Below are 55,529 nucleotides of genomic sequence, written 5' to 3'. Positions count from 1 at the left end.
GGGCGGCCACCTGGGGCAGCGAGTTGGCGATGTTGATGAGGCCGAGGTCCTTGCCGCGGTGGGCGGCGGCCGGCAGGACATCCGTCATCAGGGCGAAGTCGACGGAGGTGAAGACCCCGAAGCCGACGCCGAGCAGCGCCGCGGCGCACAGCGAGCCGGTCCAGGTCTGCCACGTGCCGAGGAGCAAGGTGGCCGCCGCCATGATCACCCCCGCCCACAGGACGAACGGCTTCCGACGGCCCACCCGGTCCGACCAGATGCCGCCGACGACTACGGTGGCCAGCAGGGTCACGCCGTTGACCGCGGTCAGGATCAGCACCCCGCCGTCCGGATCCGGATGGTGCAGCGCGTCCCGCAGGTAGTACAGGAGGTACAGCAGCGCCAGCGCGTTGCCGAGGTTGATCAGGAAGCGGGTCAGCCAGGCCCAGCCGAGGTCGGGGTGGCGGCGCGGCCCGAGCCAGAAACCGGCGAGGAAACCGCGCCAGGTCAGCGGCGGGCGGGCGGCGGCCGGCAGTACCGGGTCCCGGTGGAGGAGCGGGTAGGGGAGCGTGGCCAGGAGGGTGAAGGCGGCGCAGGCCAGGTAGCCGGCGGTGATTCCGCCGGCCACGGTGGCCAGGCCCGTGCCGACGACGACGCCGAGGATCTGGGCCGCGCCCAGCCAGCCGCCCACCGCGCCGCGCTGGAGGTGGGGGACGCGGTCCGGGACGGCCGCCGTGAGGGCCGCGAACGCCGCGTTGAGGGTCAGCTGGACCAGACACCAGCCGACCGCCATCCCCAGGACCGTACGCGCCCCGGCGAGCAGCGCCAGCGCCGCCGCCCCGCCCAGCGCGCCGGCCAGGATCCAGGGCGTACGGCGCCCGTACCGCGAGGCCGTACGGTCCGAGAGCGCCCCGAACAGCGGGTTGGAGAGCAGCGAGACCGCGGCGCCGAGGCCGGTCACCCATGCCAGCACCGTTTCCTTGGAGGTCCCGGGCGGCGCGAGTTCGGCGGCCTGCAGGGCGAGCAGGATCTGGATCGGCCCGTACCAGCCGACCCAGATCGCGCCGTTGGCCAGGGAGAGGGAGGCGGTCCAGCCGCGGCCGACCCGCTCGGTCGGCGCCGACAGGGGCGCGGGAGCGCTCACCCCTGGGCCTGGGCCCGCAGCGCGTCCCGCAGCCAGCGGTAGGACGCCTTGGGGGTGCGGGCCAGCGTCGCGTAGTCGATGTGCACGAGGCCGAAGCGCCGGGCGTAGCCCTCGGCCCATTCGAAGTTGTCCATCAGCGACCAGACGAAGTAGCCGCGGACGTCGACCCCGGCGGCCATCGCGTCGTGCAGCGCCCGCAGATGCCCGTCCAGGAAGGCGATCCGGTCGGTGTCCTCGGTGCCCTCGTAGGAGCAGCCGTTCTCGGTGATCATGATCGGCGGCAGGTTCGCGCCGTAGCGCTCCCGGAAGGAGAGGAGCAGTTCGGTGAGCGCCTCGGGGACCACGGGCCAGCCGAAGTCCGTACGGGGGTAGCCCTCGATCTCCCGGGGCGCGAAGGGGAGTTCGGGGGGCAGCGCGATCCCGGCGAAGTCGGCGGGGCCGGCCGCGTCCGGCTGCGGGGCGCCGACCAGGGTGGGCTGGTAGTAGTTGATCCCGTACCAGTCCAGCGGCTGGGAGATGATCTTCAGGTCGTCGGCGACGGGTCCCGGGAGCATCGCCGCGATGCCCTCGTCCGGGTAGCGGCCGAGCAGGACGGGGTCGGCGAACAGCCGGTTGAGGAGGAGGTCGTAGAAGTCGGCGGCCTCGGTGTCGGCCTCGGATTCCGAGGCCTTCCAGGTGGGGCCGTGGGAGTTGGCGATGCCGATGCCGGTGGCGCCGCGGGCGCGCAGCGCCTGGACGGCGAGGCCGTGTCCGAGCAGCTGGTGGTGGGCGGCCGGCAGCGCGTCGAAGAGCAGCGTGCGGCCGGGTGCGTGCTGTCCCAGTCCGTAGCCCAGCAAGGTGAGTTCGGCGGGCTCATTGAGAGTGATCCAGCGCTTCACCCGGTCCCCGAGCCGCGCCGCCACTGCGTCCGCGTACGCCGCGAAGTGCTCCGCGGTCTCCCGTAGCAGCCAGCCGCCGCCCTCCTCCAGGGCCTGCGGGGTGTCCCAGTGGAACAGCGTCGGTACGGGTGCGACCCCGGCCGCCAGCAGCGCGTCCACCAGCCGGTCGTAGAAGTCCAGCCCGGCCGCGTTGACCGCCCCGCTGCCGTCCGGCACCACCCGCGGCCAGGCCACCGAGAAGCGGTACGCGCCGACGCCGAGCCCCTTCAGGAGCGCGACGTCCTCGCGGTAGCGGTGGTAGTGGTCGGTGGTGACCCGGGCGTCGGACCCGTCCTTGATCCGCCCGGCCTCCGCCGTGAAGGAGTCCCAGGAGGAGCGCCCCCGCCCGTCCTCGTCCACCGCGCCCTCGATCTGCGCGGCGGAGGTCGACACGCCCCACAGGAAGTCGCGGGGGAAGCGGGGGAGGGGCGAGTTCACCGGCTCGGTTGTCATGCGCGGGATCTTCGTTTACCGCCGGTAACACCGTCAAGAGGTCACACGAACCGGGGAGTTGGGGTGGTCTCGCTGGACAGCGGCTGGCCGTGTGGCCCATAATTTGGCCATGCGGTCAAAAAATGATCCGGGTGGCCAGGAGGGTGCCCGGGACGGTGCGGGGAAGGGTGAGCGGGAGTCCGCGGAGCCGGAGCGCTCGTTCATCGAGAAGGCGCGCCGCGCCCAGATCATCGACGCCGCCGTCGAGACCATCGCGGTACGGGGGTTCGCGAAGGCCTCGCTGGCGCAGATCGCGGAGCGGGCGGGGATCAGCAAGGGCGTGATCTCCTACCACTTCGCGGGCAAGGAGGAGTTGATAGAGCGGCTCGTCGACCAGGTCTACAGCGACATCGGCGCCTTTGTCGGCGCCCGGCTGGAGGAGCGCGCCGAGGCAACCGGATGGCTGCGCGTCTACATCGAGTCGGTGGCCGTGTACATGTCCAACCATCGGAGCCAGCTCGCCGCGCTCGGCGAGATCTTCAGCAGCTTCCGCACCTCCGACGGTGCCCCCCACTACGGCATCGCCTCGAGCGAACCGATCTACACGGGGCTGGAGAACGCCTTCCTGGAGGGACAGCGCAGCGGCGAGTTCCGCGCGTTCGACGCCCGCGTCATGGCCGTCAGCCTCCAGGCCGGGATCGACAACATGTTCGCGTACTGGAGCGCCCACCCCGAGCACGACCTGGCGGCCCACGCCCGCGAGCTGGCCACCCTCTTCGAGCACGCCACGCACGCGCCGGCCGCGCAGCCCGGCACCGCGCCGGAACCCACGGCACCGGACCCCACGGCACCGGACCCCACCGCGCCGCGGCGCACCGAACGGCACTGAACCGCATTCCACTGAACTGCACTCAACGGGGGATCACTTGATGACGGACGTACCGGAACGCACGATCGTGCCGGCCGGACCCGAGCCCGCCGTGGCGCGCCCGCCGCGCGCCCGGCTGCACTACGTCGACAACCTGCGTATCGCGCTGACGGCGCTCGTGGTGCTGCACCACACCGCCGTCACCTACGGCAACATCCCCGCCTGGTACTACACCGAGCCCGCACGGGACGGCTCCGGGCTGGTCCTGGACCTCTTCGTCATGCTCAACCAGGCGTTCTTCATGGGCTTCTTCTTCATGATCGCCGGGTACTTCACGCCGGCGTCCTACGACCGCAAGGGCACGCGGCCGTTCATCCGGGACCGCCTCAAGCGGCTCGGCATTCCGCTGCTCGTCTTCCTGCTGCTGATACGCCCGCTGACGGGCATCGGCGGCTACTTCGACCTGCGGGCCGAGTTCGCCGCCCGCGGCGAATCGCTGCCGTACTGGCTCTACTACCTGCTGAGCTGGGACGCGGGCCCGCTGTGGTTCGTCGAGGTGCTCCTGGTGTTCGCCGCGCTCTACGCCCTCGTCCGCCGCCGCCGGGCGCAGCGCCTCCCGGCCGACGGCGGTGCCGCCGGCCGAGAGCCGATACGGACCCCACGGCCCCTGCGGCCGCGCGCCATCGTGCTCTTCACCGTCGCCCTGGCCCTCGCCACCTACCTGTGGCGCTTCCCCGTCCCGGACGGCAGCTATCTCCCGTTCCTCGGCCTGCCCTCGCCCAGCTACTTCCCGCAGTACGCGAGCTTCTTCGTCCTCGGGGTGCTCGCCCACCGCCGTGGCTGGCCGGCCACGCTCTCCCGCACCGCGGGCCGGGTGGGCTTCGCCGTCGCCACCGTCGCGACGCTGGCCTTTCTGCCGGTCGCCGCGGCCGCGAAGCCGGGAGTGATGGACGGGCACGGCACCTGGCAGTCGCTGGCGATGGCCGTATGGCAGGCGGCGTTCGCCATCGGCATCGTGCTCGGCCTGACCGTCCTCTTCCGCGAGCGTCTCAACCGGCAGGGGCGCACCGCGGCGTTCCTTTCCCGCCATGCCTTCGCGGTGTACGTGATCCACGCACCGGTGCTCGTCGGCCTCGGTTACGCGTTCCGCTGGCTGCACGCCCCGGCGGCGGCCAAGTTCGCGCTGGTCGCCGTCGTGGCCCTGCCGCTGTGCTGGGCCGTCGCCTACGCCGTCCGCTCCCTGCCGCGCGCCGACCGCGTGCTGTGAGCCCCGCCCGGCGGACCCGGCCCGGCGGGCGGGGCGGTCCCGCCGGGCCGGGCGGACGGCCCGCCTACCCGCCCTCTTTGAGCACCCGCGTGATCAGCTCCCGCTGCTCGTCCGTCAGCCGGGGATCGGCGCAGTACACCGACCGCCCGTCGACGGTGAGCTGATAGCGGAAGCCGTCCGGCACCCCGACGGGCGGTGTGTCACGGGCGTCGGCGAGGGCCTGCTCGGCCATGGCGTGCCATTCGTCGGCATCGGACCGCGCCGAGGTGTCGACCTCGGCGCGGCGCTCGATGCCCGCGAAGCCACCGGTGCGCCGGATCTCAATACGCATGAGGGGCTCCTACCCCATAAGGCGCGGGCCACCGCCCCCACGGGCCCCGATCGGCCTCACGGGCGCCTGCGGAGGCGTGCGCTACTCGGCGCTCACCCCGACCTGGGTCCAGGCCTTGACCAAGGCCTCGTGCTCGTCCCCGGCGCCGAAGCGGGCGCGGGCGGCGCCCACGGTGAGGGCCGCGAAATCGGCGAACTGGGCGTCCTTGGCGAGGTCCCCGCCGGTCAGCACGTCGTACCAGATCTGTCCCGCCTTCTCCCAGGCGTTGCCGCCGAGCGCCGTGGCGGCCAGATAGAAGGCGTGGTTGGGGATACCGGAGTTGATGTGCACACCGCCGTTGTCGTCGGTGGTCTGCACATACCCCTTCATCGTCGCGGGCTGCGGGTCCTTGCCCAGCACATCGTCGTCGTACGCGGTCCCCGGCGCCTTCATGGAGCGCAGCGCCTTGCCGGTGACGTTCGGGCCCAGGAGCCCGGCCCCGATCAGCCAGTCGGCCTGGTCGGTGCTCTGGCCCAGTGCGTACTGCTTGATCAGGGAGCCGAAGACGTCCGAGATGGATTCGTTGAGCGCCCCGGACTGGCCCTGGTAGTCGAGGTTGGCGGTGTACTGGGTGACGCCGTGGGTGAGCTCATGGCCGATCACGTCGACCGGGATGGTGAAGTCCAGGAACAGGTCGTTGTCGCCGTCGCCGAAGACCATCCGCTCGCCGTCCCAGAAGGCGTTGTCGTACTTCTGGCCGTAGTGGACGGTGGCGTTCAGCGGCAGTCCGGCGCCGTCGATGGACTTGCGGCCGTAGACCTTCAGATAGAGCTCGAAGGTCGCGCCCAGGGCCGCATGGGCGCGGTTGACGGAGACGTCCTTGGACGGACGGTCGGACTCCGCGTGCACCTTGGTGCCGGGCACGGTCTCCTGATGGCCGGCGTCGTAGATGGTGCGGTTCGGCTTGTCGGCGGCGGCGCCGGGCTCGCCGGGGGTCACTCCGCGGGCGATGACGTCCAGGCGCCGGCTGCGCTGGGTGTCGTCGTGGTCCAGGGTGCGGCGGACGTGCTCGTGCGCATCGGCCAGGTTGCTGAGGATGTGCGGCGGAACGATGGTGCAGAAGACCGGGGTGGCGGGCATTTGGCTGCGGTCCATGTGAGTGAGGTCCATGGACAAACGGTGGCACCCTGTAACCTTCGTGTCACTGCCAGCCGCGAAGATTCCCAAAAAAGTGTGGTTCGTCGCACTTAGGGCACTATGTCCGTCCGGTCCCGCATACTGATACGCGACGACCGGTCACCGCGATCCTCGGATACGCTGCTGAGCATCATGCGTTTCGGGCTGCTTCTCCTTAGCTGCCGCGGCGAGGGCCTGTAGTCGTAGGCCGACCCCCTCCCCGCGGAGTTCGGTGTTGCGGAAATCCGCCCCGTCGGCCTCCCCCGAGCTCTTCAGGAGCAGGGGGAACCCATCCTCCAGTAGCCGTACGAGGAGCCCAACGCATCATGTCGAACCCGTCGAGCCCCGCCGAGAACGCCGTCGGTCGCCGCACCCCCATCACCGCCGCCACCCAGCGGCAGCGCCCCTCCGGGATGCCGATCCACAAGTACGGCCGTTACGAGGCCGTCGAGATCCCCGACCGCACGTGGCCGGACAACCGGATCACGGTCGCGCCCCGCTGGCTGTCCACCGACCTGCGCGACGGCAACCAGGCGCTGATCGACCCGATGTCGCCGGCGCGTAAGCGGGAGATGTTCGACCTCCTGGTGCGCATGGGCTACAAGGAGATCGAGGTCGGCTTCCCCTCGTCGGGCCAGACGGACTTCGACTTCGTCCGCTCCATCATCGAAGAGGGCGCGATCCCCGAGGACGTGACCATCTCCGTCCTGACCCAGGCGCGCGAAGAGCTGATCGAGCGCACCGTCGAGTCGCTGCGCGGCGCCCACAGCGCCACCGTGCACCTGTACAACGCCACCGCGCCGGTCTTCCGCCGGGTCGTCTTCCGCGGCTCGAAGGACCAGGTCAAGCAGATCGCCGTGGACGGCACGCGGCTGGTGATGGAGTACGCCGACAAGCTGCTGGGCGACGAGACCGCCTTCGGCTACCAGTACAGCCCGGAGATCTTCACCGACACCGAGCTGGACTTCGCGCTGGAGGTCTGCGAGGCCGTGATGGACGTCTGGCAGCCCGAGGAGGGCCGCGAGATCATCCTGAACCTGCCCGCCACCGTCGAGCGCTCCACGCCCTCCACGCACGCCGACCGCTTCGAGTGGATGTCGCGCAACCTGTCGCGCCGCGAGCACGTCTGCCTGTCCGTACACCCGCACAACGACCGCGGTACGGCCGTGGCCGCAGCCGAGCTGGCGATCATGGCCGGCGCGGACCGGATCGAGGGCTGCCTGTTCGGCCAGGGTGAGCGCACCGGCAACGTCGACCTGGTGACGCTGGGCATGAACCTGTTCTCACAGGGCGTCGACCCGCAGATCGACTTCTCGCAGATCGACGAGATCCGCCGGACGTCCGAGTACTGCAACCAGATGGAGGTCCACCCTCGCCACCCCTACGCGGGCGATCTGGTCTACACCGCCTTCTCCGGCTCCCACCAGGACGCCATCAAGAAGGGCTTCGACGCGATGGAGGCCCAGGCGGCGTCCGTCGGCAAGACCGTCGACGAGATCGAGTGGGCGGTCCCGTACCTGCCCATCGACCCCAAGGACGTCGGCCGCTCCTACGAGGCCGTCATCCGCGTCAACTCCCAGTCCGGCAAGGGCGGTATCGCCTACGTCCTCAAGAACGACCACAAGCTGGACCTGCCGCGCCGGATGCAGATCGAGTTCTCCCGGATCATCCAGGAGAAGACCGACTCCGAGGGCGGCGAGGTCACCCCGGCCGCCATCTGGTCCGTCTTCCAGGACGAGTACCTGCCCACCCCGGAGAACCCCTGGGGCCGGATCGCGCTGCGCACCGCCCAGACCTCGTCGACCAGCGACGGCACGGACGCGCTGACCGTCGAGGCCGTGGTCGACGGCGACGACACGGTACTGACCGGCACCGGCAACGGCCCGCTGGCCGCGTTCTTCGACGCGCTGCACGCCATCGACGTCGACGTCCGCCTGCTGGACTACGTCGAGCACACCATGAGCGAGGGCGCCGGCGCCCAGGCCGCCGCGTACATCGAGTGCGCGATCGGCGACAAGGTGCTGTGGGGCGTCGGCATCGACGCCAACATCGTCCGCGCCTCGATCAAGGCCGTTGTCTCGGCGGTCAACCGCGCGGCGCGCTGACCCGCACCGGCTCCCCACGGCGCCCCGCCGCTCGCGCAGAGCGGCGGGGCGCCGTGCGCTGTCCGCCGTCCGCCTGAGGGGCCGCGAACCCCTGCGTTCCGGCCAAGACCGCGGTCCGCCTCGGAAGGCGTTGCCGCCGGTGACCGGGTGCGCCACCGGGTGGCGGCCCCCTGCCATCCGGCCAGTTGCCCGGTACAAGGTACTGACGGCGCATCAACGATGTGGCTAACATCACGTCCCATGACGGCAACGGGGCCGCGGGGTGACGGAGGGCTGACGTGATGCACAAGATGTGTGTGATGGGCGTGCGCACGTCCTGGCGTACCGTCGCCGACGGGGAGTTCTTCTGCCCGGACTGCGGCGGGGACCGCAACTACCTCCGCCGGGCCGGCCGCCGTCGGCTCACCGTGCTCGGCATCCCCCTCCTCTCGCGCGGCGCCGCGGGACCGGTCCTCGAATGTTCCGCCTGCCATGGGCACTTCGGCCTGGACGCGCTGGACCACCCCACCACCGTCCGCCTCTCCGCGATGCTCCGGGACGCCGTCCACACCATGACGCTCGCCCTTCTTGCCGCCGGCGGCACCTCCTCCCGCGCGGTCCGCAAGAGCGCCGTCGCCGCGGTCCGGGCATCCGGGTTCGCCGACTGCTCCGAGGACCAGCTGCTCACCCTCCTCGCCGCGCTGGCTGCCGACACCGGCCGACTGACCGGCACCTACGACGCGGTGACCGGCGGCGAGTGCGGGCACCACGGCCTCGACCCGTGCGGCACCGCGCTGGCCATAGAGCTCCATGAGTCCCTGGAGCCGCTGGCCCCCCATCTCGCCCCGGCCGGCCGCGAATCCCTTCTCCTCCAGGGCGCCCGGATCGCCCTCGCCGACGGGTCCTACACGCCCGCCGAACGCGAGGTGCTGGCGACCGTCGGCGCCGCGCTGACGCTCTGCCCGGCCGATGTCAACCGACTGCTGGCGGCGGCGCGGACGCCGTCCTGAGGCGGGGCTGAGGCGGGTCTGAGGCCGTTCCGAGGCGGGGCCGAGGCGGGCCGGTGGCCTTCCTGAGGCCTCGGGCCGCTCGGCGGGGTGGCCGCGGGTGGCCCGCGGGTGGCGAGGGCGCCCCGGGCGCCGGCCGGCTTTCCGGGCCGCGGCCCAGCAGCGGCGCCCCTCCTGGTCCGTGCGCGGACACGGCGGTTCGCGGTGCGGGCGGGCAGATGCGGATGCAGACGCAGACGCAGACGCAGACGAAGGCGACGACGAAGGCGCGGGCGAGGACGAAGGCGCACGGCGTCTGTGCGCGGGAGGGCGCGGCGTGGCCGCGCGAAGCGGCCGGCCGCTCGATGCAACCGAGCGGCCGGCCGTGGTGTTTCACGTACGAGAAACGAAACGCGGGGGTCCCGGGGGTGCCGGGAGGACGGGGGTGGCGACGATGAGGGACGAGATAGGCATCAGGCCGATGCCGACAGCGGCACCGCCGCATCGGACTCGGCCACGGCCTCGGACGCGGACGCGAGCCTGACGGGCAGGGTCCGGTAGCCGCCGGAGATGAACCCCTCGATCGGCACCAGCTGCTCGGTCGGGACGGCCAGTTCCAGGTCGGGGAAGCGGTCGAAGATGGCGGGCAGGGCGATGCGGGCTTCCATGCGGGCGAGCGGGGCGCCCAGGCAGTGGTGGACGCCGTGGCCGAAGGCAAGGTGTTCCTGGCCGGGGCGCTGGATGTCGAAGTCGTCGGCGGTGGAGCCGTGCTGCTGGGGGTCGCGGCCGGCCGACACGTACGACGGCATGATCGCCTCGCCCTTGCGGATGGTGGGGCCGCCCGGGATCTCGATGTCCTCGACCGCGAAGCGCAGCGGGAGATTGGCGATGCTGGGGTCCCAGCGGAGGGTCTCCTCGATGACGTCGTTCCAGGAGGCCTTGCCGCTGCGGACCAGTGCGAGCTGCTCGGGGTGCGTGAGGAGGGCGTGCACCGCGTTGCCGATCAGGTCGACGGTGGTCTCGTGACCGGCGACGATGACGAGGAGGAGGGTGTCGACCAGCTCCGCCTCCGTCATCCGCTCGCCCTCGTCGTCCCGGGCGCTGACCAGCAGGCTGGTCAGGTCGTCGTCCGGGGTCTCCCGCTTGAGGGTGACCAGATCGGTGAGCAGCGTATGGATGGCGACGGCCGTCCGGCCGGCCTCTTCGGGGGTGAGGGTGGGGTCCATGATCGCGTTGGAGAGCTGGGACAGCTCGGTGCGCATGTCACCGTCCGGCACGCCGAACAACTCGCAGATGACCTGCATGGGGAGGGGGTGAGCGAAGGCTCCGCGGAGGTCGACGACCTCGCCCGCCGGGCTCGCGGCGAGCTGGTCCAGCAGTGCGTGGGTGATGCGCTCGACGCGGGGGAGCATCGCGTCGGTCCGGCGCGCGGTGAACGCCGGGGCGATCAGCTTGCGGAGGCGGCGGTGGTCCGCGCCGTACGCGGTGAACATATTGGTGACGCCGACCCAGGTCTGCAGCCAGCTGTCGTGGTATTCGCCGCGCTGCCAGGCGGGCCAGTGCTGGCGCGGGTCCTTGGAGACCCGGGGGTCGGTCAGCAGATCCTTGAGGAGGGAGTGACTGGTGATGGCCCAGGCCTGGGCGCCGGCGGGTATCTCTATCAGGACCGCGGGGCCTAGCTCGCGGAGGCGGGCTGCCTCTCCGTGGATATCGGCTCCGGTCGGGTCGATGACGACGGGCTGCTGTCCCATGGGGTAGCTCCTGCCTGCTCGGGGGTGATGGGGGTGAAACGGGCCGGAAGAGCGGTGAGCGCACGCTGGAAGGCGCCGGGACGCCACTCCAACTGCTCGGGTGACACGGCGAGTTCGATGTCCGAGAGCCACGCGGTGAGCCGCTCGATCGCGGTGGTCACGATCACCAGGGCGTGCCGCTGGACGGGGCAGGCGTGGGGGCCCGAGGCCCATGCCAGATGCGAGCCGCCGCCCGTACGGTTCTGATCGAGGGTGGTGGAACCGAACTGTCCGTTGGCGGCCGCATAGGAGACCAGTACCAACTGCCCCTGGCGTACCCAGGTGCCGTGGAAGAAGACATCACGGCGGGGGTAGTGCGCGGAGTAGTTGGCCATCGGCGGGTCGTTCCACAGCACCTCGTTGATGGCGTCCCGCGCGGTGAGGGCGCCGCCGGAGAGGGTGTTGTAGTAACGGTCGTCGGACAGCATCCGGGAGAGCGCGTTGCCGATGAGGTTGGTCAGCGGTTCATTGCCCGCCGCCATCGTCAGCACGATCTGCGGGATCACTTCCTCGTCGGACAGCCCGTTGGGGTGGTCCATGAACCAGGAGGTGAGGTCGGGGCCGCGCTGGGCCTTCTTCGCCGCGATCAGTTCCATGATGTAGGACGTGAACGCGGCGTCCGCGGTGACGGCCGCCTCGGGGTCGGCGGCCTCCATCAGCCCGGCGATCGCCGAGATCAGCCGCTCGTTGTAGGAGTCCGGCATACCGAAGAGGTCGTTGAACATCATCAGCGGCAGCAGCCGGGCGTACTCGCCGATGAGATCGACCTCACCGCTGGCGCCGAACGCCTGGATGAGGGTGTCCGCCGCGTGCTGGACCTTGGCGCGCAGGATGTGCGGTTCGACCAGCTCGAAGCTGTCGGAGATGACCTGCCGGTAGCGCCGGTGCGTCTCGCCGTCGTTGAAGAGGGCGTTGGGCCGGTAGCCCAGCATCGGCATGACCTGGGAGTCGGCCGGAATGGTCTTCTGCCATTCCCGGGAGTCCTTGGACCAGGTGGCGGTGTCGTTCAGCAGGTCCAGCGCCGCCCGGTAGTCGATGACCAGCATGGCCGTCACATCGGGGGCGATCTCGACGGGCGCCAGCGCGCCGTACTGCCGCAGATGGTTGTAGAAGCGGTTCGGGTCGGCGGCGAACTCCGGCCCGTGCAGCTTGAGGGGGGCGTAGGCGTCGGACCGGCCGAGCGGCTGATGGGCGGGCTGCTGCCAGCCGCCGGCGTCAATACCGCTGCCAATACCGCTGCCGGTGTCGACGCCGTGGCCGGTGTCGAAGCCGCTGTCGAAACCGGTGCCGGTGCCGATGCCGGTGCCGCCGTGGGCGTGCGCCGGGCAGCCGGGCGGGGGAGTGGCACCTGGGGGGTGCGGGGATGTCACGAGTTCTCCTGGACGACGGGGGTGTCAGGGGCATGCCAGGGTCGCCATCAGGGCTGTCACGCGGGACGTGTGCGCCCTGGCCGGTTCTCCTGGGCCCCTACTGGCTTTGCTGGGGCGTATGCGACAGCACGTGCGTGACGAGGGCGATCAGCGCGTCGACGGACTGGTCCCGGTCCCGGGCGTCGCACATCACCAGCGGCGTGTCCGGGTGCAGATCGAGTGCCTCGCGGAGCTTGGCGACGTCGTAATGCGGCGCATCGGGGAAGGTGTTGACCGCGACCGCATAGCGCAGCCCGGCCTCCTCGATGATGTCCATCACCTCGAAGGAGTCCGCCAGCCGGCGGGTGTCCGCGAGGACGAGGGCGCCGAGCGCGCCGCGCGCGATATCCGCCCACAGCGGCCGGAAGCGCTTCTGCCCAGGGGTGCCGAAGAGATACAGCACCAGGTCTCCGGGCAGCGTCAGCCGCCCGAAGTCGATCGCGACGGTGGTGGTGGTCTTTTCCCGGACGCCGTCGAGATCGTCGACGACCGCGCCGGTCTGCGTCATGACCTCTTCGGTGTGCAGCGGCGGGGTTTCGGACAGCGTACGGATGAGCGTGGTCTTGCCGACTCCGAAAGGCCCCGCGACCAGGAGCTTGACGAGTGTCTGGTCGGCGCCGGAAAGATACATGCCGCCGGTGCTAGGACTTGAGAGAGCGGAGTCCATCGAGAACCCTCTCCAGGATCTGCCGGTCGAATTGCTCGGCTTCGGGTATGGGGACACGGGCGAACAGCCGCCCGGCATCGACGAGATCGGCCACCAGCACCTTCACCACACTGACGGGCAGTCGAAGGTGGGCGGCGACCTCCGCCAGAGACAAGGCCCCGGGCTGCAACAACTCCAGGATCCGCCGCTCTTCGGGGCGGACCTCACTGGTGATCGGCATCCCCGCGGTGTGCAGCAGGGAGAGCCGGTCCAGGGTGTTGCGGCTGGGGCGGGCGCGGCCGCCGGTGGCCAGATAGGCCGGTACGAGGCGCCTGTTGCTCTGGCGGGGGGTCATGCGGAGTTGCCCAGATCTCGCGCCGGACTGTTCATGACCTTGTTGCCCAGGGTCGACACCTGGATCTGCATATGGTGCGCGACGACACCCATATTCACCTCGGGCGCCGCGAAGACGGCCAGACAGGTGTTCTCACCTGCGGGGATCGCGAAGACCCAGCCCTCCTCGGACTCGATCACGGTCTGCCGCAGCTTGGCGTCGTGCTGCTCGGCGAACGCCGCGGTCACCGCCCGTCCGGCGCCCTGGAGCGCGGACATCATGGCCGCCACACCCTCAGCGGCGTCCCGCTGGAGACCGGGCGAGGAGCCCTCGATGAAACCGTCACCGGAGATAACGGCGGCGTGGATAACATGCGGCAGCTCCAGGAGCGGCGCCAGCACCCAGGACTTGTCCTCGATGTTGCGGCGGCGAGCGGGGGCGGGGGTGTTCATTACTGGGGGTTCCCTTCAATACTGCGAGGGGGCTGTGGCTGTTGTGCTGCGGCCCGCCCGGATTCGGTGCCCTGCTGGAGTGCGGCCCAGCGGGAGGCGGTCTCTTCCGGGGTGCGCAGGGACTGCGGTTGGCTGCGCGGGGCGTCCTGATCGAGGTCGGAGACCGGGGTGCGGCGGCGCCGGCGCGGGAGTTCGGGCTCGTCCCCCCTGGCAGGCCCGGAACCGAGCCCGGAACCGAGCCCGGAATCGAACCCGGAAGCGGGTCCGGCGGCGGGCGCGGCAGCGCCGAGGGAGCCGGTGTCGTACAGATCCGCCGGGTTGGGCGCCGGAGGCGCTGCGGGGGATACGTGCGAGGCGGGCGAGGCGGGCGAGGGAACGGGAGCCGGGGACTGGTGCGCGGCGCGGCCCGGGTTGCGGGTCGGCAGCGTGCCCCGGTCCTGCGCGCCGGAGCGGTGGGGAACAGGAGCCATCACGGACATGGGCTGCCGGCTCTCGTCGAGGATGGTGAGCAGAGGGTCGCCCGGGATGTACACGATCGCGCGCACCCCGCCGTACGGGGAGGCCTCGATGTGCACCCGGTAGCCGTACTGCCGGACCAGCTGGCCGGCCGCCGCGAACCCGGTGCGCGGCGGGTCGCCGAGCTGGGTGAGCAGCAGATCCCCGTCACCGGACAGCAGCTTCGCGGCGTGCTTGAGCTCCTCCTCGTGCATCCCGACGCCGTAGTCGTCGATGATGACCGAGGCACCGCGGTTGCCCTGCTGGAGGATGACGTTGACCGGCAGTTCCTGGTGCGAGTGGTGCAGCGCGTTGGCCAGCAGCTCGGTGACGGTGATCGCGATCGGCTCGACCGCGCGGGCCACGACGGCGATCGGGTCGCGCAGCTGGTTGGTGATCTGCACGCGCTCATAGCCGCGCAGCCGGGAGGTGGCGCCGACGACCAGCTCGGCGAGGTAGGAGTCCTCACGGGTCAGCCCCGGCCAGGCGGCACAGACCACACCCGTCGCCTGAATACGCCGCAGCGCCTGCTCGTTGAGGAAGTCCGCCGCCAGCAGGTCCTGCGCGATGTTCGGGTCGTCGTAACGGTGCTGCATCCCCTGCAGCTGCGTCTGGAGCTGGTAGAGCAGCGCCTGGATGGTGGTGGTCGCGCCCCGCAGCGTGGACTGGGCCGCGGCGTCGACCCGCTCCCGCTCCTTCGTCACCGCCTCCGCGATCTGCTCCAGCACGGTGTTCAGTGCCTGATCGGTCTCCGACCCGGCGAAACGGGAGTCCAGCAGGCCCCGTACGGGCACATGCGGATGCGCCAGCGCCAGGGTCAGATCGGGGAGGCGGGCCCCCGCCAGATGCCGGATCTCGGCCTCGGTCGCCCGCAGCCGGGCGGTCAGCTCCGTATTGGCGTGCAGTGAGGTGGAGTTCTGCTCCTCAGCCGAGCTGAGGCGTTGTCTCAAGGCGGCGCTTTGCATCCTCGCGCGGATCACAAACGCCGCCAGCACCAGGGCGGCGGCCGTTCCGGCGCTGAGGCACCACAACAGCGCCTCGGGTATGGATGTCATCGGGATCCTCGGGTGGGGGAATGTGGTGAGCGGCGGTCACAGCGTTGTGTTTGCCGATCATCACGCGATGCTACCGGGGACATGACGTCCTGTGAGGCCCTCGGTAAGGCCTGCGTGAGAAATGCAGAAGGTCGCATTCCGCCCTTTGTGAGGCAGAGGGTTACGTGTTGCGGCCCCGCGGTCGTGGGGACGACGGCGGGGCCGAGACGTTTATTGATGCGGTATTAACTTGCCGGTGATGGAGCGGTCTTGATGCTGTCCACGAACGCGGACCAGCTTGCGGCCGATATGACCAGGGCCGGGCCGTCGGGGACCTTGCTGTCACGGACGGGGACGACGCCGGGGAGGCCGTCGCGGACCTCGATGCAGTCGCCGCCGTTGTGGTCGCTGTAGCTGCTTTTGCGCCAGCGGGCGGCGCCGGGGAAGTCGTGGGCGACCTCGATGCAGTCGCCGCCGTGCCCGTCGCTGTAGCTGCTCTTGCGCCACTGAGCGGCACTCAAGTCGTACTCGCGCATCGTCTGTAGTCCTCAGCCGCCGATTCGATCAGGGAGAGGGACGCCTCCGGGGAGAGGGCGGCGGCCCTCACCAGATCGTAATCCTCTTGTACTCGCTTCACGATGGCCAATTCGTCCAGCAGATTCGCCGAAAACACGGCTTCCGTATAGACCGTTGGTGGCGCATCTCCGAACTCCATGAGCTTCGCCATCCGGCCCATGATGGGAGTGGGGCCCGCTGCGAAGGGGAGGATTTGCACCAGTGTCCTGCGGTCGCGCACCAGCCGTGCGATGTGGTCCAACTGCTCGGCCATGATGGCGGGATCGCCCACCACCACACGCAGCACGGCTTCGTGCATGATTGACCTGTAGTCGAGCCGCGTGGCGCCGTTGAGGATGCAAGCCCGCTCTATCCGGGCTGAAACCTTCTCCTCGATGAAATCGTCCTCCGCGAACGGATTGCTCGCGATCGTGACGGCCCGCGCATACGGTGCCGTCTGCAACAACCCAGGCACCGTCATCGACTCGAAGTCGCAGATCTTCGTAGCGATCTTCTCCAGCTCCGCGGCCTTCGCGAAATACGCCGCGAACGGTGACTTCTCCAGCAGTTTCCGGCAGAGCCGCTCAAAGAATCCGTCGGTCTCCAGTGTGACGTCGAGCTGGGCCGCCAATTCCGGCGACGGCTTGCGCCACCCCACCTCGAATGCGCCGATGTAGGCGGCGGAGACGAACACCCGCCTCCCGAGCTCCTCCTGGGTTAAGTCGGCCGCCAGTCGGCGATCTCTGAGTTCCGACGCCAGAAACTCCCACCCGCCCTCCTGCAACTCGCGAGGTCGGCGTTTTGGGGCCATGAGCACCACCTTCCTTTCCCGAAGAAGGCTAGTGCCGCTGCGTCACCGCGAGGATACGAACAGTGAAATCCCGCCGATGCCCACGCCCGCGCGCCCATGCGCGAGAATGACCCCCATGAGTCTGTTCCGCGACGACGGCATCGTGCTGCGCACCCAGAAGCTGGGTGAGGCGGACCGGATCATCACGCTGCTGACCCGGGGCAACGGTCGCGTGCGGGCCGTGGCACGCGGTGTGCGGCGGACGAAGTCGAAGTTCGGGGCGCGGCTGGAGCCGTTCTCGCACGTCGATGTGCAGTTCTTCGCCCGCGGCGGCGAGCTGATCGGCCGCGGGCTGCCGCTGTGTACGCAGAGCGAGACGATCGCGGCGTACGGCGGCGGGATCGTGACGGACTACGCCCGCTACACGGCCGGAACGGCCATGCTGGAGACGGCCGAGCGGTTCACCGATCACGAGGGCGAGCCGGCCGTACAGCAGTACCTGCTGCTGGTCGGCGCGCTGCGGACGCTCTCCCGCGGCGAGCACGCGCCGCATCTCGTGCTGGACGCCTTCCTGCTGCGCTCCCTCGCCGTGAATGGTTATGCGCCAAGTTTCGACAGCTGCGCGCGGTGCGGAATGCCCGGTCCCAACCGGTTCTTCTCGGTCGCGTCCGGCGGTGTGATCTGCGGCGACTGCCGGGTGCCGGGGAGCGTCGTACCCTCCTCGGAGGCCATCGTCCTCCTCGGCGCGCTGCTGACCGGTGACTGGGAGACGGCTGATGCGTGCGAGGCGCGGCATGTCCGGGAGGGCAGCGGGCTGGTCGCGGCGTATTTGCAGTGGCACCTGGAGCGGGGCCTGCGCTCCCTCCGGTACGTAGAGAAGTAGCGAACGACCTCAAACAGATACACGTACGTCAAGGCACATAGGAGTTGTGGGGCGCATGGCACGACGCGGGATTCTGGGGCGTAACCGGCGCGAGTACGAGACGCCCGAACCGCACCCGTCCGGTGCGCGTCCGCCGAAGATTCCCGGCGAACTCGTCCCGAATCACGTGGCGGTCGTGATGGACGGCAACGGCCGCTGGGCCAAGGAGCGCGGGCTGCCGCGTACCGAGGGGCACAAGGTCGGCGAGGGCGTCGTCCTGGACGTCCTCAAGGGCTGCATCGAAATGGGCGTGAAGAACCTTTCGCTCTACGCCTTCTCCACGGAGAACTGGAAGCGGTCGCCCGACGAGGTCAAGTTCCTGATGAACTTCAACCGGGACGTCATCCGCCGGCGCCGTGACGAAATGGATGCGCTCGGTATTCGTATCCGCTGGGTCGGGCGGATGCCGAAGCTGTGGAAGTCCGTGGTCCAGGAGCTCCAGATCGCCCAGGAGCAGACCAAGAACAATGACGCGATGACGCTGTATTTCTGCGTGAATTACGGCGGGCGCGCGGAGATCGCGGACGCGGCGGCGGCAATCGCCGCGGACGTACGGGCCGGAAAGCTGGACCCGTCGAAGGTGAACGAGAAGACCGTCGCGAAGTACATGTACTACCCGGACATGCCGGATGTGGATCTCTTTGTGCGGCCGTCCGGTGAGCAGCGGACGTCGAATTACCTGATCTGGCAGAGCGCCTACGCCGAGATGGTCTTCCAGGACATCCTGTGGCCGGACTTCGACCGCCGGAACCTGTGGGACGCGTGCCTGGAGTACGCGAAGCGGGACCGCCGGTTCGGGGGCGCGCAGCTTGCGGCGGGCGAGTCCGCCACCTGAGACCGGGACGCACACGAGCGGGCCGCCTCCCGTGGGGGAGGCGGCCCGCTCGTGTGTGTACGGCTACTTCTTCCGCTCCGCGGACTGCTGCGTCGCCTGCGCCGCCCGCTCCGCGCAGTCCCCGCACGTCCCGAAGATCTCGATGGTGTGCGCGACATCGCGGAAGCCGTGCTCGGCGGCGATCTGGTCGGCCCACTTCTCGACCGCCGGGCCCTCGACCTCGACGGCCTTCCCGCAGGCGCGGCACACCAGGTGGTGATGGTGATCGTCGGTGCTGCACCGGCGGTAGACGGCCTCGCCCTCGCTGGTGCGCAGTACGTCGACCTCGCCGGCGTCGGCGAGCGACTGGAGCGTTCGGTAGACGGTGGTCAACCCGACCGAATCGCCCCGGTGCTTGAGCATGTCGTGGAGTTCCTGCGCGCTGCGGAACTCGTCGACCTCGTCGAGTGCGGCCGACACCGCGGTTCGCTGCCGCGTCGACCGGCCGCGTACCGGAGATCCCGCGCTCGTCGCCACCGTTGCCTCCCTAGGACGTCAGGACTGTCAGGAATTCCCCCTGCACGTGCGTCGGCCATTGTGCCAGGTGATGCCTGGAACCTTGGGTGGACGCTTACACCTAAAGCTACGGATCTCGTACAGCTGGGGACCTCGGTGTCCCGTGGATCGCTCCGTCACACGCTGACGTCGTCTGTGGCAGAGGTGCGGCTGCCGGGTACCTCCAGGGTGCACCCCTTGCCCGTACTCGTGGCAGTCCTGGCGCGCTTTTTTGCCAGCGGCGCGGCGAGGGCCGTGAAGATCACGAAGAGGCCGATCGCGAAGAGGACGATGGTCGCGCCGGACGGGACGTCCACGTAGTACGAGGTGGCGGTGCCGGTGAGGGTGACCGTGACGCCGATCCCGAGGGCGGCCGCGAAGGTCACCGCGAAGCTGCGGCTGATCTGCTGGGCGGCCGCGACCGGGATGACCATCAGGGCGCTGACCAGCAGCAGGCCGACGACGCGCATGGCGACGGTGACGGTGACCGCGGCGGTGACGGCGACCAGGAGGTTCAGCAGCCGCACCGGCAGGCCTGTCACACGGGCGAACTCCTCGTCCTGGCAGACCGCGAACAGCTGGCGGCGCAGCCCGATGGTGATCGCCAGGACCAGGGCGGCGAGCACACAGATCGTGGTCATGTCCTGCGGCGAGACCGTGGTGATCGAACCGAAGAGGTAGGTGCTGAGGTTGGCGTTGGAGCCCGCGTCGGAGAGGTTCATCAGCATCACGCCGCCCGCCATACCGCCGTAGAACAGCATGGCCAGCGCGAGGTCGCCGCGGGTCTTGCCGTACCAGCGGATCAGCTCCATGACGACCGAGCCGGCGACGGCGACCAGCGTGGCGACCCAGACCGGGCTGGTGTTGAGCAGGAAGCCGAGGCCGACGCCGGTGAGGGCGACATGGCCGATGCCGTCGCCCATCAGGGCCTGGCGGCGCTGGACGAGGTAGATGCCGATGGCGGGTGCCGTGACGCCGACGATCAGGGCGGCCAGCAGGGCCCGCTGCATGAAGGCGTAGTCGAGGATTTCCATCAGGTCAGCAGCCCCGTCCGGATCGGTTCCGCGGCCGGGTCGGCGTGCGGGTGGACATGGTCATGGCCGGGCAGCGCGTGCTGGCCCACGGCCTCCGGCGGCGGGCCGTCGTGGACGACGCAGCCGTCGCGCAGCACCACCGCGCGGTCGATCAGCGGCTCCAGCGGGCCCAGCTCGTGCAGGACGAGAAGGACGGTGGTGCCGCGGGCGACCTGTTCGCGCAGTGCGCTCGCCAGTACCTCCTGGCTGGCGAGGTCCACGCCGGCCATCGGCTCGTCCATGATCAGCAGTTCCGGTTCGCCCGCCAGGGCGCGGGCTATCAGCACCCGCTGGTGCTGCCCGCCGGAGAGCGCGTTGACGGAGTCCTTGGCACGGTCCGCCATGCCCACCAGCTCCAGGGCGTGGTGGACGGCGGCCCGGTCGGCCCTGCGCAGGATGCCCAGCTTCGTACGGGCCAGCCGGCCGGCCGTGACGACCTCGCGGACGGTGGCGGGGACGCCGCTGGAGGCGGTGGTGCGCTGGGGGACGTAGCCGATGCGGGCCCAGTCCTTGAAGCGGCGGAATTCCGTACCGAAGAGGGACAGCTCGCCGCCGGTGAGCGGGACCTGGCCGATGACGGAACGCACGGCGGTCGACTTGCCGGAGCCGTTGGCGCCGAGCAGCGCGACGACCTCGCCGGACCGCACGGTCAGGTCGACGCCGCGCAGCACGGGGCGGGCGCCCAGCGAGGCGGTGGCGGCGCGCAGGTCGATGACCTGCGGCGGGAGCGGCTCGTTCACGATGACCTCCGTCATTTGCTGCCGAGTGCCTTCTGGAGGGCGGCGAGGTTGGCCCGCTGCACGCCGAAGTAGTCCTTGCCGCGCGACTTGCCCGTGATCCCCTCGAGCGGGTCGAGGACATCGGTCTTCAGATGCAGATCGCCGGCCAGCGCCCGGGCCGTGGCCGGATTGGCGATGGTCTCGAAGAAGACCGTCGAGACGTGGTGCCTGGCGGCGAGGGTGTGCAGGTCCTTGATGCGGTGGGCGCTGGGCTCGGACTCGGGGTCGAGGCCGCTGATGGCATCCTCGGTCAGCCCGTAGCGCTCGGCGAGATAGCCGAAGGCCGCGTGGGTGGTGATGAAGGTGTCGGACGCCTTGTTCTTCAGGCCGTCCCGGAATTCCTTGTTCAGCCCGTTCAGCTTCGCCACCAGGGCGTCGGTGTTCTTGGCGTAGTCGGCCTTGTGGTCCGGGTCGGCCTTGGCGAGCGTCTTGCCGACGCCCTTGGCGACCTCGGCGAACTTCACCGGGTCGAGCCAGATGTGCGGGTCGGTGCCGCCCTCTTCGCCGGAGTGGCCGCTGTGGTTGTCGCCCGTGGTGTGGTGGTGGCCGTCGACCTCGTTGCCGTGTTCTTCCAGGCGGGTGAGGGAGGCCGCGTCGGCGACGTTCTTGACGCCGGACTGCTTGATCGCTTCGTCCACGGCGGGCTGCAGGCCCTTGAGGTAGACGACCGCGCCGGACTCGCCCAGCTGGGCGGTCTGCTTCGGGGTGAGCTCCAGGTCGTGCGGCTCGACACCCGGCTTGGTGAGGTTGGACACCTCGACGTGCTTGCCGCCGATCTGCTCGGCGAGGAACTGCATGGGGTAGAAGGACGCCGTCACCCGCAGCCTGCCGTCGTCGGTGCGGCCGCTGCCGGCGGTGGAGCAGGAGGAGAGGGCCAGCAGGCCGAGCGCCGTGGCTCCGGCGACCGCGGCGAGCGATATCTGACGGCGTATGTTCATGACAGTCATTTTCAACAAAAGTGGAAACGATTGTCAACAGCGTCGGGGGCGGGTGTGAGCGGCCCGACAACGCCCCGGAACCGATTTGATCCGGGGGGTACGGCCGCCGGTACCCTGAGCTATTCGTCCGTCCGCCTCCCGACCCCACCCCTCGCGGAGGCGCTGGGCGCCGCCCTATTCATCGTTCGTCGTCGTAATGAAGAGAGCACCGTGGCCGCCGACAAGATCGATACCATCGTCAGCCTGAGCAAGCGCCGTGGCTTCGTATACCCCTGCAGTGAGATCTACGGCGGCTCCCGGGCTGCCTGGGACTACGGTCCGCTGGGCGTCGAGCTCAAGGAAAACATCAAGCGCCAGTGGTGGCGCGCCATGGTCACCTCGCGCGAAGACGTCGTCGGTATCGACTCCTCCGTGATCCTGGCCCCCGAGGTCTGGCAGGCGTCCGGCCACGTCGCCACCTTCACCGACCCGCTCACCGAGTGCACCTCCTGCCACAAGCGCTTCCGCGCCGACCACCTGGAGGAGGCGTACGAGGCCAAGCACGGCAAGCTGCCCGCGAACGGCCTCGCCGACATCAACTGCCCGCACTGCGGCAACAAGGGCGGCTTCACCGAGCCCAAGCAGTTCTCCGGTCTGCTCTCCACCCACCTCGGCCCGTCCCAGGACACCGCCTCGGTCGCCTACCTGCGCCCCGAGACCGCCCAGGGCATCTTCACCAACTTCGCCCAGGTCCAGCAGACCTCGCGCAAGAAGCCGCCGTTCGGCATCGCGCAGATGGGCAAGTCGTTCCGGAACGAGATCACGCCGGGCAACTTCATCTTCCGCACCCGCGAGTTCGAGCAGATGGAGATGGAGTTCTTCGTCAAGCCGGGTGAGGACGACCAGTGGCAGGAATACTGGATGGAGCAGCGGTGGAACTGGTACCGCGACCTCGGTATCCGCGAGGAGAACATCCGCTGGTACGAGCACCCGGCCGAGAAGCTGTCCCACTACTCCAAGCGGACCGCTGACATCGAGTACCGCTTCAACTTCGGCGGCACCGAGTTCTCCGAGCTGGAGGGCGTGGCCAACCGCACGGACTTCGACCTCACCGCGCACTCCAAGGCCTCCGGCCAGGACCTCTCCTACTTCGACCAGGAGGCCGGCGAGCGCTACACCCCGTACGTCATCGAGCCCGCGGCCGGTGTGAACCGCGCGATGCTCGCCTTCATGCTCGACGCGTACACCGAGGACGAGGCCCCCAACGCCAAGGGCAAGATGGAGAAGCGCACGGTCATGCGCCTCGACCCGCGTCTGGCGCCGGTCAAGGTCGCGGTCCTGCCGCTGTCGCGCAACCCGGAGCTCTCCCCGAAGGCCAAGGGGCTCGCCGCCGACCTGCGCAAGAACTGGAACATCGACTTCGACGACGCGGGCGCCATCGGCCGCCGCTACCGCCGTCAGGACGAGATCGGCACGCCGTTCTGCGTCACCGTCGACTTCGACACCCTCGACGACAACGCCGTCACGGTGCGCGAGCGCGACACGATGAAGCAGGAGCGGGTCAGCCTGGACCAGATCCAGTCGTACCTGGGCGGGCGTCTGCTCGGCTGCTAGTTCCTCCAGTTGCTCGCGGGGCGCCGCGGCCGCCGGCGCGCGGCGCTCCCGCTCGGTGACCTCAGGCGTCGGCCGGGCCCGGATTCTTCCGGGCCCGGCCGGCGCTTTTGTGTGGGGAATACCGTTCCCGTTTGTGTGGGGGAATACCGTTCCCGCCCGCCATGTTGTGGCCCCGCAGGGGGGCCTCGCGCCCCCTACGGGATGTGTTCGGCCACCCCCTAAGGGCGCCCGCCCCCGCCCCCGCCCCCAGCTCCCCGCCCCCACTACCCCCGCGACCGCCCCGCCGCGAGCCACGCGCACAGGGCCGCCAGGGGGAGTTCGGCCGCGACGGCCATGGCTATGGCGGTGCCCAGTTCCGGGCCGGGGGCGGCGGTGGCGAGGTCGATACAGGCGTCGGCGAGGAGGAGGACGGCCGCGGCGGCCGCGGGCGCGCGGTGGCGCAGGCCGCCGCGCAGCAGGCGGGTGCCGGCGGTGAGCAGGGCGGCGGCCTCCAGCGCGTCGAGGGCGACCCAGGCGGCCGCCTCGGAGGGCGGCAGCGTACCGGCGAGGTAGCCGAGCCAGGGGAGCAGGGCGAGACCGGCGCCCGCCAGGATGCGGCCCTGCCACCGGCGGGCGCCGCCGACCCGTGCGGGCCTGTGGCAGGCCATCGGCGGCGTCGCGTAACGACCGTCGTCCGCAGGGGAGTTGAAGGCGATGAGGGTCATGGCAGGGGTCTCTTCCGGTGTCTGGAACCCGGTCGTCGGGCTCGTGATCAAGACTCCGGTTTTCGCCGGTCGCGGTCAGTAACACCGCTGTCCGACTTGGGGTGGCACTAGCTACACCCCTCGTACGGAAGCGACCTTCATGGCGGCCCGCGGCGCCCGCCGCCTACGGTTGGATCATGAAAATCCCGCCCCGGCTGCGGCGCGCGTTCACCCGCCTGACCCGCGATACGGCCTTCCTCGCCCTAGGGGCGCCGCTGCACCTGCTCATCGGGTTCCTGCTGTTCGTGATCTTCGGCCTCGTATGGGAGATCATCGAGGGGAACGACGCGAGCGTGCCGGTGGTCCTGGGCTTCACCGTGGTGCTGACGCCGCTCTCCGTGCCCGCACTGACCGCCGCCCAGCGCTGGCGCTTCCGGCAGCTGCTCGGGATCGACATCCCCCGTCCGGGACTGCGGCGGCCGCAGCGGCAGTTCGGTTACCACTGCCTGGCCGGGACGCTGCTCGGCGGGCTCGAAGTGCTGCTGCTGTCCCTGCTGCTGGCGGGCCTGGCCGCCGCCACGGTGTACATATGGATGTGGGCGGCGCCCTGGACCTGGCGGGTCGAACACCCCGGCTACGCCACCCAGGCGTTCTACGTCACCCTCGCCGGCCTCGCCGCGCTCGCCGTCGTGCCCGCCCTCGCCGCGGCCCTGGTGCGCCTCGAGACGCGCCTCGGCCCCGATCTGCTGGGGCCCGACCCGAGCGCGGACCTGGTGCGGCGGGTGGCCGACCTCACCGAGAGCCGCGCCGGGGCGGTGGACGCGGCGGACGCCGAACGGCGGCGCATCGAACGCGATCTGCACGACGGGGCGCAGCAGCGACTGGTGTCGCTGGCCCTGAACCTGGGGCTGGCCAAGGCCACGCTCACGGATCTGCCGCCGGAGGCGCGGGAGGTCATCGACACCGCGCACCGCGAGGCGAAGGAGGCGATCGAGGAGCTGAGCAGCCTGGTGCGGGGGCTGCACCCCGCCGTCCTCGACGAGCTGGGGCTGGACGCGGCGCTCTCCGGACTCGCGGCCCGCGCGCCGCTGCCCGTACGGCTGCGGGTGGATCTGCCGCCGGAGCTGCCACGTCGGGCGACGCCGGCCGTCGAGGCGGTCGCGTACTTCGTTGTCTCCGAGGCGCTGACGAATATCGCCAAGCACGCGCCGCAGGCGACCAGGGCGGATGTGACGGTCACCCGGCTCGGCGGGATACTGCGGGTGGTGATCGCCGATGACGGTATGGGCGGGGCCGATCCGTCCAAGGGGAGCGGCCTGACGGGGCTTGCCCAGCGCGTGCGGTCCGTGGACGGAACATTCCGGATGAGCAGCCCCGTGGGGGGCCCGACCATGATGAGCGTGGAGCTGCCGTGCCCGATGTGAGGCGTGCCGTGATCGCCGAGGACTCCGTCCTGCTGCGGATCGGGCTGGTCAAGGTGCTGGAAATGGCCGGTTTCGAAGTCGCGGCGGAGGTGGGCGAGGCGCAGGGGCTGCTGGTGGCGGTCGAGGAGCATCGGCCGGACATCGCGGTGGTCGATGTCCGGATGCCGCCCGGCTTCACGGACGAGGGAGTGCGGGCCGCCCTGTCGATCCGTCAGCAGTGGCCGTCCACGGCGGTGCTGCTGCTGTCCCAGTACGTCGAGGAGCGCTACGCCGCCGACCTGCTCGCCACGAACACCAGTGGGGTGGGCTATCTCCTCAAACAGCGGGTTGCGGACGTCGAGGAGTTCATCGAGGCGCTGCGGCGGGTGGCGGACGGCGGTACGGCCCTGGACCCGCAGGTCGTGGCCCAGCTGCTGGTACGGCGCGCCAGCGATCCCCTCGAACGCCTCACCGCCCGCGAACGTGACGTCCTGGCCCTGATGGCCGAGGGCCGGTCGAACGCGGGGATCGCCGCGCAGCTGGTGGTGAGCGAGAGCGCGGTGGCCAAACACATCAACAACATCCTGGCGAAGCTGGACCTGCCGAAGGCGGATGCGAACCACCGGCGGGTGCTGGCGGTGTTGCGGTTCCTGGGGGTGGCGGCGTAGGCGCCCGGTCCGGCGGCCGCTGCCGCCGGACCGGTCACCTCGACCAGCGCGGATTGAACTCCACATGGATCTGCTGCCAGTCGTTCTCCTCCAGATCCGGAAAGTCGTAGAGGCACCGGCAGACGTGGTAGTGGCAGCCGCCGTGGATGTAGTGGGGGTCGGCGGCGGCGGGCGGACCGTCCTTCGTGACGGCGAAGATCTCCCGGGCCGCCTCCCGGAATCCCGCTGCGCCGCCCGTCAGGAACAGCGTCTCGGCGTACACATGCTGCCGGAGCAGGGCCGCCCGCGCCTTCTTCGGGTCGTCCGGCGTCTCGTAGGACGACGCGAGGTCGGGGAGGTCCCGCTCGGGCACGCTCGCGGTGCTCAGCTCCCGGGGCGTCTTCCCCGCCGTGATGTGCTCGCGCAGCCGCTTCCAGCGGGACGGCCGGAACTGCACCGCCCGGTGGGCCAGTACGAGATCGACCGGCTTCTCGTCCATGTCCCAGCCGAACCAGGGCTCCGGAGCGGTGGCGCGCATCGGCAGATGGACCAACGAGTGCGGGGACCGCGCGGCGAGCAGGAAAAGGGTGCCGATGCGGCGGCCGTCGGCCCGGTCCACGTACAGGTCGTACGAGTCGTCACGCGCGTAGAGCGCCCCCTTCGTGAACGGCTTGGCCGGCCGGATCACACGGTATTCCGTACCGCCCATCCGGACCCGCTGCACGACGACCTTCACCCGCAGGCTGTCGCGGGTCACAGCGGCTGTTGACGGGGCCATACGGTGCCTCCTCCGGTCTGCGCACCCCGCTCGCCGCCGTCCGGACCCGGGGCACGTCCGTGGTCATTGTGGCGACGGGAGGTACGTGGGCGCACGGGGATGGAGCGGCGGGCCGGGTGGGGCGGAGGGCGGGGCGGTCGGCGGACGGCCGGATTTCCCGCCTTTCGGTCACATGGCATCACATGGCACCAACTCTCTTTGATGTGCGATGTGTTGAGTGCTCCGGGTGCTCCGGGTGCTCCGGGTGCTCCGGGTGCTCCGGGTGCTCCGAGTGCTTTGTGTGCTCGGGAACGCCGTGCCGCATCCTCAGGAGCACTGCCAGAGGAAGCGGCCCTGCTTGCCGTCCGGTGACACAAACGCATAGCCGACACCGCAGTCGCCGAAGTTGGGGTGGAACGGCTCCCCGTCGGTCAGCTGGACCACCAGCTGCCAGCCCTCGCCCGGCTCCTCCTCGCCCTGGAGCCAGTTCGGCTCGGCACCGGGACCGCCGAGGAACTGGAAAGCATCCCCGTCACCGGTCTTCTCCGGGCCGCTCTCCGGCAGATGGTCCGGCCCGGCCGTCGGCCCCTCGGCCTGTGCCCGGACGGTCAGGAAATCCGGTATGCGGCCGCCCGGCTGGATCAGCAGTGCGTTCTCGCCGCCCTCGGGCTCCCAGGTGCCGTCGACGTGGTCCTCTTCGTCGGAGCTCATGAACAGATAGGCCAGCCGACCGCCGTCGACCGCGAACTGCCCCAGGAACTGCATCGGCCTACCGGTCTCCCGGGAGAGCGGCCACTGCGGATCCTCCTGCCACACCGGCTGCCCGCCGATCTTGGTGACGGCCTCGCCGACCGGCCCGTCGGCGGCGACGAAGGTGAGCGGAACGGGCTGGGACATGGCGGCTCCTGGCGCTGCTACGGATGGCGTCGCTGCGGACGCCTGAATCTCACTGCGGACGCGTGAATCTCACCGCTGACGCCAGCCGTCGGCACTGACAATGCCGGGTGGTGGTCACTTCTCCTCGGCCCCCAACCCCCGCAGCACCAGATCGCGTACGGCATCGAAGTCGGCGGTGATCTCCGGGCGGGACCATTCGGCGGCGTAGCAGGGGTCGTGGAAGCGGCCGGTGGCGGAGAAGACGGCGCGCGCGGCGGTGGCGGGGGAAGGGGTGTGGAAGGCGCCCTGTGAGACGCCGGCTTCGATGATGGTGGCCAGCTGGGATTCGAGATCGGTGACATGGCGGTCGACCACGCCGCCGCTCTCGCCGATCAACGCCATGTAGGTGGCGAAGAGTTCGGGGTCGTCGCCGGCCTTGTGCCGCTTGGCCTCGAAGAGCGCGGCCAGCCAGCGGCGCAGCCGGTCGTCGGCCGGGCCCTCGTCCGTGACGATGGTGGACAGCTCCTGGCTCGTACGGTCCAGCCAGCGCGCCGTGACCGCTTCCCGCAGCGCCGCCTTGGTGCGGAAGTGGCGGTAGACGCTGCCATGGCTCACCCCCAGGGCGCGCGCCACGTCCACGACCGTGGCCTTGGCCGGGCCGTAGCGGCGCAGCACCTCCTCGGTGGCTTCGAGGATGCGCTCGGGGGTCAGTGTCTCGGGGGCCATGGGGCGGGCCGGCCTTTCGGGAGAGCGGGCGGGAGGACGGACGGTGAGGACGGACGGGAACGTGAGGTCCGGCGGGTGCCGGCACCCGGTGCGGGCGCACCAGGTGGCGGACCACGCTGGCCGGGCGCCGCGCCGGACAGTACGGACCGTACCTGGCGGGCCGGTAACCGGCGGGGCCGCCCGCCGCCCCGGGACCGAGGGCGCCCGCCGCCCGGGGACGGGGACCGCCCTTCTGCGCGCCGGGCCCTGCGCCGGGCCCTCCCCGGTGCCCGCCGCCCGTCAGTGCTCGCTGTCCAGGTGGGCCATCTGTGCGGCCGGATAGCGCTCGCCCGCGGCGGCGCCGGCCGGGACCGCGCGCTCGATGGCGGCCAGGTCGTCGGCGTCCAGCGTGACGTCCGCGGCGCCGAGCGCCTCGGTCAGGCGGTCGCGGCGGCGGGCGCCGACCAGCGGGACGATGTCCTCGCCGCGCGAGAGGACCCAGGCGATCGCGGTCTGCGCGACCGAGATGCCCTTCTGCTCCGCGATCTTGCGGAGCGCATCCACCAGGTCGAGGTTGCGCGAGAGGTTCTCGCCCTGGAAGCGCGGCGACATGCCGCGGAAGTCGTTGGCGGCGAGCTTGCGGTCGCGGGTGAAGTGGCCGCTGATCAGGCCGCGGGAGAGGACGCCGTACGCCGTGATGCCGATGCCCAGCTCGCGGGCGGTGGGCAGGATGGCGTCCTCGATGCCGCGGGAGATGAGGGAGTACTCGATCTGGAGGTCGGAGATCGGGGCGACGGCGGCGGCCCGGCGCAGGGTCTCGGCGCCGACCTCGGAGAGGCCGATATGGCGGACGTGTCCGGCCTCGACCAGCTCGGCGATGGCGCCGACGGTCTCCTCCACCGGGACGTCCGGATCGATCCGGGCGATGCGGTAGATGTCGATGTGGTCGCGGCCCAGGCGCTGGAGGGAGTACGCGGCGAAGTTCTTCACCGCGTTCGGCCGGCCGTCGTAGCCGGTGAAGTCGCCTTCGACCGTGCGCAGGGCGCCGAACTTGACGCTGGTCAGGGCGTTTTCGCGGGCGGCGGCGGGAGCCGTCCTGAGCGCTTCGTTGAGAAGGAGTTCGTTATGGCCCATGCCGTAGAAGTCGCCGGTGTCGAGCAGGGTGATGCCCGCTTCGAGGGCGGCATGGATCGTGGCGATGGATTCGGCGCGGTCGGCGTCGCCGTAGAGGGCGGACATGCCCATGCAGCCGAGGCCGAGGGCGGAGGTCTGCGGGCCGGTGGTGCCGAGGGTGCGGGTCTGCACGGCGGGCTCCTGGAGGGGTGGCGGGAGGGGACGGGCGGCGGTCGAAGCAAAGGCATCGGCCGGCCGGTGCCTTCACTCTCGCATGACGACTGACAGATTTCAATATCTGTCAGTCGTCATCTGTGAGTCGGCCTTCGCTCGTCGTGTTCCCGCAGGTCAGCGGAGCGTGCGCGGCAGCCGCAGCGCGAGCGCGGTCGTGCCCACGACGATCGCCAGCTGCGTCAGCAGCGCGGCGAGCAGCGCATCGCGGATGCCGGCCGACGGCAGCAGTGCGAGGAAGAGCGTGCCGAGGGTGGCCACGCCCAGGGCGAGACCGGACTGCTGGGTGGTGACCATGACGCCGCCGCCCACGCCCGCCTGCGCCGCCGGCAGCTCGCTCAGCACGATGCGCATCAAGGTCGGCAGCACCATGCCCTGGCCCAGTCCCAGCACCGCCATGCTCGGCGCGAGCCCGGCCACCGAAATGCCGGGCCAGCCCGCGTGCACGGTCAGCGCCAGGGTGATCAGCCCGGCGCCCTGGATCATCGAACCGGCGATCACCACGCGCCGCCCGAAGCGCTGCACCAGCCGCGGACCGGCGAGCGAGGCGAGGAAGTAGGTGAGGCAGAGCGGAACGAGGGACAGGCCGGCCGCGAACGGGCCGTAGTGCAGGCCGGTCTGGAGAGCCACGGCCACCACGAACATGAAGCCGCCGAAGCCGATCGAGAACGGGACGATCATGGCCAGACCGCTGCGGACCGACGGGATGCGCAGCAGGGACGGCGGCACGAGCGGGGTGCGGCCGGAGCGTTCGGCCCGGCGCTCGACGAGGACGAACGCCGTGGCGGCGAAGGGGAAGACGGCCAGGAGGAGCCACGACCACAGCGGCCAGCCGGCCGCACGGCCCTCGGTCAGCGGCAGCAGCAGGGTGATCAGGGTCGCGGCGAGCAGCGCGGTACCGGGGCCGTCGACCCGGCTCGGATGCGGGGAGCGGGTCTCGGGGACCGTACGGGCGGCCAGCAGCCAGGCGACGGCCGCGATCGGGACGTTCACCAGGAACACCGCGCGCCAGCCGCTGCCCGCGAGGTCGGCGGAGACCAGCAGCCCGCCGAGCACCTGACCCAGCGCGCTGGACACGCCCGCCGTCCCGCCGTACAGGCTGACGGCCCTGGCGCGGCGCTTGCCGGTGGTCGTGGCCTGGATGGTGGCCAGCACCTGCGGCAGCAGCAGCGCCGACGCGGCGCCCTGGGCCACCCGGGCGGCCACCAGCGTCCAGGCGTCCGGGGCCAGCCCACAGGCGAGCGAGGTCAGCCCGAAGGCGGCCAGCCCCCACAGGAACAGCCGGCGGCGGCCGATCATGTCGCCGAGCCGGCCGCCGAGGACCAGCAGCATGGCGTAGGCGACGCCGTAGCCCGCCACCACCATCTCCAGCAGCGCGGGACCCGCGTGCAGATCGCGGTCGATGGTCGGCAGCGCGACATTGACGATGAAGAAGTCGATCATCGGCAGGGCCGCGCCCAGGAGGACGGTCAGCAGGCCGGTCGGGGTCAGCAGCGGGGTGGCCGCCGACCGGTTCCGGGCAGCCGTGGGTGGGGCTGCGGGGGTGGTGGTCTGAACTCGGGTATCGCTCACGACGTCGACGATCGTCGACCGCTCAGGGGGGTACCAGAGTGTTCTTATCCTGGTATCGACGCTACCTGGCAACGGGCTGGGGCCTGCGGCACGCTGGAGGCATGAGCGGAAGCGTGACCGTCGATACGGCCCCGATGCAGGCTGCCACACCCCACCGTGCCACCGCCCCGCCACAGGGCGTCCGCCCGCGCGACGACGCCGCCCGCCGGGCCGAACTGGCTGCCTTCCTGCGCAGCCGGCGGGAGCGGATCACCCCCGAACAGGTCGGCCTGCCGCGGGGCCCCCGCCGCCGCACCCCCGGGCTCCGCCGCGAGGAGGTCGCCCACCTCGGCGCGGTCGGCGTGACCTGGTACACCTGGCTCGAACAGGCCCGGGACATCCATGTGTCGCCCCAGGTTCTGGACGCGGTGGCCCGCGCGCTGCTGCTGGACCGCGCCGAGCGCAGCCACCTCTTCGCGCTCGCCGGGGCCATCGACCCGCTGCCCGGCACCGAGTGCACGGGAGTGCCGCGCGCGCTGCGGCAGGTCCTGGACCAGCTCGCCCCGTTCCCGGCGGTCGTCCAGAACAGCCGGTTCGACGTCCTCGCCTGCAACAGCACCTACGGGCGGCTGATGTGCGACTTCGACGCACTGCCCGAAGAGGACCGCAACTGCATGTGGCTGGCGTTCACCAACGCCGAATGGCAGGCGCGAGTGGTCGATCTGGAGGTCTCGAAGCGGGTGATGGCCGCCAAGTTCCGGGCGGCGATGGCCGAGCATGTCGCGGAACCGGCCTGGAAGGCGCTGGTCGCGCGGCTGACGGAGGCGTCGTCCGAGTTCCGCGAGATCTGGGCGCAGCACGAGGTGGTCCGCCCGGTGAGCGCCATCAAGGTCATCCGGCATCCTCAAGTGGGGATCCTGCAGCTCACCGCCAGCAGCCTGTGGACGGGGCCCAACCCCGGGCCGAGGGTGCTGACCTACGCCCCGGTCGACGACATGACGCACGAGCGCCTCGAACAGCTGGAGAAGCTGGCGCCCGGCGACGCCTGAGCGGCCGGGGGCCCCTCGGGAACGGAGAGCCCTTGGGGAGGGGAGTCCTCGGGAATGGGGCCCCTCGGGGACGAAGAGCCCTCGGGAACGGGAGCCCTCAGCCGCGGAGACCGCGCGGCAAGCCGGTCCGGCGGAGCCGGGGGAGTTCCGGGCGCCCCGTATGCGGCGCCCGGCTACCGGGCCCCCGCACTCGCCGTCGGATGTCCGCCCCGCGGCGGCTCTTCCTCGAACAGCTCCGCCGTGTGCCGCGCCGTCCGCAGCGCCCACCGCCCGGTCGTCAGCGCGCCCAGCAGCAGGATGGCCGCACCGCACCCGGCGATGATCCACCAGGCCGGACGCCCGGCCGCCAGGAAGTCGGCTCCGGTGGCCCCGGCCCGCGCCCCGCCCGCCAGTACGGCGCCGATCACCGCGACGCCCAGCGACTGCCCCACCTGGCGGCTGGTCGAGGCGACCGCGGCCGCCACCCCGGCCTGGGTGCGCGGCATCCCGGACACCGCGGTGTTGGTGATCGGCGCATTGACCAGCCCGAACCCGATGCCGAACAGCACATACCCGGTGAACAGCAGCGCCGTCGTCGCCTGCGCGTCGAACGCCGCGAAGAGCACCCCGCTCGCCCCCATCAGCGTCCCCGCCAGCAACAGCGGGAGCCGGGGCCCGCGGGCGCCGACCAGCCGCCCCGACAGCGGCGCGAAGATCCCCGTCATCCCGGCCATCGGGATCATGTACAGCCCGGCATCCAGGGCGGACAGCCCGCGCACATTCTGCAGATACAGGGTGTTGATGAAGAGGAAGCCGGCGAGCGAGGCAAAGGCGCAGACCGCCACGACGGTGGCCCCGCTGAACGGCGCGCTGTGGAAGAACCGCAGGTCGATAAGGGGTTCGCGGCGCCGGCGCTCATACCCGACCAGGGCCGCCAGCGAGCCCAGCGCCACCAGCACGAACGCCAGGATCTCCGGTGACGTCCAGCCCGCCTCCGGGGCCTCGATGATCGCGTACGTCAGCGAGCCCAGCACGGCGATCACCAGCAGCTGACCCACGGGGTCGACGCGGCGCGGCTTGGGGGCGCGCGATTCGGGGACGTGGCGCAGGGTGAGGAAGACCGCGAGGGCGCCGATCGGAACGTTTATCCAGAAGATCGAGCGCCAGCCGACGGACTGCACCAGCAGCCCGCCGATCACCGGCCCGGCCGCCATGCTGATGCCGACGACCCCGCCCCACACCCCGATGGCCCGCGCCCGCTCGCGCGGCTCGGTGAACGTATTGGTGATGATCGACATCGCGACGGGATTGAGCATCGAGCCGCCCACCGCCTGCACCATCCGGAACGCCACCAGCCACTCCAGGCCGGGCGCCACACTGCACAGCAGCGAACCCATCGAGAAGACCACCAGCCCGACCAGGAAGATCCGCCGCCGCCCGAGCCGGTCCGCGGTCGACCCGGACAGCATCAGCAGCGACGCCAGGACCAGCGTGTACGCGTCGATCGTCCACTGCATACCGGAGACCGAGGCCCCCAGCTCGTGCTGCATGGACGGCAGGGCGACATTGAGGACGGTGTTGTCGAGGCTGACGATCAGCAGGCTCATACAGCAGATCGCCAGCACGAGCAGACGTCGTCGGTGGCTGAGCTCGGCCATGGTTGAACGCTACAACGATCCGGGACCTACGGCCCTGGCAGGGGCACCCGAGCGGTGCGGGACAATGGGCTCCATGACTTCGCTGCGAATCGGTCCGCATACAGTGCAGCCCCCCGTGGTGCTCGCGCCGATGGCCGGGATCACCAATGCCCCGTTCCGGACGCTGTGCCGGGAGTTCTCCGGCGGCAAGGGCCTGTTCGTCAGCGAGATGATCACGACCCGGGCGCTGGTCGAGCGCAACGAGAAGACCATGCAGCTGATCCACTTCGACGAGACCGAGAAGCCGCGCTCGATCCAGCTGTACGGCGTCGACCCGGCCACCGTCGGCAAGGCCGTCCGCATGATCGCGGAAGAGGACCTGGCCGACCACATCGATCTGAACTTCGGCTGCCCGGTCCCCAAGGTCACCCGCAAGGGCGGCGGCTCCGCGCTCCCGTACAAGCGCAATCTGCTGCGCGCCATCCTGCGCGAGGCGGTCACCGGCGCCGGCGACCTGCCCGTCACGATGAAGATGCGCAAGGGCATCGACGACGACCACATCACCTTCCTCGACGCCGGCCGGATCGCCGTCGAGGAAGGCGTCACCGCCATCGCCCTGCACGGCCGGACCGCCGCCCAGCACTACGGCGGCACCGCCGACTGGGAGGCCATCGCCAGGCTGAAGGAGCATGTCCCGGAGATCCCGGTGCTCGGCAACGGCGACATCTGGTCCGCCGACGACGCCCTCCGGATGATGCGCGAGACCGGCTGCGACGGCGTGGTCGTCGGCCGCGGCTGCCTCGGCCGCCCCTGGCTCTTCGGTGACCTGGTGGCCGCCTTCGAGGGCACCGGCGCACCCAAGGCGCCCGGCCTGCGCGAGGTCGCCGCCGTCATGCTGCGGCACGCCACGCTCCTGGGCGAATGGATCGGCGACGAGAAACGCGGCGTCATCGATTTCCGCAAGCACGTCGCCTGGTACCTGAAAGGTTTTGCGGTCGGCTCCGATATGCGCAAGCGGCTGGCCATGACGGGCTCGCTGGCCGAGCTCGAGGACGGCCTCGGCGCGCTCGACCTCGACCAGCCCTGGCCGCAGGGCGCGGACGGCCCCCGCGGCCGCACCTCCGGCAACAACCGGGTCGTGCTGCCGGACGGCTGGCTCAAGGACCCCTACGACTGCGCCGGCGTCAGCGAGGACGCGGAGCTGGACACGTCCGGCGGCTGACCTCCGCCGCGGGGCATTCGCCGCACGACGGCCGAGGCATGACATCCGCCGGGTGACATCGGGCGGGTGATCCGGCCCGCGCGGCCCCGGCCGCGATATCGATGGAGCCCGTACGGGTCCCCACCGGGGACCGGGCGCGATCGAGGGAGATGCCGTGGTCAGCGGTCACCGTTCCATCGGGGACACGGAGCAGGCCGTCGAGGCCAAGCTCGGCGACACCCCCGTCCGGCACAAGCAGATGGCCGCGGTGGCCAACATCTACCGCGCCGCGGCCACCGTACGGCAGCACTTCGAGAACTCCGTACTGCGCGGGGTCGAGCTGACCTGGACCTCCTTCGTCGTGCTGTGGGTGGTGTGGATCTGGGGCGAGATGGAGACCCGCCGGGTGGCCGAGGAGGCCGGGATCTCCAAGGGCACGCTCACCGGCGTCGCCCGTACGCTCCAGGGCCGCGGCCTGATGGCGCGCAGCACCCACCCGACGGACGGACGGCTCGCGCTGCTCGCGCTGACCCCCGCGGGCGAGGCGCTGATGAAGGATGTCTTCCCGCAGTTCAACGCGGAGGAAGGCTTTGTCACCGACCCGCTGAGCGACGACGAGGTGCTGAGCCTGGCGGATCTGCTGCGCCGCGTCGTCGTGCAGGTCGAGACGCACGGCGAGCACCGGCGGCTGGAGCTGCTGAACGGCCAGGACCCCCACCCGCGGCGCAGCGGACGCCGGCCGAAGGGCTGACGGCGGTCGCCGCTCTCCGGTGCCGCGGTGTCACCGGGCGGCCTCGGCCACCATCCCCGCCGCCCCGATCTCCCGGAATCGGCACAGGAGTTCATCGATCGTGCGGACCGCTTTCTCGTCCGCCGGCGTATAGATCCACATTTTGGTGCCGGGGGCCACGGTAGTCGTGAAGCCGGTCGCGGTAATGGTGACTTCGCCGCCGTACACCGTCCGGAACGTCTTGACGTGCGTGGTCGGCGTGGATACCTCGTGCCGGGCCCACAATTTCGCGAACAGCGGGCTGGCATCGGAGAGTTTCCGTATGTACGCCCGCCAGTGCGGGTCGCCCAGCCGCCGCCCGAATTCCCCCCGCAAATGGCCGACCATGAAAGCGAGCTCGCGCTCCCAGTCCACCAGCGGCTGGGATTGTGCATCCGCGGTGAAGAGGCGCCACAGCACATTGCGTTCCGACGGCGGCCGAACCGCCATACGGGGATCGAGCGCGGCGTAGGCGTCATTGAATGCGAGGACGTTGTAGCGGGCGCATACCATGCTCGCCGGCAATGGCGTCAGCGCATCCAGAATGGTCCCCGCCTCGGGTGGCAGCGCCCCCTGCGGCGGCTGGTGCGCGGAAGGGGCCGGGGCGGTTCCGGGGACGGCCGCGAGGCGGTGCAGATGGTCGCGCTCCGCCGGATCGAGCAGCAGCGCGCGGGCGATGGCGTCGAGCACCTGGACGCTCGGGTTGATCGCCCGCCCCTGTTCGAGCCAGGTGTACCAGGCCACCCCGACCCCGGCACGCTCGGCGACCTCCTCGCGCCGCAGCCCCGGCGTACGGCGCCGCGGCCCGGCGGGCAGGCCCACGTCCGCGGGCGCGATGCGCTCCCGGCGCAGCCGCAGGAACGCGGCGAGTTCGCCGCGCCGCGAGGATGCGGCGGCCGCGGAACGGGCGGCGGCGGTACGGCTGGTGGTCGGTGAGGTGGTCGGCACCGGACCATCTTGCGGGAGGCCGTGACGCGGTGCCAGATACCGCCGGTACCAGGATCGCCGGATACTGGTACCCCCATGGGCGGGTCGCGATGATCGCCGTCATGAGCGAAACGACACACGGCCGGATTCCCGTATCCGGCCGCATTCCCGCACCCGGTGAAAACTCCGCACCCGGCCGCATTCCCACGCCCGATCACCTTCACTCCACCATAGGCAAACGGCCGCTCGGATCCCGCAACACCAACGGCGTCCTCCTCGTCGTTCTCGGCGCGGTATTCATGGCCCTGCTGGACTCGACGATCGTCAATGTCGCCACTCCCGCCATGCGGGCCGATCTCCACACCACCGGATCCGCACTGCAGTTGATCGTCTCCGGCTATACGATTTCCTATGCCGCGCTGCTGATTACGGGAGCCCGGCTCGGCGCCCGCAACGGATACCGGGCGATATTCCTGACCGGCCTCACCGTATTCACCGCAGCCTCCTTCGCCTGCGGCCTGGCGCCCGGGGCGGGGGTCCTGATCGGCGCCCGTGTGGTGCAGGGACTCGGCGCGGGGCTGATGATCCCGCAGATCTACAGCCTGATCCAGCTGACGTTCCAAGGGGCCGCCAGGGCACGGGCGTTGAGCCTGTACGCGGCGGTGGTCGCGCTTGCCGTCGTGGTCGGCCAGGTGGCCGGCGGGCTGCTGGTCAGCGCGGACCTGTGGGGCACCGGCTGGCGACCGGTCTTCCTGATCAATGTGCCGGTCGGTCTGGCGCTGCTGGCCGCCGCGGCGCGCCTGCTGCCCCGCGAGGTGGCCGCGTCGCCCAAGGGCCTGGACCTGCCCGGCGTGCTCACGCTGACCGCGGCGCTGCTCCTGCTGGTCGTACCGCTGGTCCTCGGCCATGAGCGGCACTGGCCGCTGTGGGCGCGGCTCTGCCTGGCCGCCGCGGCCCCCGTGTTCGGGGTGTTCGTGCTGGTCGAACGGGCGGTCGCGCGCCGGGGCGGCGCACCGCTGGTGCCCGGCCGGATACTGCGGTCACGGCCCCTGGTGTGGGGCGCCGCCTCGCTCTTCTTCGGCATGGCCGGCTACGCGGGCTTCCTCTTCTCCTTCTCCCAGCATCTGCAGTCGGGGCTCGGCGAGTCCGCGACCCGCGCCGGCCTGACCTTCGCCCCGCTGGCCGTCGGCGTCGCCGTCGGCAGCCTCACCTGGCAGAAGCTGCCCGCCCGCGGCCACCGGGCGATGATCGCCGCGGCCTGGGTGCTCGGCGCGGCCGGCTATCTGGGCATCGCCCTCGTCATGCGGACCGGGACCGCGGGCGGCGTCGCGCTCCCCGCCCTGCAACTGGTCGTCGGCCTCGGCATGGGCTACACCACTAGCCCGCTGCTGACCCTCGCCCTGTCCGGGATCGATCCCGCCGATGCCTCCGACGCCGGCGGGGTGCTCACGACCGTGCCGCAGATCGCCCAGTTGGTCGGCGTCGCGGCATACGGCAGCGTGTTCCTGGCGACGGCCGAGCGGGCGCCGTCCGGGCAGGCCCTCTGTGCGACCGCGCTGCCCATCGCGGCCGGGGCGCTGGTCAGTGCACTGGCCGTGGTGCCGCTGCTGCGCCGACGCGCCTGAGGCGGCCGCGGCGCCCGCGGCGGGGAACGCGGCGAGGAACGCGGCGCGGAACGGGCCGCCGCACCGTATACGAAGCCGGAGGGCCCGAGCGGGCTTCCCGTCGGCTCGAACGAATGGCCGGATCCCGACGCTCGCATCTCGCGGCAGCGGAGAACCGACCGTATCGAGGTGGCGCCGAGGTGGAGTCGAGGCGACGGCAATCCTTGATCATTTAGCCGAAGAGGGTCCAAATGATGGAACCGCTTCACACATGAGCGCGTGATTCTCGCCACCCCTGATAGGGGGCCCGCTCACATGAGCGTTCTGTGTCCGACTCCATCTCTCCAATGATGGCACTGGGTGCCACGCTTATTGAGTTCGACCGATCAAGTGAATAGTTGCAATGAGTAACGGAATGGCCCCTTCCTGACTGCGTAGCGGAATGATGCGTTCAGGTAATGAAGTTAGGTCAGGAGTCAAGATCACTTTCGATCCGCTGGTCGACACCCGGTTACGCACGTATGTCGACCAAGTGGACGTACCCATACGCCTTCGATCTGGGTATGTTCCTCGCCGTCAGGGCAGCCCGTCGGCGAGGAGCCAGTCCCGTGCCGGAAACACAAGATCCCCACGTAACCCAGTCCGCGTCCGTGTCGGCGTCGGTGAAGTTCGTCTATGACTTCACCGAAGGCAACAGGGACCTCAAGGACCTCCTCGGTGGCAAGGGCGCCAACCTCGCGGAGATGACCAACCTGGGACTTCCCGTCCCTCCCGGCTTCACGATCACCACTGAGGCCTGCAAGGTCTACCTCGAGAGCGGCTCCGAGCCCGCGGCACTGCGTGCCGAGGTCTCCGAGCACCTCGATGCGCTTGAGCGGCAGATGGGCAAGAAGCTCGGCCAGGCCGACGACCCGCTGCTGGTATCGGTGCGTTCCGGTGCGAAGTTCTCCATGCCCGGCATGATGGACACCGTCCTCAACATCGGCCTCTCCGATGCATCGGTTTCCGGCCTTGCCGCGCAGGCCGGTGACGAGCGGTTCGCGTGGGACTCCTACCGCCGCCTCATCCAGATGTTCGGCAGGACCGTGCTGGGCGTGGACGGCGAGCTCTTCGAGGAGGCACTCGAGGAGGCCAAGCGCGCCAAGGGCGTCGTCGTCGACGTCGATCTGGACGCGGTCGACCTGCAGAGCCTCGTCGCGCACTTCAAGGACATCGTCGCCAAGGAGACCGGCCGCGACTTCCCGCAGGAGCCGCGCGAGCAGATGGACCTCGCGGTGCGCGCGGTCTTCGACTCGTGGAACACCGACCGGGCGAAGCTGTACCGCCGCCAGGAGCGCATCCCGGGCGACCTCGGCACGGCCGTCAACGTCTGCTCCATGGTCTTCGGCAACCTCGGCCCCGACTCGGGCACCGGCGTCGCCTTCACCCGCGACCCCGCCAGCGGCCACCAGGGCGTCTACGGCGACTACCTGCAGAACGCGCAGGGCGAGGACGTCGTCGCCGGTATCCGCAACACGGTCCCGCTCGCTGACCTGGAGGGGATCGACAAGGCCTCCTACGACCAGCTGATGCAGATCATGGAGACGCTCGAAACGCACTACAAGGACCTGTGCGACATCGAGTTCACCATCGAGCGCGGCAAGCTGTGGATGCTGCAGACCCGGGTCGGCAAGCGCACCGCCGGTGCCGCCTTCCGCATCGCCACCCAGCTCGTCGACCAGGGCCTGATCGACGAGGCCGAGGCCCTCCAGCGGGTCAGCGGCGGGCAGCTGGCGCAGCTGATGTTCCCCCGCTTCGACCTGGACGCGAAGTCCACCACGATCGGCCGCGGCATCGCCGCCTCCCCGGGCGCGGCGGTCGGCAAGGCCGTCTTCGACTCGTACACCGCCGTCAAGTGGTCCCGTTCCGGCGAGAAGGTCATCCTGATCCGCCGCGAGACCAACCCGGACGACCTCAACGGCATGATCGCCGCCGAGGGCATCCTCACCTCCCGCGGCGGCAAGACCTCGCACGCCGCCGTCGTCGCCCGCGGCATGGGCAAGACCTGTGTCTGCGGCGCCGAGGAGCTGGAGGTCGACACCAAGTCGCGCCGGATGACGACCCGCGAAGGGACCGTCATCGAGGAGGGCGACATCGTCTCCATCGACGGCTCCACCGGCAAGGTCTACGCCGGCGAGGTGCCGGTCGTGCCGTCCCCGGTCGTCGAGTACTTCGAGGGCAAGGTCGACGCCGAGGCGGAGGGCTCGGACGAGCTCGTACGTTCCGTGCACCGCCTGATGACGTACGCGGACTCGCAGCGCCGCCTGCTCGTCCGCACCAACGCCGACAACGCCGAGGACGCCGCCCGCGCCCGCCGGTTCGGCGCCCAGGGCATCGGCCTGTGCCGCACCGAGCACATGTTCCTCGGTGAGCGCCGCGAGATGGTCGAGCGCCTCATCCTGGCCGACACCGAGGCCGACCGGGACGCCGCGCTCGCCGAGCTGCTGCCGCTCCAGCGGGCCGACTTCACCGAGCTGTTCGAGGCGATGGACGGGCTGCCGGTGACGGTGCGGCTGCTGGACCCGCCGCTGCACGAGTTCCTCCCCGACATCACCGAGCTGTCGGTCCGGGTCGCGCTCGCCGAGGCCCGCAAGGACGCCAACGAGAACGACCTGCGCCTCCTCCAGGCCGTGCACAAGCTGCACGAGCAGAACCCGATGCTGGGTCTGCGCGGCGTCCGCCTCGGCCTGGTCATCCCCGGCCTGTTCGCCATGCAGGTACGGGCGATCGCCGAGGCGTCGGCCGACCGCAAGAAGGCGGGCGGCGACCCGCGCGCCGAGATCATGATCCCGCTGGTCGGTACGGTCCAGGAGCTGGAGATCGTCCGCGAGGAGGCCGAGCAGGTCATCGCCGAGGTCGAGAAGGCCTCCGGCGTCAGCCTCTCGCTCACCCTCGGCACGATGATCGAGCTGCCCCGCGCCGCCCTGACGGCCGGCCAGATCGCCGAGTCGGCCGACTTCTTCTCCTTCGGTACGAACGACCTCACGCAGACGGTCTGGGGCTTCTCCCGCGACGACGTCGAGGCCAGCTTCTTCACCGCGTACCTGGAGAAGGGCATCTTCGGCGTCAGCCCGTTCGAGACCATCGACAAGGACGGCGTGGGCGCGCTCGTCCGCAACGCCGCCGCGGCCGGCCGGGCCACCCGCCCGGACCTCAAGCTCGGCGTCTGCGGCGAGCACGGCGGCGACCCGGAGTCGGTCCACTTCTTCCACGAGGTCGGCCTGGACTACGTCTCCTGCTCCCCGTTCCGCATCCCGGTCGCACGACTGGAGGCGGGCCGCGCGGCGGCCGAGTCCCAGGGCAGCGACAGCCGCTGACCCCCGAGGGTGCCGCGGACGCCCCAACGTCCGCGGCACCCCACCCCGCTACACCACCGGAGCCGGCCCCGCCGGGTACCCAAAACCCTCAGCCGCCCGGCTGTCGGCTCCGGCACCCCAATGAGGGCGGCACCTTGTGCGGAGGTGCCGCCCTCACCCCTTTCCGCGCCGTGGTCCGGCGATCCGCCTCGCGCTCTCCGCCCCCGCCGCCGTCTCGCGTTCGCCCTCGCGTCGCGTTCGCCCTCGCGTCGCGTTCGCCCTCGCGTCGCGTTCGCCCTCGCGTCGCGTTCGCCCTCGCGTCGCGTTCGCCACCGCGGACGAGTGGGCCGTCCGCCTCGCCGAGTCCCCTCACGCAGGCGCGAGCAGTGCCTCGCGCGCCCGCCGGCCGACCGCGGGCCGGAGCAGGCCAACGGGGCAAGGGCGGTACCTGTGCGGAGGTACCGCCCTCACTCTTTCTCCGGGCTCCCCCCTCGGGAGCTGCCGCCGTCCCTGTCGGCGTGGGATGGCGGCTCTTCAACGGGCCGCTGAGCGGACGGTTATTTGCCCATCACCCCCCACGGGATCGAGCAATCCGTTCCGTTCGCAGTGCCGTCGAATTGAGTACAGCATTCCGTTCGCCCGCCGGGTCGCGCGACACTTTTCAACTCTGGCCAAAAGGGCATGGTGACCGCGCGTGTTGGCGTGCATACTCAGGGCGTACCGGGGGGTCAACCGAGGAAAGCAAGGTGGGGGTTCGGTGTTACGCGTCCATTTCAGTGGACTCGACCTGGCTCGGGTGCGCATTGCCGCACGCCCGGACGCGCTGTGGGAGACCGTTTTGAGCTTTCACCGACTACGCGACAGACGGGACGATTCCGCATTCGGCAGATGGCGATCGGAAACGCGCGGAAGGTTGAATGGCGAAACACGGCTGCTGGCTCCGCTGGTGCCCGTCCGCGGCTATTTCCCCGATTTCCTCACGCCCGCCGAAGGGCTCCTCGGCATGGACGAGGCGCTCGCGGCGCTGCGGGAAACCCCGGCGGCCCGGCTGCACGACGAGCTCTCGCGGCTGCCCGCCGCCGCCCGCCCGCTGCCGACCTGGATACGCGACATGGCCGAGGGCAGCAGCCGCTCGCTCGGCCGCCTCGCCGGCGTCCTCCAGCGCTATTACGAGGCCGCCGTCGCCCCGTGCTGGTCGCGCGTCCAGGGTCGTATCGAGGCCGACCGGGCCGCTCGCGGCCGGGCCCTCCTGGACGGCGGCGCGGACCGGCTGCTCGCCTCGCTGCCGCCGATGCTCCGCTGGCGGGCGCCCGTTCTGGAAGCCGACTACCCGGTGGACCGCGACCTCCACCTGGGTGGCCGCGGACTCCTGCTGCTGCCTTCGTACTTCTGCCGCCGCACCCCGGTCACCTTCCACAACCCGGACCTGACGCCCGTCCTGGTCTACCCCGTCGAGCACCAGGCGCCCCGTCTGACGCCACCCGTCCCGCCCGAGCGCTCCCTGAGCCGGCTCGTCGGCCACACCCGCTCCGCGATCCTCCAGGGCATCGGCATCGGCTGCACGACCAGCGAACTCGCCCGCCGCGTCGATGTCTCCCTGGCCTCCGCCAGCCAGCACGCGACGGTGCTGCGTGACGCCGGTCTGCTGCTCACCCTGCGCCAGGGCAACGCCGTCCTCCACACCCTGACCCCGCTGGGCGCGGCGCTGCTGCGCGGGGCGCGCCCGGCGGAGGTGCAGGGGTGAGCGGCCGTCGCGGCCGCCCCCTCGCTCAGTACGGCCGGTCGCCCGCGATGGCGACCCGCTCGGCGACCCGGCGGTGCGCCCCGTAGTCGTTCACCGCATAGTGCTGCGTGGCCCGGTTGTCCCAGAACGCGACGTCCCCCGCCCGCCACCGCCACCGCACCTGGAACTCCGGCACCTGCGCCTGCTGGAACAGCACCCGCAGCAGCCGGTCGCTCTCCGCCTCCGTCAGCCCCACGATCCGCGTGGTGAACGACGCGTTGACGAACAGCATGCGCCGCCCGGTCTCCGGGTGGCGACGCACCACCGGATGCTCGACCGGTGGGAACTCCTGCTGAAATGGCGCCAGTTGGGCGGACGAGTAGAAGCGCACGAACCCCGGGAGATAGTCGTGCACCGCTCGCGCGCAATTGATCCGTGCCCGGATTTTCTCCGGCAAATTGTCGTACGCGGCAGCCATATCGGCCCACATCGTGTCTCCGCCGGCCGGCGGAACCTCCCGCAGTTGCAACACCGCGCCCATCGCGGGCCGTTCGCGGAAGGTGACATCGGTGTGCCATACGTTCTCGAACGTCGGCACCGCACCGGCCGTCTTGTCGAACCGCACCACATCCTTCGCATCGCCCCGCGCGAGCAACGGATTGGTCTCCAGCTCTCCCCAATTGCGGGCGAATTCCCGCTGCGCACCGGAGGCCAGATGCTGACCGCGGAAGAACAGCACCTTCCACTCCAGCAGCGCCCGGTTCAGCTCCTGCCGCAGCTTCCCGGACAGCGGCCGGGAGAGGTCGAGCCCGCGGATTTCGGCCCCGATGGTGGCGGCCTGCGGCACCACCTCGAAGAGCTCGTACGGCCGGTCCACCCAGCCGTCGGGGGTGCGGCGCAGGATGCGGTGGCCCTCGTACAGCCCGTCGGCGGGGATGCGGTGGGGGCGCAGCACGGGGGTGTCCGTGGGGGCGGTGGGGTCGGCGATGGCCGTCAATTGGTCCTCCTGGCACGAGAGAAGGGGAGGGGCGGGAGCCGTACGGGCGTCCTCGCGGGGAAGCCGTACGGCTGTAGGGAGCGTCTTCACGGGAAAGCCGGACGGGGCGTCGCGGCGGGAGGCCTTACGGCAGGGAAACGCCGCAGAGAGGCCGCAGAGACGCGGTGGGTACGCCTGGGGCGTCAGGACGTACGGCGACAACCGGCCGGGGGAGATCCCACCCGGCCGCGGCGGCGCAGAAAGCTCAGGCCGCGGGGCGCGCACTCGCCGTGGGGGCCGCCGGTGCGCGGCTCCGCCTCACGGAAGATGGGGTGCGTGCTCATGCCACGCACCGTACCGCATCCGTCGGCCGCCGCGGGGGCCGCTACGGCGTCCGGGGAGGCCCGGCGAGAAGCCGGTGCGCCGGGCGGGACCCGGCCGGCGGCTTGACCGGCCCCGGCGGGCCGGCCCGCCCGCCGGCCCGCCCGTCAGTCATCGATACCGCTGCGCTCCACCCCCGCCACGATGTACCGCTGAAGCAGCAGAAAGACCACCACCAGCGGCGCGATCGACACGGCCGCCGCCACGAACAGCTCGTGCAGATTCAGGTTCTGCGCCGTGGTGAACGTGGACAGCGCCACCTGCACCGTCCACGCCTCCTGGTCCTGGCCGATCACCAGCGGCCACAGAAAGGCGTTCCAGGCCCCGATGAACACGATCGTCCCGACCGCGGCAAAGACCGGCCGCGCGTTGGGCACGACGATCCGCCAGTACGTCCGCCAGTACCCGAGCCCGTCCACCCGCGCCGCGTCCTCCAGCTCCTTGGGGAAGCCCAGGAAGTACTGCCGGAAGATGAAGCAGGCGAAGGCGCTGAACAGCGTCGGAATGACCAGCCCGCGCAGCGTCGAGATCCATCCGAGCGACGACACCAGCACAAAGCTCGGCACGAACGTCACGGCCGCCGGGACCATCAGCGTCCCCAGGATCGCGTAGAAGACGACCGGGGCGTACCGGTACGGGATCCGCGCCAGCCCGTACCCCGCCAGCGAGGCGAGCACGACCGTGCCGACGGTCGTCGACACCGCGATCAGCGCAGAGTTGAGCAGCGCCCGCGCCATGGGCAGACCGGGGTCGGTGAACACTTCGGTGAGGTTCGACCACTGGAGTGCGCGCGGGAAGAGCGTCCACTCGGGGGAGGTGATCTCCCGCTCGGTCGCCAGCCCGTTGCGTACCAGCAGATAGAACGGGATCAGGAACAGCAGCGCCAGGACGACGAGTATCACCACCCGCAGCGCGCGCCCGGCCCTGGTCAGCGCATCGTGCGTGCCCGGCATCGGCATGCTCAGTCCTCCTTCCGGCCGAGGCCGAACCAGCGGGCCTGGACGACCGTCGCCACCGCGATGATCAGCGCCAGGATCACCGCGCCCGCGCTGCCGAGCCCGAGGTTCTGATCCTGCCCGAGCGCCGTGTAGTAGAGGTAGACCAACGGCGGCCGGGCATACGGCGGATAGCCCCGCGCATCGCTCAGCAGGTTGTAGAACTCGTCGAACGCCTGGAACGCATTGATCACCAGTAGCAGCACCACCGCCACGGACGTGGCCCGCAGCTGCGGAAAGGTGATGTGCCGAAAGACCTGCCAGCCCGGCCGCGCCCCGTCCACCGCCGCGGCCTCGTACAACTGCGGTGAAATCCTTTGCAGCCCCGCAAGAAACAAAATCATGTAGAAACCGGCTTGCAGCCACAGCCGTACGGTGACGATGACCAGCCAGTACCAGGGCGGATCGGTGGTGGACAGCCAAGCGGTCTGATCGGCCCCGAACCACCCCAGCACCGTATTGGCCAGCCCGAAGCGCACCCCGTTGAAGATCGACAGCTTCCAGATCACCGCCGCGACGACATACGAGCAGGCCGTCGGCAGGAAGAACACCGACCGGAAGAACGCCTGGGCGACCCGCAGCCGGTTGACCATCAGCGCGAGGCCGAGGGAGAGCGCGTATGTCGCCGGCACGATGAAGGCGGTGAACAGCAAGAACGTGCCCAGGCTGCCGAGGAACGCCTCGTCGCTGAGCATCGTGGCGTAATTGCCCAGCCCCACGAAGTCCGTCTTCGCGGGCGTCACGGTGTTGTGCGCGTCGAAGAGGCTGAGGTACAGGCTCCACAGCAGCGGTACGTAGGTGAACAGCCCCAGCCCGATCGCGAACGGCCCGACGAAGACCCAGAACCAGAGATTCCGTCGCTGCGGCCCGAGCAGTCGGACGGCACGGGACGCCCGGGGCGCCGGGGTGGCCCCATGGACCTGGGCAGCCTGCGCGGCCCGGGTGGACGAGGCGCTCACCTCCCCGACTTCTGCTTCTTCTTGACCAGCTGCAGCTCGGCATTGACCTTGCGCACCACGCTCTTCAGCTCGCTCTCCGGGTTCGCGCCGTCCTTGATGATCCGGCTCAGTGCGTCCTGGTAGACGGTACGGTCCGCGGTGGTCCACAGCAGCGGCTCGGCATGGCCGTACTCCGTCGCGAACCGCACCGCATCCGCGGCGGCACCTTGCTGCAACTGCTTGGCTTTCTTTGCGAGCGAGATCCGCGCCGGAATGTGGAAGCCGTAGGACAGCGCAAAGTCTTGCTGAAAGTCGGTGCGATCCACCCACAGCCATTTCGCAAAAGCCTTGGCCTCCGTCTTGCGCCTGCTTCGCGCGCTGACGGCGGACCCGTAGGCACCCACCGGCACGGCAGGCTTCCCACCCGTTCCGTCCTTCGGGAACGGCAGCACCCCGAAGTCGTCCCCCAGCGCCTTCTTGATCGCCGGCAGCGCCCACAGCCCCGACCACTGCATCGCGGTCAGCCCCTGGATGAACGCGGCCGGATCGGACCAGTCCGTAGGTGCGCCCAGCAGCAACGACTTGTCCGCGTACAACTGCCGGATCTTGCCGAGCACCCGCGCCGCCGCCGGATCGTCGAACCCGACCTTGCCGTCGTCGCCGATCAGACTCAGCCCCGCCGCGTGCAACGGCGTCCCGCTGAGCACCCCGACGCCACCGTCGTTCCCGAGGAACAGTCCCTTGACGTTCTTGGTGCTCAGCTTCCCCGCCGCATCCACCAACTCGTCCAGCGTCTGCGGCGGCTCGACCCCGGCCTTCCGCAGCAAACTCTTGCGGTAATAAAGCATCTGCATGTCAACGACCTGCGGAATGCCCCACACCTTGCCCTGCCAGATCTTCGGCGCCAGCACCGCCTGGTTGAAGTCGTCCTTCACCGGCTCGACTTCAGCGGTCAGATCCACGACCTGCCCACTCTGAATCTGGTCCAGCAAGGGCCCGTTGACCTCGAACACATCCGGCCCGGAGTCCGTCAGCAACGCAGCCGCCGTCTGCCGGTCGTAGTCGCCCGGCCGCCACTGCACCCGCACATCGGCCTTCTTGTACGCGGCGGCATACCGCTGCACGGCGCGCTGCGTCCCCGGCTCGCCGTACTGGTGGTACCACTGGCTGAGCTCCGGCCCCGAACCCCCGCCACCCCGACCGGTGTTGGACCCACAGGCGGCAAGCGCCCCGGCCGCCGCAATACCGCCGGATGCGGCCAACAGCCGCCGCCTGCCGATGCCGACGCCGCTTCCCGTCATCCCGCCCATACGCGTATCGCCCCCTGTGGTCGTGGCCCCGGAGTGTGTGTCGTTGGTGCTGGCCGATCACCGTGTGGTGCGCCCGACCACTCTGCCCCACGCGTGTGAAAACCGCATTGCACCTTGACGAATCGACCTTCCGAAAACCGCTGAAAGGTCATGCAAGCGCCCACCGGCCGAAACCCGGCAACCAGGGCCTCCCGGCCACCGGCAGCCCCCGCCCCGACGCGCCCCACGCCCGCACGCACCACCGCGCCCACACACCATCGTGCCTACGGCTGCGGATACGCCACCGCCACCTGCATCCCGCACGCATCACACCAGAACGCCCACCCATTGGCGTCCACCGCATGCGAACCGCACCCCATGCACGGATCGGACACGAAGTTGGCCAGCTGCATCCCCTGACTGGTCCGCCGCGGCGCCGCCTGCCGCTCCAGCGCATAGCAAGGGATGCACAGCCCCCCGGCCGTACCCGGCAGCTTCATATTCCGCAGCTCACAGCGCGTACAGCGCATTCTGTCGACGTACTCGGGGGGCAGCGCGCGCAGCCGGTTGCCCTCACGGGGGGTCGTCACGTCGTCGTCCGCCTCCTACGCCGGGACCGTGCCGGTGCCCATGCACCGGGAGCATTGCGTTGTCGTGGGATTACCGTCCTGGGTCTCCCACTCGACCGTGCCGGTACCCCGGCACTCCTCACACGGCACTTCGGGCGGCATCGTCATACCTCAAGAATTCCATGACTGATTACGCCCCGTCAGCGCGTTGTCACTACCGCCCCAACCTCTGTGGGAACGGACAAGGCCGGAGATTGGACCTTCCGTCAGCGAGCCGCCGCGAACAGCCCTTCCGCGACCGCACCACGGAACCGGGCCCAGGAGGCGGGAGCGAGACGAAGCATCGGACCGTCGGGGTCCTTGGAGTCGCGCACGGCGACGGTGCCGGGGACATTGGTGGCGACCTCGACGCACTCGCGTTCAGGATTGCTGTAGCTGGACTTGCGGAATCCGAACTCGGTCATCGCTCACAGCTCCTTGCCGATGCTGGTGATGAACGCCTGCGACTCACGCTCACCGAGGGCGTGCCGCGCGATTCTCCCGAACAGCTCGTCGTGCTGTGCGGCCCTCTCCCCGCCCTCCACCCACAGTCGGCTGAACGGGATCTCCATGTACACCACGTCCATGGCCCCGGGCTCGCCGAACGAGATGATGTTGAACGCGCAGTCCATGCCCTGATGGGACCCGGAGCTGAACGGAAGCACCTGAACGGTGACGTTCGGGCTCCGGGTCACCGTCGTCAGATGCTCCAGTTGCCCGCGCATCACCGATGCATCGCCGACGAGGCTCCGCAGCGCCGCCTCGTGGATCACCACGTGCAGCGAGAGCTGCGGATCCTCGATGAGCCGCCGCTGCCGCGCCACGCGCGCGGCAACGAACCGCTCGTCGGCCCGCAGCGCCCGCACATAGTCCGGCGTCTGCAACAGGCCGGGCACAAAGGTCAGATGCCAGGACCGGATCCCCGTGGCCGCGCTCTCCAGGGTCACGTATTCCTGCATGTCCCCAAGGTCGGGGAACTCGTTCCACCACCCCTTGGCCTTGCGCCGCTCGCGGTCGATCCGCGCCAGCTCCAGCAGGCCACCCACGAGGGCCGGGTCGGTCACGCCGTACAGGGCGCACAACGTCCGGATGTCCGGATCGCGCATGGGGACCCAGCCGCCCTCCATCTTTGCGATCTTGGTCGTGGAAGCGCTGAGGGCCTCGGCGGCCTGAGGCTGTCGCATGCCCGCTGCCGTGCGGAGCCGCAGCAGTTCGCCACCCAACCGGCGCCCCAAGACCGTTGTGGTGCTGTTCCCCTGCATCGGCTGATGCATTGGCTGACGTGCTGTCACGTGTACCCCTCCTGAAGCGCGGGGTCAGTTTGTCGCTGGAGGAAGCGCCCCTGCAAACGCGTCCGGAGGATATCCTCCGAGAGGAACTTGTACGGATCCGTCCACCGCCGCTACCGTCCGCGGTGAACCGCTCGCGCGGCGTCGCGAAGCCGGAACGCCGATTGAAGCCGGAACGCCGATTAATGGGCGCTGCCCTGATCCGGAGGTGGCCGACATGATCGCCCCACACGACCCGCCGGAAGCGGTCCTCCAAGAGGACGTCCTCGACTACACCCCCCGCGCCAACAGCATCGTCCTCGCCCGAAACCGCGCCGCTCGCCTCGCAACGGAGTGGGGCCACCCGCAACTGGCCGACGACGCGTGCCTCCTGGTCTCCGAACTCGCCACCAATGCCGTCGTCCACGGCACCGTCCGCGGTCGCCTCTTCCGGGTACGGCTCTCCCTCACCCCCGCCGTCCTGCAGATCGCCGTAACCGACGCCCACGGCAAACGCCTCCCGCACATGGGCAAGCCCACCCCGAACGCCACCTCCGGCCGCGGCTTACTCCTGGTCCGCGCCCTCTCCCTCCGCTGGGGCGTGCACGTACTCGACGTCGGCAAAACGGTGTGGTGCGAGCTGGACACAACGGACCCTCCCCCCTTGTCCGAGGTCCTCAACTCCCTCCCTTTCTCGCCCCATTGGACTCATTCACGCCCATGACGGCTCATGCGCGACCCCGTACGGTCATTCCTCTGCGGGCCGCGACGGGCGCGGCCCCGCCGCCAGGAGGCACACCCACCATGCGCCGCATCGCCACCACCCTCGGCACCCTCACCGCCGCCGCCCTGCTCGCCCTCGCCGCACCGGGTTCCGCATCCGCGGCCAACGGCCTCCTCCTGATCGACGGCCGCCCGATCCTCCGCCCCAGCGGCTGCTACGAAAGCGCCGACACCCCCACCACCGTGGCCAACCGCACCCGCGACGCCATCGCCTACATCTTCACGGGACCCGACTGCACGGGCGATGTCGACACCGTCGTCCAGCCGGGCCGGTACGCCGAATCCGATGCCGGCGCCAGCGTCTGGATCGACTGACCGGCTGACTCGATCGCCGGCCGGGGTTGTCGGCCGGCGGCCGGTCAGGAAGCGCTCGACGATCTCGACCGGGCTGTTGACCGGGACGAGAAGCTGCGGGCGATCTACGCGGTGGCGCTGACGGCGCCGGCTGAGCAGGACCGCGAAATCGTCGAGGCGTGCCGACGCATCGCCGCTGACGCCGATCCGGGACCGCGACAGTCCGTGGTGGTGGGCACCGGTTACCTGTCCCGGCCGGCGCTGCAGGATCTGGTCCGAGGACTGCGCGACAACGATCCGGTCGGGCACGTGCGACACCACGCGGGGATCCTTTTGGAGGGGATCAGGCTCCACGCCACGACCTGCCTGATCACGACGACGGTGAGCCGGGTTCGGGATTGGCGTCCTGAAGGAGCGTGAAGGAGCGTGAAGGAGCGTGATGGAGTCTGATGGAGGCGGGGCGATGGTCTGGACAGCGTCATGGCGACGGCCTGGGCGGTGTGGTGGAACCTAGCTCACGCCGCGGCGGCCCGATTGGTTCACGCCCAATGCGCACAGGCCCCCGGCCGGTGCGCCCAAGCGCAGCCGTCGGCACCGGACTCCCACAGCTCTCTCACCTCCTCACGCAAAAATCACCTCCGCCAGCCAGAACTCCAGAAGCTCCGCATCCCCTTGGATCTCGAACGTGTCGGGATCGGCCGGCCGCCGCCCGTAGACCAGCAGCAGAAGGTCCGTCAGCGACGCCCTCACCGACACCGTCGCCGGCTCGCCGGAGCGGCGCCACGCGAGGGTGTCGCCCGTGAGGTCGACGAGCCAGTCGGCGGCGGCTTCGGGTGGAGTGTCGGTGGCGTGGAAGTGGAGGGTGCGGCCGGGGCCGAGGAGGTCGCGGCGCTCGGGGTGGTGGTCGAACATCTCGGGCAGGGAGCCCAGTTCCATCCATTCGTCGAGGGCGTCGAGCGCGACGCGTTGGCCGACGGTGAAGTCCGTGCCGAGGGTCAGGCAGGCGTCGGCGCGGTGGATGACCGTTTCGTGGGCCATGCGGCGGGCGAAGAAGCGGGGGGATCCGGAGGGCAGCGGGGTCCAGATGCGGGCGTCGGGGCCGGTGGTGCGGAGGGTGTCGGAAAGTTGCCGGGCGCCTTCGGTGAGCCAGGTGGCCAGGGAGGACGGGGATTCGGTGGTGTCGCGGGGGAGGGTGCGGAGGGCGGTGTCGGGCGGGGGCTGGGCGGCCCGGGTGCGGACGATCTCCTCGACCCAGCGGTGGGCCTCGCCCAGATGCCGTAGGAGCTGCGCGAGGTTCCAGTCCGGGCAGGAGGGCACGGAGACGGAAAGGTCGACGGCATCCGTGAGGGAGGACGCCAGCGCGGCGGCCTGGTGGCTGATTTCGGCGCAGTGGTCGTCGTAGCTCAGAGTGAGGTCCATGTGTCTCACGGTAGAGGGAGCCACTGACAATGGGCCGTCGCCACGGGGAGGGACCAATGCCGGGCCGCCGGACCGCCGGGCCGCCGCGGTGGGTAGGAGGCGTCGCTACTGGGCGCGGGGCGGCGTCGCGAGGCGGAAGCGCAGGCGGCAGATGACCGCGTCCGTGTCGCGGCGGACCGCATGCGCGACGACCGCGCCCCGCTGGTTCTGGAGCAGGCGCTGCCAGAGGTGGGCGGGTTCGGCCTCGGGGATCAGGACGGTGACCCGGGTGGCGGGGTGCCGGGTGGTCAGGTCGCGTACGTAGTCGGCGATGGGGCGGCCGACGGAGCGGGTGGTGGAGGGGAGTTCTAGGAGTTCCACGCCGGGGTTCCACAGCTCCCAGTCGCGGCGCAGGGCCTCGGTGGCCGGGCGGTCCTCGGGGTCGCCGTAGGTGACGGTCACCGCGATCACCTCGTTGCCGAGGGAGACCGCCGCGTTCAGGGCCTCCGAGGTGAGGAGGGAGAGGTGGGACACGGGGACGATGACGAGGGAGCGGGCGGCGCGCGGGGGTTCGGGGACGCGGCCCAGGCCCAGGCGCTCGCCGATCCGGCCGTAGGCGCGGTGCACGGCCTCGAAGGCGAGGACGAGGAGGGGGAGGGCGATGACGATCAGCCAGGCGCCCTCGGTGAATTTGGTGGCGGTGACGATGACCGCCGAGACGCCGGTGAGGAGGGCGCCGAAGCCGTTGAGGACGGCCTTGGCGCGCCGGCCGGGGGAGCGGTCGAGGAGCCAGTGTCGGACCATGCCCACCTGGCAGATGGTGAACCCGACGAAGACGCCGATGGCGAAGAGCGGGACGAGGGTGTTGACGTCGCCGCCGGAGAAGACCAGGAGGACCGCCGCCACGGCGGCGAGGGCGAGGACGCCATGGCGGTGGACCTGCCGGTCCGCCTTCAGGCCGAAGACGTGCGGGAGGTAGTTGTCCCGGGCCAGGAGGCCCATGAGGACCGGCAGGCCGCCGAAGGAGGTGTTCGCGGCCAGGGCGAGCAGGATCATCGTGGCGAACTGGACCACGTAGAAGGCCCAGTTGTGGCCGAGCGAGGCGTCCGCCAGCTGGGCGAGCACGGTGACGCCCTCGACGGGCTGGAGGTGGAAGCGGCCGATCAGGACGGAGAGGCCGATCAGCATGACGCCGAGCAGGGCGCCGAGGGCGACCTCGGTGCGCTGGGCGCGCTTGGCGGCCGGGGCGCGGAAGGAGGGCACCGCGTTGGCGACCGCCTCCACGCCGGTCAGCGCCGAGCAGCCGGAGGCGAACGCCTTGAGGAGCAGCAGGGCGCCCACGGTGGTGGCGTTGTGGGCCAGGGCGGAGGCGTGTCCGTCGGCGGTGACGGTGGAGGCCGGGGCGTCGCGGAAGAGGCCGACGACGATCATGGCGAGGATCGACGCGATGAAGACGGCGGTGGGTATGAGGAAAGCTTTCGCCGAGTCGACGATGCCGCGCAGGTTGATGGCGGTGATCAGGACCAGGACGGCGAGGCAGATTCCGACGCGGTCGTCGTAGAGGGCGGGGAAGGCCGAGGTCAGGGCCGCCACGCCGGCGGTCACGGAGACCGCGACGTTCAGGACGTAGTCGAGGATGAGCGAGGCGGCGGCCACCAGGGCGGTGCGGCGGCCCAGGTGGGTCCTGGCGACCGCGTAGGAGCCGCCCCCGTTGGGGAACGCGGCGATCACCTGACGGTACGACGCGACCAGTACGGCGAGCAGTGCCGCGATGGCGAGGGTGACGGGCAGCGTGAAGCCGAGGCCGTAGCCGCCCGCCGCCGCCAGGACCAGGACGACCGACTCGGGTCCGTACGCGACGGAGGCCATCGCGTCGAGCGAGAGGGCGGCCAGGCCCTGGAGGGCGGTCAGCCGGTGGCGGGTGTCGGCCGCCCCGGCCGCGGCGGCGCCCTCGGGCTGTTCGACGGCGTCCGGCGGTTCGTCGGCCTCGGCCTCGGGCCGGTGATCGGGCTGGGACACCATCGACATCGTTCGTCGTACCTCCGTGTGGCACTGCGCGGGACCAGCTCAGGGTGAGCGGTACGGAGGCGACCGACGTGCGGCCCTAGCGTGCCCTTGGCGGGCGATGGGGTGTTCTTGACGGATTCCTGATGCCCGTACGGACTTTTGGCCGGTACGGATTCACGCCGTCGCCCCGGCGAACGCGTACCGCACCCCGGTGAGCTCCTCCGAGGCGTCCCACAGGCGCTCGCCCGCCGCGTCGTTCTTCGTCCACGGCGCCCGGAAGGACGGCGCCGGGGCGCCCCGCAGCCCGCTCCGCGGCCCGACGAAGGAATCCGGGCGCATATGGGGCGCGGTGGCGGCGCAGAGCGTGCCGAGGGCGCTGCCGTCCGCGGGCTGGGCGATGAGGCGGTTGCCCAGTTCGATGACCCGCTCGGTGGTGGAGCGGCCCTCCATGCGGGCGCCGGCGGTCTGCAGGTTCGTGGCGGCGTAGCCGGGATGGGCGGCGGCCGCGACGACCTGGGAGCCGGCCGCGGCCAGGCGCCGGGCCAGCTCGTGCGTGAAGAGGAGGTTGGCGCTCTTGGAGCGGGCGTACGCAATCCAACGGCGGTAGGAACGCTCGCCGTTGATGCCGTTGATGCCGTTGATGCCGGACGAGCCGGACGGGCCGGAGAGCTCCGAGGGGTCGATGTCGGCGAGGGCGTGCAGCATGCTGGAGACGGTGACGACGCGCGCGCCCGGTGTGGCGAGGAGCTTGGGCAGCAGCAGGCCGGTCAGCGCGAAGTGGCCGAGGTGGTTGGTGCCGAACTGCATCTCGAAGCCGTCGGCGGTGGTGCGGTACGGCAGCGCCATCACGCCCGCGTTGTTGATGAGCAGGTCGAGGCGGTCGCCGTCGAAGGTGCCGAGGCCGGCCGCGAAGTCCCGTACGGAGGACAGGTCGGCCAGGTCGAGCGGCCGGAACTCCGCCTCGGCGGTGGGGACTTCGGTGCGCAACCGGTCCAGCGCCGCGGCCCCGCGCGTCTCGTTGCGGCAGGCCAGCACCACGCGGGCGCCGCGCCGCGCGAGC

The 55,529-nt window shown here is 70.6% G+C and carries 53 protein-coding genes (2 of these 53 cut by a window edge); 18 read left to right on the top strand and 35 right to left on the bottom strand.

Annotated features, from left to right (window positions below; translation table 11 throughout):
- Both AC5677_RS12880 and AC5677_RS12875 read right to left on the bottom strand, forming a co-directional pair.
- A protein-coding gene (locus tag AC5677_RS12880; protein ID WP_497195175.1) for an MFS transporter crosses the window boundary here: on the bottom strand, positions 1–1,123 show its 5' portion. 119 nt of this gene lie to the left of the window's left edge; only the first 1,123 of its 1,242 coding nucleotides appear in the window; it begins with the start codon at positions 1,121–1,123; the stop codon falls past the left edge of the window.
- Positions 1,120–2,493: a GH1 family beta-glucosidase gene (locus AC5677_RS12875; RefSeq protein ID WP_497195174.1), complete on the bottom strand. Its 1,374-nt coding sequence runs from the start codon at positions 2,491–2,493 to the stop codon at positions 1,120–1,122. The genes AC5677_RS12880 and AC5677_RS12875 overlap by 4 nt, the downstream gene beginning before the upstream one ends.
- A 109-nt stretch (positions 2,494–2,602) precedes the next feature.
- Between AC5677_RS12875 and AC5677_RS12870 the strand changes: the two genes are divergently transcribed.
- Both AC5677_RS12870 and AC5677_RS12865 read left to right on the top strand, forming a co-directional pair.
- Complete coding sequence (locus AC5677_RS12870; RefSeq protein WP_497195173.1) at positions 2,603–3,361, top strand: TetR/AcrR family transcriptional regulator; 759 nt, start codon at positions 2,603–2,605, stop codon at positions 3,359–3,361.
- 40 nt (positions 3,362–3,401) lie between these two features.
- On the top strand, positions 3,402–4,607 hold the full coding sequence (locus AC5677_RS12865) for an acyltransferase family protein (protein ID WP_497195172.1): 1,206 nt from the start codon (positions 3,402–3,404) through the stop codon (positions 4,605–4,607).
- 64 nt (positions 4,608–4,671) lie between these two features.
- On the opposite strand, the gene AC5677_RS12860 is transcribed toward AC5677_RS12865, so the two are convergent.
- Together AC5677_RS12860 and AC5677_RS12855 are read right to left on the bottom strand one after the other, a co-directional pair.
- Positions 4,672–4,938 carry a protealysin inhibitor emfourin gene (locus tag AC5677_RS12860; RefSeq protein ID WP_497195171.1) on the bottom strand — a complete coding sequence of 89 codons (267 nt, stop codon included), beginning with the start codon at positions 4,936–4,938 and terminating at the stop codon, positions 4,672–4,674.
- Positions 4,939–5,019: 81 nt separating this feature from the next.
- Positions 5,020–6,087 carry a M4 family metallopeptidase gene (locus AC5677_RS12855; protein ID WP_497195170.1) on the bottom strand — a complete coding sequence of 356 codons (1,068 nt, stop codon included), beginning with the start codon at positions 6,085–6,087 and terminating at the stop codon, positions 5,020–5,022.
- Positions 6,088–6,419: 332 nt separating this feature from the next.
- Here AC5677_RS12855 and leuA point away from each other — a divergent pair, with 332 nt between their 5' ends.
- Together leuA and AC5677_RS12845 are read left to right on the top strand one after the other, a co-directional pair.
- On the top strand, positions 6,420–8,198 hold the full coding sequence (leuA, locus tag AC5677_RS12850) for a 2-isopropylmalate synthase (protein ID WP_497195169.1): 1,779 nt from the start codon (positions 6,420–6,422) through the stop codon (positions 8,196–8,198).
- Positions 8,199–8,479: 281 nt separating this feature from the next.
- Positions 8,480–9,187 (top strand): TerB family tellurite resistance protein, encoded by a 708-nt coding sequence (locus AC5677_RS12845; RefSeq protein WP_497196604.1) that lies wholly within the window; start codon positions 8,480–8,482, stop codon positions 9,185–9,187.
- A 449-nt stretch (positions 9,188–9,636) separates the two neighbouring features.
- Here AC5677_RS12845 and AC5677_RS12840 read toward each other — a convergent pair whose 3' ends face one another.
- The 8 genes from AC5677_RS12840 to AC5677_RS12805 all read right to left on the bottom strand — a co-directional run bounded on the left by AC5677_RS12840 (position 9,637) and on the right by AC5677_RS12805 (position 16,689).
- Positions 9,637–10,914 carry a cytochrome P450 family protein gene (locus tag AC5677_RS12840; RefSeq protein ID WP_497195168.1) on the bottom strand — a complete coding sequence of 426 codons (1,278 nt, stop codon included), beginning with the start codon at positions 10,912–10,914 and terminating at the stop codon, positions 9,637–9,639.
- On the bottom strand, positions 10,839–12,173 hold the full coding sequence (locus AC5677_RS12835) for a cytochrome P450 (RefSeq protein ID WP_497196603.1): 1,335 nt from the start codon (positions 12,171–12,173) through the stop codon (positions 10,839–10,841). The genes AC5677_RS12840 and AC5677_RS12835 overlap by 76 nt, the downstream gene beginning before the upstream one ends.
- Before the next feature lie 247 nt (positions 12,174–12,420).
- Complete coding sequence (locus tag AC5677_RS12830; RefSeq protein WP_497195167.1) at positions 12,421–12,993, bottom strand: GTP-binding protein; 573 nt, start codon at positions 12,991–12,993, stop codon at positions 12,421–12,423.
- Between the two features lie 10 nt (positions 12,994–13,003).
- Positions 13,004–13,363, bottom strand: a complete 360-nt coding sequence (locus tag AC5677_RS12825; protein ID WP_497195166.1) for a DUF742 domain-containing protein — start codon at positions 13,361–13,363, stop codon at positions 13,004–13,006.
- Complete coding sequence (locus tag AC5677_RS12820; RefSeq protein WP_497195165.1) at positions 13,360–13,794, bottom strand: roadblock/LC7 domain-containing protein; 435 nt, start codon at positions 13,792–13,794, stop codon at positions 13,360–13,362. Before AC5677_RS12820 ends, AC5677_RS12825 begins: the two co-directional genes overlap by 4 nt.
- Positions 13,794–15,344, bottom strand: coding sequence for an ATP-binding protein (locus AC5677_RS12815; RefSeq protein WP_497195164.1), 1,551 nt, complete (start codon positions 15,342–15,344; stop codon positions 13,794–13,796). Before AC5677_RS12815 ends, AC5677_RS12820 begins: the two co-directional genes overlap by 1 nt.
- Before the next feature lie 224 nt (positions 15,345–15,568).
- Positions 15,569–15,859: a DUF397 domain-containing protein gene (locus AC5677_RS12810; protein WP_497195163.1), complete on the bottom strand. Its 291-nt coding sequence runs from the start codon at positions 15,857–15,859 to the stop codon at positions 15,569–15,571.
- Complete coding sequence (locus AC5677_RS12805) at positions 15,841–16,689, bottom strand: helix-turn-helix domain-containing protein (RefSeq protein WP_497195162.1); 849 nt, start codon at positions 16,687–16,689, stop codon at positions 15,841–15,843. Before AC5677_RS12805 ends, AC5677_RS12810 begins: the two co-directional genes overlap by 19 nt.
- 115 nt (positions 16,690–16,804) lie before the next feature.
- On the opposite strand from AC5677_RS12805, the gene recO reads away from it, so the two are divergent.
- Both recO and AC5677_RS12795 read left to right on the top strand, forming a co-directional pair.
- Entirely contained in the window at positions 16,805–17,551 is a 747-nt protein-coding gene (recO, locus tag AC5677_RS12800) for a DNA repair protein RecO (RefSeq protein WP_497195161.1), read from the top strand.
- A gap of 55 nt (positions 17,552–17,606) precedes the next feature.
- Complete coding sequence (locus AC5677_RS12795; RefSeq protein WP_497195160.1) at positions 17,607–18,425, top strand: isoprenyl transferase; 819 nt, start codon at positions 17,607–17,609, stop codon at positions 18,423–18,425.
- Between the two features lie 63 nt (positions 18,426–18,488).
- On the opposite strand, the gene AC5677_RS12790 is transcribed toward AC5677_RS12795, so the two are convergent.
- From AC5677_RS12790 to AC5677_RS12775, 4 genes are all read right to left on the bottom strand, one after another.
- Complete coding sequence (locus AC5677_RS12790) at positions 18,489–18,941, bottom strand: Fur family transcriptional regulator (protein WP_497195159.1); 453 nt, start codon at positions 18,939–18,941, stop codon at positions 18,489–18,491.
- Between the two features lie 155 nt (positions 18,942–19,096).
- Positions 19,097–19,993: a metal ABC transporter permease gene (locus AC5677_RS12785; protein ID WP_497195158.1), complete on the bottom strand. Its 897-nt coding sequence runs from the start codon at positions 19,991–19,993 to the stop codon at positions 19,097–19,099.
- Positions 19,993–20,787, bottom strand: a complete 795-nt coding sequence (locus AC5677_RS12780; RefSeq protein ID WP_497195157.1) for a metal ABC transporter ATP-binding protein — start codon at positions 20,785–20,787, stop codon at positions 19,993–19,995. The genes AC5677_RS12785 and AC5677_RS12780 overlap by 1 nt, the downstream gene beginning before the upstream one ends.
- Positions 20,784–21,749 carry a metal ABC transporter substrate-binding protein gene (locus tag AC5677_RS12775; RefSeq protein WP_497195156.1) on the bottom strand — a complete coding sequence of 322 codons (966 nt, stop codon included), beginning with the start codon at positions 21,747–21,749 and terminating at the stop codon, positions 20,784–20,786. Before AC5677_RS12775 ends, AC5677_RS12780 begins: the two co-directional genes overlap by 4 nt.
- Positions 21,750–21,959: 210 nt before the next feature.
- On the opposite strand from AC5677_RS12775, the gene AC5677_RS12770 reads away from it, so the two are divergent.
- Positions 21,960–23,342: a glycine--tRNA ligase gene (locus AC5677_RS12770; protein WP_497195155.1), complete on the top strand. Its 1,383-nt coding sequence runs from the start codon at positions 21,960–21,962 to the stop codon at positions 23,340–23,342.
- Between the two features lie 263 nt (positions 23,343–23,605).
- On the opposite strand, the gene AC5677_RS12765 is transcribed toward AC5677_RS12770, so the two are convergent.
- Positions 23,606–24,046, bottom strand: coding sequence for a hypothetical protein (locus tag AC5677_RS12765; protein WP_497195154.1), 441 nt, complete (start codon positions 24,044–24,046; stop codon positions 23,606–23,608).
- 176 nt (positions 24,047–24,222) lie between these two features.
- Between AC5677_RS12765 and AC5677_RS12760 the strand changes: the two genes are divergently transcribed.
- Together AC5677_RS12760 and AC5677_RS12755 are read left to right on the top strand one after the other, a co-directional pair.
- Positions 24,223–25,449 (top strand): sensor histidine kinase, encoded by a 1,227-nt coding sequence (locus AC5677_RS12760; RefSeq protein ID WP_497195153.1) that lies wholly within the window; start codon positions 24,223–24,225, stop codon positions 25,447–25,449.
- An 8-nt stretch (positions 25,450–25,457) separates the two neighbouring features.
- Positions 25,458–26,096 carry a response regulator gene (locus tag AC5677_RS12755; RefSeq protein WP_497196602.1) on the top strand — a complete coding sequence of 213 codons (639 nt, stop codon included), beginning with the start codon at positions 25,458–25,460 and terminating at the stop codon, positions 26,094–26,096.
- A 34-nt stretch (positions 26,097–26,130) separates the two neighbouring features.
- Here the strand turns inward: AC5677_RS12755 and AC5677_RS12750 are convergent, their stop codons facing one another.
- From AC5677_RS12750 to AC5677_RS12730, 5 genes are all read right to left on the bottom strand, one after another.
- Positions 26,131–26,853, bottom strand: coding sequence for a hypothetical protein (locus AC5677_RS12750; RefSeq protein WP_497195152.1), 723 nt, complete (start codon positions 26,851–26,853; stop codon positions 26,131–26,133).
- Positions 26,854–27,159: 306 nt separating this feature from the next.
- Positions 27,160–27,729, bottom strand: coding sequence for a YwqG family protein (locus tag AC5677_RS12745; protein WP_497195151.1), 570 nt, complete (start codon positions 27,727–27,729; stop codon positions 27,160–27,162).
- Positions 27,730–27,843: 114 nt separating this feature from the next.
- Positions 27,844–28,434: a TetR/AcrR family transcriptional regulator gene (locus AC5677_RS12740; RefSeq protein WP_497195150.1), complete on the bottom strand. Its 591-nt coding sequence runs from the start codon at positions 28,432–28,434 to the stop codon at positions 27,844–27,846.
- A 279-nt stretch (positions 28,435–28,713) separates the two neighbouring features.
- On the bottom strand, positions 28,714–29,718 hold the full coding sequence (locus tag AC5677_RS12735; protein WP_497195149.1) for an aldo/keto reductase: 1,005 nt from the start codon (positions 29,716–29,718) through the stop codon (positions 28,714–28,716).
- 156 nt (positions 29,719–29,874) lie between these two features.
- Positions 29,875–31,329 (bottom strand): MFS transporter, encoded by a 1,455-nt coding sequence (locus AC5677_RS12730; RefSeq protein ID WP_497195148.1) that lies wholly within the window; start codon positions 31,327–31,329, stop codon positions 29,875–29,877.
- A gap of 134 nt (positions 31,330–31,463) precedes the next feature.
- On the opposite strand from AC5677_RS12730, the gene AC5677_RS12725 reads away from it, so the two are divergent.
- Entirely contained in the window at positions 31,464–32,357 is an 894-nt protein-coding gene (locus tag AC5677_RS12725; protein WP_497196601.1) for a helix-turn-helix transcriptional regulator, read from the top strand.
- Positions 32,358–32,530: 173 nt separating this feature from the next.
- Here the strand turns inward: AC5677_RS12725 and AC5677_RS12720 are convergent, their stop codons facing one another.
- Complete coding sequence (locus AC5677_RS12720; protein ID WP_497195147.1) at positions 32,531–33,994, bottom strand: MFS transporter; 1,464 nt, start codon at positions 33,992–33,994, stop codon at positions 32,531–32,533.
- A gap of 64 nt (positions 33,995–34,058) precedes the next feature.
- Here AC5677_RS12720 and dusB point away from each other — a divergent pair, with 64 nt between their 5' ends.
- Positions 34,059–35,195: a tRNA dihydrouridine synthase DusB gene (gene dusB, locus AC5677_RS12715; protein ID WP_497195146.1), complete on the top strand. Its 1,137-nt coding sequence runs from the start codon at positions 34,059–34,061 to the stop codon at positions 35,193–35,195.
- Positions 35,196–35,349: 154 nt separating this feature from the next.
- A complete protein-coding gene (locus AC5677_RS12710) occupies positions 35,350–35,925 on the top strand; it encodes a MarR family winged helix-turn-helix transcriptional regulator (RefSeq protein WP_497195145.1) in 576 nt (191 codons plus the stop codon).
- 30 nt (positions 35,926–35,955) lie between these two features.
- On the opposite strand, the gene AC5677_RS12705 is transcribed toward AC5677_RS12710, so the two are convergent.
- Positions 35,956–36,891: a helix-turn-helix transcriptional regulator gene (locus AC5677_RS12705; protein WP_497195144.1), complete on the bottom strand. Its 936-nt coding sequence runs from the start codon at positions 36,889–36,891 to the stop codon at positions 35,956–35,958.
- Between the two features lie 101 nt (positions 36,892–36,992).
- On the opposite strand from AC5677_RS12705, the gene AC5677_RS12700 reads away from it, so the two are divergent.
- The 3 genes from AC5677_RS12700 to AC5677_RS12690 all read left to right on the top strand — a co-directional run bounded on the left by AC5677_RS12700 (position 36,993) and on the right by AC5677_RS12690 (position 43,553).
- A complete protein-coding gene (locus AC5677_RS12700) occupies positions 36,993–38,495 on the top strand; it encodes an MFS transporter (protein ID WP_497195143.1) in 1,503 nt (500 codons plus the stop codon).
- Positions 38,496–39,037: 542 nt separating this feature from the next.
- Positions 39,038–41,830: a pyruvate, phosphate dikinase gene (gene ppdK, locus AC5677_RS12695; protein ID WP_497196600.1), complete on the top strand. Its 2,793-nt coding sequence runs from the start codon at positions 39,038–39,040 to the stop codon at positions 41,828–41,830.
- 892 nt (positions 41,831–42,722) lie between these two features.
- Positions 42,723–43,553: an ArsR/SmtB family transcription factor gene (locus tag AC5677_RS12690; protein ID WP_497195142.1), complete on the top strand. Its 831-nt coding sequence runs from the start codon at positions 42,723–42,725 to the stop codon at positions 43,551–43,553.
- A 25-nt stretch (positions 43,554–43,578) separates the two neighbouring features.
- Here AC5677_RS12690 and AC5677_RS12685 read toward each other — a convergent pair whose 3' ends face one another.
- The 8 genes from AC5677_RS12685 to AC5677_RS12650 all read right to left on the bottom strand — a co-directional run bounded on the left by AC5677_RS12685 (position 43,579) and on the right by AC5677_RS12650 (position 49,981).
- Positions 43,579–44,529, bottom strand: coding sequence for a TauD/TfdA dioxygenase family protein (locus AC5677_RS12685; RefSeq protein WP_497195141.1), 951 nt, complete (start codon positions 44,527–44,529; stop codon positions 43,579–43,581).
- A gap of 182 nt (positions 44,530–44,711) precedes the next feature.
- A complete protein-coding gene (locus tag AC5677_RS12680) occupies positions 44,712–44,852 on the bottom strand; it encodes a hypothetical protein (RefSeq protein ID WP_497195140.1) in 141 nt (46 codons plus the stop codon).
- 144 nt (positions 44,853–44,996) lie between these two features.
- Positions 44,997–45,848: a carbohydrate ABC transporter permease gene (locus AC5677_RS12675; protein WP_497195139.1), complete on the bottom strand. Its 852-nt coding sequence runs from the start codon at positions 45,846–45,848 to the stop codon at positions 44,997–44,999.
- Between the two features lie 2 nt (positions 45,849–45,850).
- A complete protein-coding gene (locus AC5677_RS12670) occupies positions 45,851–46,759 on the bottom strand; it encodes a carbohydrate ABC transporter permease (protein WP_497196599.1) in 909 nt (302 codons plus the stop codon).
- An 80-nt stretch (positions 46,760–46,839) separates the two neighbouring features.
- Positions 46,840–48,132 (bottom strand): ABC transporter substrate-binding protein, encoded by a 1,293-nt coding sequence (locus AC5677_RS12665; RefSeq protein ID WP_497195138.1) that lies wholly within the window; start codon positions 48,130–48,132, stop codon positions 46,840–46,842.
- Between the two features lie 263 nt (positions 48,133–48,395).
- Positions 48,396–48,701 (bottom strand): hypothetical protein, encoded by a 306-nt coding sequence (locus AC5677_RS12660; protein WP_497195137.1) that lies wholly within the window; start codon positions 48,699–48,701, stop codon positions 48,396–48,398.
- A 245-nt stretch (positions 48,702–48,946) separates the two neighbouring features.
- A complete protein-coding gene (locus AC5677_RS12655; protein WP_497195136.1) occupies positions 48,947–49,144 on the bottom strand; it encodes a DUF397 domain-containing protein in 198 nt (65 codons plus the stop codon).
- A gap of 3 nt (positions 49,145–49,147) precedes the next feature.
- Positions 49,148–49,981, bottom strand: coding sequence for a helix-turn-helix domain-containing protein (locus AC5677_RS12650; protein ID WP_497195135.1), 834 nt, complete (start codon positions 49,979–49,981; stop codon positions 49,148–49,150).
- A 244-nt stretch (positions 49,982–50,225) separates the two neighbouring features.
- Between AC5677_RS12650 and AC5677_RS12645 the strand changes: the two genes are divergently transcribed.
- The 3 genes from AC5677_RS12645 to AC5677_RS12635 all read left to right on the top strand — a co-directional run bounded on the left by AC5677_RS12645 (position 50,226) and on the right by AC5677_RS12635 (position 51,484).
- A complete protein-coding gene (locus AC5677_RS12645; protein ID WP_497195134.1) occupies positions 50,226–50,711 on the top strand; it encodes an ATP-binding protein in 486 nt (161 codons plus the stop codon).
- Between the two features lie 80 nt (positions 50,712–50,791).
- The gene (locus AC5677_RS12640) at positions 50,792–51,085 is read left to right on the top strand and encodes a hypothetical protein (protein WP_497195133.1); all 294 of its coding nucleotides are present in this window, start codon (positions 50,792–50,794) and stop codon (positions 51,083–51,085) included.
- 111 nt (positions 51,086–51,196) lie between these two features.
- Positions 51,197–51,484 (top strand): hypothetical protein, encoded by a 288-nt coding sequence (locus AC5677_RS12635; protein WP_497195132.1) that lies wholly within the window; start codon positions 51,197–51,199, stop codon positions 51,482–51,484.
- 201 nt (positions 51,485–51,685) lie between these two features.
- Here AC5677_RS12635 and AC5677_RS12630 read toward each other — a convergent pair whose 3' ends face one another.
- The 3 genes from AC5677_RS12630 to AC5677_RS12620 all read right to left on the bottom strand — a co-directional run.
- A complete protein-coding gene (locus tag AC5677_RS12630; protein WP_497195131.1) occupies positions 51,686–52,483 on the bottom strand; it encodes a maleylpyruvate isomerase family mycothiol-dependent enzyme in 798 nt (265 codons plus the stop codon).
- Between the two features lie 105 nt (positions 52,484–52,588).
- Entirely contained in the window at positions 52,589–54,490 is a 1,902-nt protein-coding gene (locus tag AC5677_RS12625) for an APC family permease (RefSeq protein WP_497195130.1), read from the bottom strand.
- Positions 54,491–54,643: 153 nt separating this feature from the next.
- Positions 54,644–55,529: the 3' portion of an oxidoreductase gene (locus tag AC5677_RS12620; protein ID WP_497195129.1), read on the bottom strand. 98 nt of this gene lie beyond the right edge of the window; only the last 886 of its 984 coding nucleotides appear in the window; its start codon lies off the right edge, out of view; its stop codon occupies positions 54,644–54,646.

This window comes from Streptomyces sp. JLSY215 (genome assembly GCF_059682825.1).
This window is presented reverse-complemented; position numbering and strand designations above follow the sequence as displayed.

What these genes read in the sequence shown, in the direction of transcription:
- AC5677_RS12875 (WP_497195174.1), bottom strand. Translation starts at nt 2,493, where the DNA reads ATGACAACCGAGCCGGTGAACTCGCCCCTCCCCCGCTTCCCCCGCGAC.
- AC5677_RS12870 (WP_497195173.1), top strand. Translation starts at nt 2,603, where the DNA reads ATGCGGTCAAAAAATGATCCGGGTGGCCAGGAGGGTGCCCGGGACGGT.
- AC5677_RS12865 (WP_497195172.1), top strand. Translation starts at nt 3,402, where the DNA reads ATGACGGACGTACCGGAACGCACGATCGTGCCGGCCGGACCCGAGCCC.
- AC5677_RS12860 (WP_497195171.1), bottom strand. Translation starts at nt 4,938, where the DNA reads ATGCGTATTGAGATCCGGCGCACCGGTGGCTTCGCGGGCATCGAGCGC.
- AC5677_RS12855 (WP_497195170.1), bottom strand. Translation starts at nt 6,087, where the DNA reads ATGGACCTCACTCACATGGACCGCAGCCAAATGCCCGCCACCCCGGTC.
- leuA (WP_497195169.1), top strand. Translation starts at nt 6,420, where the DNA reads ATGTCGAACCCGTCGAGCCCCGCCGAGAACGCCGTCGGTCGCCGCACC.
- AC5677_RS12845 (WP_497196604.1), top strand. Translation starts at nt 8,480, where the DNA reads ATGCACAAGATGTGTGTGATGGGCGTGCGCACGTCCTGGCGTACCGTC.
- AC5677_RS12840 (WP_497195168.1), bottom strand. Translation starts at nt 10,914, where the DNA reads ATGGGACAGCAGCCCGTCGTCATCGACCCGACCGGAGCCGATATCCAC.
- AC5677_RS12830 (WP_497195167.1), bottom strand. Translation starts at nt 12,993, where the DNA reads ATGTATCTTTCCGGCGCCGACCAGACACTCGTCAAGCTCCTGGTCGCG.
- AC5677_RS12825 (WP_497195166.1), bottom strand. Translation starts at nt 13,363, where the DNA reads ATGACCCCCCGCCAGAGCAACAGGCGCCTCGTACCGGCCTATCTGGCC.
- AC5677_RS12820 (WP_497195165.1), bottom strand. Translation starts at nt 13,794, where the DNA reads ATGAACACCCCCGCCCCCGCTCGCCGCCGCAACATCGAGGACAAGTCC.
- AC5677_RS12815 (WP_497195164.1), bottom strand. Translation starts at nt 15,344, where the DNA reads ATGACATCCATACCCGAGGCGCTGTTGTGGTGCCTCAGCGCCGGAACG.
- AC5677_RS12810 (WP_497195163.1), bottom strand. Translation starts at nt 15,859, where the DNA reads ATGCGCGAGTACGACTTGAGTGCCGCTCAGTGGCGCAAGAGCAGCTAC.
- AC5677_RS12805 (WP_497195162.1), bottom strand. Translation starts at nt 16,689, where the DNA reads ATGGCCCCAAAACGCCGACCTCGCGAGTTGCAGGAGGGCGGGTGGGAG.
- recO (WP_497195161.1), top strand. Translation starts at nt 16,805, where the DNA reads ATGAGTCTGTTCCGCGACGACGGCATCGTGCTGCGCACCCAGAAGCTG.
- AC5677_RS12795 (WP_497195160.1), top strand. Translation starts at nt 17,607, where the DNA reads ATGGCACGACGCGGGATTCTGGGGCGTAACCGGCGCGAGTACGAGACG.
- AC5677_RS12785 (WP_497195158.1), bottom strand. Translation starts at nt 19,993, where the DNA reads ATGGAAATCCTCGACTACGCCTTCATGCAGCGGGCCCTGCTGGCCGCC.
- AC5677_RS12780 (WP_497195157.1), bottom strand. Translation starts at nt 20,787, where the DNA reads ATGACGGAGGTCATCGTGAACGAGCCGCTCCCGCCGCAGGTCATCGAC.
- AC5677_RS12775 (WP_497195156.1), bottom strand. Translation starts at nt 21,749, where the DNA reads ATGAACATACGCCGTCAGATATCGCTCGCCGCGGTCGCCGGAGCCACG.
- AC5677_RS12765 (WP_497195154.1), bottom strand. Translation starts at nt 24,046, where the DNA reads ATGACCCTCATCGCCTTCAACTCCCCTGCGGACGACGGTCGTTACGCG.
- AC5677_RS12760 (WP_497195153.1), top strand. Translation starts at nt 24,223, where the DNA reads ATGAAAATCCCGCCCCGGCTGCGGCGCGCGTTCACCCGCCTGACCCGC.
- AC5677_RS12750 (WP_497195152.1), bottom strand. Translation starts at nt 26,853, where the DNA reads ATGGCCCCGTCAACAGCCGCTGTGACCCGCGACAGCCTGCGGGTGAAG.
- AC5677_RS12745 (WP_497195151.1), bottom strand. Translation starts at nt 27,729, where the DNA reads ATGTCCCAGCCCGTTCCGCTCACCTTCGTCGCCGCCGACGGGCCGGTC.
- AC5677_RS12740 (WP_497195150.1), bottom strand. Translation starts at nt 28,434, where the DNA reads ATGGCCCCCGAGACACTGACCCCCGAGCGCATCCTCGAAGCCACCGAG.
- AC5677_RS12725 (WP_497196601.1), top strand. Translation starts at nt 31,464, where the DNA reads ATGCAGGCTGCCACACCCCACCGTGCCACCGCCCCGCCACAGGGCGTC.
- AC5677_RS12720 (WP_497195147.1), bottom strand. Translation starts at nt 33,994, where the DNA reads ATGGCCGAGCTCAGCCACCGACGACGTCTGCTCGTGCTGGCGATCTGC.
- dusB (WP_497195146.1), top strand. Translation starts at nt 34,059, where the DNA reads ATGGGCTCCATGACTTCGCTGCGAATCGGTCCGCATACAGTGCAGCCC.
- AC5677_RS12700 (WP_497195143.1), top strand. Translation starts at nt 36,993, where the DNA reads ATGAGCGAAACGACACACGGCCGGATTCCCGTATCCGGCCGCATTCCC.
- ppdK (WP_497196600.1), top strand. Translation starts at nt 39,038, where the DNA reads ATGTTCCTCGCCGTCAGGGCAGCCCGTCGGCGAGGAGCCAGTCCCGTG.
- AC5677_RS12680 (WP_497195140.1), bottom strand. Translation starts at nt 44,852, where the DNA reads ATGAGCACGCACCCCATCTTCCGTGAGGCGGAGCCGCGCACCGGCGGC.
- AC5677_RS12675 (WP_497195139.1), bottom strand. Translation starts at nt 45,848, where the DNA reads ATGCCGATGCCGGGCACGCACGATGCGCTGACCAGGGCCGGGCGCGCG.
- AC5677_RS12665 (WP_497195138.1), bottom strand. Translation starts at nt 48,132, where the DNA reads ATGGGCGGGATGACGGGAAGCGGCGTCGGCATCGGCAGGCGGCGGCTG.
- AC5677_RS12655 (WP_497195136.1), bottom strand. Translation starts at nt 49,144, where the DNA reads ATGACCGAGTTCGGATTCCGCAAGTCCAGCTACAGCAATCCTGAACGC.
- AC5677_RS12650 (WP_497195135.1), bottom strand. Translation starts at nt 49,981, where the DNA reads ATGCAGGGGAACAGCACCACAACGGTCTTGGGGCGCCGGTTGGGTGGC.
- AC5677_RS12645 (WP_497195134.1), top strand. Translation starts at nt 50,226, where the DNA reads ATGATCGCCCCACACGACCCGCCGGAAGCGGTCCTCCAAGAGGACGTC.
- AC5677_RS12640 (WP_497195133.1), top strand. Translation starts at nt 50,792, where the DNA reads ATGCGCCGCATCGCCACCACCCTCGGCACCCTCACCGCCGCCGCCCTG.
- AC5677_RS12630 (WP_497195131.1), bottom strand. Translation starts at nt 52,483, where the DNA reads ATGGACCTCACTCTGAGCTACGACGACCACTGCGCCGAAATCAGCCAC.
- AC5677_RS12625 (WP_497195130.1), bottom strand. Translation starts at nt 54,490, where the DNA reads ATGTCGATGGTGTCCCAGCCCGATCACCGGCCCGAGGCCGAGGCCGAC.